59 protein-coding genes, 1 tRNA gene and 1 pseudogene (1 of these 61 running past the window's edge) are annotated in these 57671 nt (G+C 49.3%); 16 read left to right on the forward strand and 45 right to left on the reverse strand.

Annotation, left to right across the window (positions count from 1 at the left end):
• Positions 1-86: 86 nt before the first annotated feature.
• From ACG0Z5_RS10485 to ACG0Z5_RS10540, 12 genes are all read right to left on the reverse strand, one after another.
• Positions 87-278 (reverse strand): hypothetical protein, encoded by a 192-nt coding sequence (locus ACG0Z5_RS10485; RefSeq protein ID WP_394447102.1) that lies wholly within the window; start codon positions 276-278, stop codon positions 87-89.
• 50 nt (positions 279-328) lie between these two features.
• A complete protein-coding gene (locus tag ACG0Z5_RS10490) occupies positions 329-3595 on the reverse strand; it encodes an ImcF-related family protein (protein ID WP_394447104.1) in 3267 nt (1088 codons plus the stop codon).
• Positions 3588-4784: a hypothetical protein gene (locus ACG0Z5_RS10495; protein WP_394447105.1), complete on the reverse strand. Its 1197-nt coding sequence runs from the start codon at positions 4782-4784 to the stop codon at positions 3588-3590. Before ACG0Z5_RS10495 ends, ACG0Z5_RS10490 begins: the two co-directional genes overlap by 8 nt.
• 6 nt (positions 4785-4790) lie before the next feature.
• The gene (locus tag ACG0Z5_RS10500; RefSeq protein WP_394447107.1) at positions 4791-5057 is read right to left on the reverse strand and encodes a PAAR domain-containing protein; all 267 of its coding nucleotides are present in this window, start codon (positions 5055-5057) and stop codon (positions 4791-4793) included.
• Positions 5058-5103: 46 nt separating this feature from the next.
• Positions 5104-6180, reverse strand: coding sequence for a radical SAM protein (locus ACG0Z5_RS10505; RefSeq protein ID WP_394447109.1), 1077 nt, complete (start codon positions 6178-6180; stop codon positions 5104-5106).
• Positions 6180-7007 carry a TIGR04222 domain-containing membrane protein gene (locus ACG0Z5_RS10510; protein ID WP_394447111.1) on the reverse strand — a complete coding sequence of 276 codons (828 nt, stop codon included), beginning with the start codon at positions 7005-7007 and terminating at the stop codon, positions 6180-6182. Before ACG0Z5_RS10510 ends, ACG0Z5_RS10505 begins: the two co-directional genes overlap by 1 nt.
• 254 nt (positions 7008-7261) lie before the next feature.
• The gene (locus tag ACG0Z5_RS10515; protein ID WP_394447113.1) at positions 7262-8320 is read right to left on the reverse strand and encodes a putative type VI secretion system effector; all 1059 of its coding nucleotides are present in this window, start codon (positions 8318-8320) and stop codon (positions 7262-7264) included.
• Between the two features lie 15 nt (positions 8321-8335).
• Positions 8336-11110: a T6SS effector BTH_I2691 family protein gene (locus ACG0Z5_RS10520; RefSeq protein ID WP_394447115.1), complete on the reverse strand. Its 2775-nt coding sequence runs from the start codon at positions 11108-11110 to the stop codon at positions 8336-8338.
• Complete coding sequence (locus ACG0Z5_RS10525) at positions 11107-12105, reverse strand: DUF4123 domain-containing protein (RefSeq protein WP_394447117.1); 999 nt, start codon at positions 12103-12105, stop codon at positions 11107-11109. The genes ACG0Z5_RS10520 and ACG0Z5_RS10525 overlap by 4 nt, the downstream gene beginning before the upstream one ends.
• 11 nt (positions 12106-12116) lie before the next feature.
• The gene (locus tag ACG0Z5_RS10530; RefSeq protein ID WP_394447119.1) at positions 12117-14498 is read right to left on the reverse strand and encodes a type VI secretion system Vgr family protein; all 2382 of its coding nucleotides are present in this window, start codon (positions 14496-14498) and stop codon (positions 12117-12119) included.
• Between the two features lie 142 nt (positions 14499-14640).
• Positions 14641-15312, reverse strand: a complete 672-nt coding sequence (locus ACG0Z5_RS10535) for a DotU family type IV/VI secretion system protein (RefSeq protein ID WP_394447121.1) — start codon at positions 15310-15312, stop codon at positions 14641-14643.
• A 243-nt stretch (positions 15313-15555) separates the two neighbouring features.
• Positions 15556-16227 (reverse strand): DUF2913 family protein, encoded by a 672-nt coding sequence (locus tag ACG0Z5_RS10540; RefSeq protein WP_394447123.1) that lies wholly within the window; start codon positions 16225-16227, stop codon positions 15556-15558.
• 273 nt (positions 16228-16500) lie between these two features.
• On the opposite strand from ACG0Z5_RS10540, the gene ACG0Z5_RS10545 reads away from it, so the two are divergent.
• Positions 16501-16908 carry a helix-turn-helix domain-containing protein gene (locus tag ACG0Z5_RS10545; RefSeq protein ID WP_394447125.1) on the forward strand — a complete coding sequence of 136 codons (408 nt, stop codon included), beginning with the start codon at positions 16501-16503 and terminating at the stop codon, positions 16906-16908.
• 890 nt (positions 16909-17798) lie between these two features.
• On the opposite strand, the gene ACG0Z5_RS10550 is transcribed toward ACG0Z5_RS10545, so the two are convergent.
• The 3 genes from ACG0Z5_RS10550 to ACG0Z5_RS10560 all read right to left on the reverse strand — a co-directional run bounded on the left by ACG0Z5_RS10550 (position 17799) and on the right by ACG0Z5_RS10560 (position 21298).
• The gene (locus ACG0Z5_RS10550) at positions 17799-19649 is read right to left on the reverse strand and encodes a DUF3987 domain-containing protein (protein ID WP_394447127.1); all 1851 of its coding nucleotides are present in this window, start codon (positions 19647-19649) and stop codon (positions 17799-17801) included.
• A 526-nt stretch (positions 19650-20175) separates the two neighbouring features.
• Positions 20176-20319, reverse strand: coding sequence for a hypothetical protein (locus ACG0Z5_RS10555; protein WP_394447129.1), 144 nt, complete (start codon positions 20317-20319; stop codon positions 20176-20178).
• A gap of 310 nt (positions 20320-20629) precedes the next feature.
• Positions 20630-21298 carry an inovirus Gp2 family protein gene (locus ACG0Z5_RS10560; RefSeq protein WP_394447131.1) on the reverse strand — a complete coding sequence of 223 codons (669 nt, stop codon included), beginning with the start codon at positions 21296-21298 and terminating at the stop codon, positions 20630-20632.
• A 495-nt stretch (positions 21299-21793) separates the two neighbouring features.
• Between ACG0Z5_RS10560 and ACG0Z5_RS10565 the strand changes: the two genes are divergently transcribed.
• From ACG0Z5_RS10565 to ACG0Z5_RS10630, 14 genes and pseudogenes are all read left to right on the forward strand, one after another.
• On the forward strand, positions 21794-22027 hold the full coding sequence (locus ACG0Z5_RS10565; protein ID WP_394447133.1) for a DUF905 domain-containing protein: 234 nt from the start codon (positions 21794-21796) through the stop codon (positions 22025-22027).
• A gap of 97 nt (positions 22028-22124) precedes the next feature.
• Entirely contained in the window at positions 22125-22946 is an 822-nt protein-coding gene (locus tag ACG0Z5_RS10570; protein ID WP_394447135.1) for a DUF932 domain-containing protein, read from the forward strand.
• A gap of 285 nt (positions 22947-23231) precedes the next feature.
• Entirely contained in the window at positions 23232-23798 is a 567-nt protein-coding gene (locus ACG0Z5_RS10575; RefSeq protein WP_394447137.1) for a DUF4234 domain-containing protein, read from the forward strand.
• Between the two features lie 57 nt (positions 23799-23855).
• Entirely contained in the window at positions 23856-24281 is a 426-nt protein-coding gene (locus ACG0Z5_RS10580; protein WP_394447139.1) for a hypothetical protein, read from the forward strand.
• A 121-nt stretch (positions 24282-24402) separates the two neighbouring features.
• Positions 24403-24873 (forward strand): antirestriction protein, encoded by a 471-nt coding sequence (locus tag ACG0Z5_RS10585; RefSeq protein WP_394447141.1) that lies wholly within the window; start codon positions 24403-24405, stop codon positions 24871-24873.
• A 13-nt stretch (positions 24874-24886) separates the two neighbouring features.
• Positions 24887-25414, forward strand: a complete 528-nt coding sequence (radC, locus tag ACG0Z5_RS10590) for a RadC family protein (RefSeq protein ID WP_394447143.1) — start codon at positions 24887-24889, stop codon at positions 25412-25414.
• A 13-nt stretch (positions 25415-25427) separates the two neighbouring features.
• The gene (locus tag ACG0Z5_RS10595; protein ID WP_394447145.1) at positions 25428-25649 is read left to right on the forward strand and encodes a DUF987 domain-containing protein; all 222 of its coding nucleotides are present in this window, start codon (positions 25428-25430) and stop codon (positions 25647-25649) included.
• 31 nt (positions 25650-25680) lie between these two features.
• Complete coding sequence (locus ACG0Z5_RS10600; RefSeq protein ID WP_394447147.1) at positions 25681-26034, forward strand: type IV toxin-antitoxin system YeeU family antitoxin; 354 nt, start codon at positions 25681-25683, stop codon at positions 26032-26034.
• Between the two features lie 41 nt (positions 26035-26075).
• Entirely contained in the window at positions 26076-26456 is a 381-nt protein-coding gene (locus ACG0Z5_RS10605; protein WP_394447149.1) for a TA system toxin CbtA family protein, read from the forward strand.
• Positions 26457-26469: 13 nt separating this feature from the next.
• Positions 26470-26961, forward strand: coding sequence for a DUF5983 family protein (locus tag ACG0Z5_RS10610; RefSeq protein WP_394447151.1), 492 nt, complete (start codon positions 26470-26472; stop codon positions 26959-26961).
• Positions 26962-27143: 182 nt separating this feature from the next.
• Positions 27144-27995 (forward strand): DUF4942 domain-containing protein, encoded by an 852-nt coding sequence (locus ACG0Z5_RS10615; protein WP_394447153.1) that lies wholly within the window; start codon positions 27144-27146, stop codon positions 27993-27995.
• 157 nt (positions 27996-28152) lie between these two features.
• A complete protein-coding gene (locus tag ACG0Z5_RS10620; protein WP_367964309.1) occupies positions 28153-29031 on the forward strand; it encodes a restriction endonuclease in 879 nt (292 codons plus the stop codon).
• 40 nt (positions 29032-29071) lie between these two features.
• Positions 29072-29170: pseudogene (locus ACG0Z5_RS10625) on the forward strand (IS5/IS1182 family transposase); the annotation flags it as partial.
• Positions 29171-29471: 301 nt separating this feature from the next.
• On the forward strand, positions 29472-30131 hold the full coding sequence (locus ACG0Z5_RS10630; RefSeq protein ID WP_394447343.1) for a DUF2971 domain-containing protein: 660 nt from the start codon (positions 29472-29474) through the stop codon (positions 30129-30131).
• A gap of 384 nt (positions 30132-30515) precedes the next feature.
• Here ACG0Z5_RS10630 and ACG0Z5_RS10635 read toward each other — a convergent pair whose 3' ends face one another.
• Positions 30516-31688 (reverse strand): DUF3800 domain-containing protein, encoded by a 1173-nt coding sequence (locus ACG0Z5_RS10635; RefSeq protein ID WP_394447156.1) that lies wholly within the window; start codon positions 31686-31688, stop codon positions 30516-30518.
• 337 nt (positions 31689-32025) lie between these two features.
• Between ACG0Z5_RS10635 and ACG0Z5_RS10640 the strand changes: the two genes are divergently transcribed.
• Positions 32026-32478 (forward strand): acyltransferase, encoded by a 453-nt coding sequence (locus ACG0Z5_RS10640; protein ID WP_394447158.1) that lies wholly within the window; start codon positions 32026-32028, stop codon positions 32476-32478.
• Positions 32479-33048: 570 nt separating this feature from the next.
• Here ACG0Z5_RS10640 and ACG0Z5_RS10645 read toward each other — a convergent pair.
• The 29 genes from ACG0Z5_RS10645 to ACG0Z5_RS10785 all read right to left on the reverse strand — a co-directional run.
• Positions 33049-33438 carry a S24 family peptidase gene (locus tag ACG0Z5_RS10645; RefSeq protein WP_394447160.1) on the reverse strand — a complete coding sequence of 130 codons (390 nt, stop codon included), beginning with the start codon at positions 33436-33438 and terminating at the stop codon, positions 33049-33051.
• A 267-nt stretch (positions 33439-33705) separates the two neighbouring features.
• Complete coding sequence (locus tag ACG0Z5_RS10650; RefSeq protein WP_394447162.1) at positions 33706-34734, reverse strand: acyltransferase family protein; 1029 nt, start codon at positions 34732-34734, stop codon at positions 33706-33708.
• A gap of 118 nt (positions 34735-34852) precedes the next feature.
• Positions 34853-36760: a sialate O-acetylesterase gene (locus ACG0Z5_RS10655; RefSeq protein ID WP_394447164.1), complete on the reverse strand. Its 1908-nt coding sequence runs from the start codon at positions 36758-36760 to the stop codon at positions 34853-34855.
• A 56-nt stretch (positions 36761-36816) separates the two neighbouring features.
• The gene (locus ACG0Z5_RS10660; protein WP_394447166.1) at positions 36817-39309 is read right to left on the reverse strand and encodes a host specificity factor TipJ family phage tail protein; all 2493 of its coding nucleotides are present in this window, start codon (positions 39307-39309) and stop codon (positions 36817-36819) included.
• Positions 39221-39688, reverse strand: a complete 468-nt coding sequence (locus tag ACG0Z5_RS10665) for an NlpC/P60 family protein (protein ID WP_394447168.1) — start codon at positions 39686-39688, stop codon at positions 39221-39223. Before ACG0Z5_RS10665 ends, ACG0Z5_RS10660 begins: the two co-directional genes overlap by 89 nt.
• A complete protein-coding gene (locus tag ACG0Z5_RS10670; RefSeq protein ID WP_394447170.1) occupies positions 39681-40151 on the reverse strand; it encodes a hypothetical protein in 471 nt (156 codons plus the stop codon). Before ACG0Z5_RS10670 ends, ACG0Z5_RS10665 begins: the two co-directional genes overlap by 8 nt.
• Positions 40151-40648, reverse strand: coding sequence for a hypothetical protein (locus ACG0Z5_RS10675; RefSeq protein ID WP_394447172.1), 498 nt, complete (start codon positions 40646-40648; stop codon positions 40151-40153). The genes ACG0Z5_RS10670 and ACG0Z5_RS10675 overlap by 1 nt, the downstream gene beginning before the upstream one ends.
• A 2-nt stretch (positions 40649-40650) precedes the next feature.
• Positions 40651-44103: a tape measure protein gene (locus ACG0Z5_RS10680; protein ID WP_394447174.1), complete on the reverse strand. Its 3453-nt coding sequence runs from the start codon at positions 44101-44103 to the stop codon at positions 40651-40653.
• A gap of 37 nt (positions 44104-44140) precedes the next feature.
• Positions 44141-44824 (reverse strand): DUF6246 family protein, encoded by a 684-nt coding sequence (locus ACG0Z5_RS10685; protein ID WP_394447176.1) that lies wholly within the window; start codon positions 44822-44824, stop codon positions 44141-44143.
• A 57-nt stretch (positions 44825-44881) separates the two neighbouring features.
• Entirely contained in the window at positions 44882-45643 is a 762-nt protein-coding gene (locus ACG0Z5_RS10690; RefSeq protein ID WP_394447178.1) for an immunoglobulin domain-containing protein, read from the reverse strand.
• A gap of 72 nt (positions 45644-45715) precedes the next feature.
• Positions 45716-46099, reverse strand: coding sequence for a hypothetical protein (locus ACG0Z5_RS10695; protein WP_394447180.1), 384 nt, complete (start codon positions 46097-46099; stop codon positions 45716-45718).
• On the reverse strand, positions 46096-46464 hold the full coding sequence (locus ACG0Z5_RS10700) for an HK97 gp10 family phage protein (protein ID WP_394447182.1): 369 nt from the start codon (positions 46462-46464) through the stop codon (positions 46096-46098). The genes ACG0Z5_RS10695 and ACG0Z5_RS10700 overlap by 4 nt, the downstream gene beginning before the upstream one ends.
• 2 nt (positions 46465-46466) lie before the next feature.
• Positions 46467-46817: a hypothetical protein gene (locus ACG0Z5_RS10705; RefSeq protein ID WP_394447184.1), complete on the reverse strand. Its 351-nt coding sequence runs from the start codon at positions 46815-46817 to the stop codon at positions 46467-46469.
• Positions 46814-47152 carry a hypothetical protein gene (locus ACG0Z5_RS10710; RefSeq protein ID WP_394447186.1) on the reverse strand — a complete coding sequence of 113 codons (339 nt, stop codon included), beginning with the start codon at positions 47150-47152 and terminating at the stop codon, positions 46814-46816. The genes ACG0Z5_RS10705 and ACG0Z5_RS10710 overlap by 4 nt, the downstream gene beginning before the upstream one ends.
• Complete coding sequence (locus tag ACG0Z5_RS10715; protein WP_394447188.1) at positions 47149-47319, reverse strand: hypothetical protein; 171 nt, start codon at positions 47317-47319, stop codon at positions 47149-47151. The genes ACG0Z5_RS10710 and ACG0Z5_RS10715 overlap by 4 nt, the downstream gene beginning before the upstream one ends.
• A 2-nt stretch (positions 47320-47321) precedes the next feature.
• The gene (locus tag ACG0Z5_RS10720; RefSeq protein ID WP_394447190.1) at positions 47322-47717 is read right to left on the reverse strand and encodes a hypothetical protein; all 396 of its coding nucleotides are present in this window, start codon (positions 47715-47717) and stop codon (positions 47322-47324) included.
• 61 nt (positions 47718-47778) lie between these two features.
• Positions 47779-48072 carry a hypothetical protein gene (locus tag ACG0Z5_RS10725; RefSeq protein WP_394447192.1) on the reverse strand — a complete coding sequence of 98 codons (294 nt, stop codon included), beginning with the start codon at positions 48070-48072 and terminating at the stop codon, positions 47779-47781.
• Between the two features lie 9 nt (positions 48073-48081).
• Positions 48082-49158 (reverse strand): major capsid protein, encoded by a 1077-nt coding sequence (locus ACG0Z5_RS10730; RefSeq protein WP_394447194.1) that lies wholly within the window; start codon positions 49156-49158, stop codon positions 48082-48084.
• 15 nt (positions 49159-49173) lie between these two features.
• Positions 49174-49623 (reverse strand): hypothetical protein, encoded by a 450-nt coding sequence (locus ACG0Z5_RS10735; protein WP_394447196.1) that lies wholly within the window; start codon positions 49621-49623, stop codon positions 49174-49176.
• Positions 49623-50897 (reverse strand): hypothetical protein, encoded by a 1275-nt coding sequence (locus ACG0Z5_RS10740; protein ID WP_394447198.1) that lies wholly within the window; start codon positions 50895-50897, stop codon positions 49623-49625. The genes ACG0Z5_RS10735 and ACG0Z5_RS10740 overlap by 1 nt, the downstream gene beginning before the upstream one ends.
• 11 nt (positions 50898-50908) lie before the next feature.
• Complete coding sequence (locus ACG0Z5_RS10745) at positions 50909-51859, reverse strand: phage minor head protein (RefSeq protein ID WP_394447200.1); 951 nt, start codon at positions 51857-51859, stop codon at positions 50909-50911.
• Complete coding sequence (locus ACG0Z5_RS10750) at positions 51849-53150, reverse strand: DUF1073 domain-containing protein (protein WP_394447202.1); 1302 nt, start codon at positions 53148-53150, stop codon at positions 51849-51851. Before ACG0Z5_RS10750 ends, ACG0Z5_RS10745 begins: the two co-directional genes overlap by 11 nt.
• 62 nt (positions 53151-53212) lie before the next feature.
• Positions 53213-53340: transfer RNA gene (locus ACG0Z5_RS10755), tRNA-OTHER, on the reverse strand.
• 8 nt (positions 53341-53348) lie between these two features.
• Entirely contained in the window at positions 53349-54833 is a 1485-nt protein-coding gene (locus ACG0Z5_RS10760) for a DNA-packaging protein (RefSeq protein WP_394447204.1), read from the reverse strand.
• Entirely contained in the window at positions 54820-55299 is a 480-nt protein-coding gene (locus ACG0Z5_RS10765; RefSeq protein WP_394447207.1) for a DUF2280 domain-containing protein, read from the reverse strand. The genes ACG0Z5_RS10760 and ACG0Z5_RS10765 overlap by 14 nt, the downstream gene beginning before the upstream one ends.
• A gap of 31 nt (positions 55300-55330) precedes the next feature.
• Complete coding sequence (locus ACG0Z5_RS10770) at positions 55331-55969, reverse strand: putative metallopeptidase (RefSeq protein ID WP_394447209.1); 639 nt, start codon at positions 55967-55969, stop codon at positions 55331-55333.
• Between the two features lie 198 nt (positions 55970-56167).
• A complete protein-coding gene (locus tag ACG0Z5_RS10775; RefSeq protein ID WP_394447211.1) occupies positions 56168-56353 on the reverse strand; it encodes a hypothetical protein in 186 nt (61 codons plus the stop codon).
• A gap of 261 nt (positions 56354-56614) precedes the next feature.
• Positions 56615-57511, reverse strand: coding sequence for a hypothetical protein (locus tag ACG0Z5_RS10780; protein WP_394447213.1), 897 nt, complete (start codon positions 57509-57511; stop codon positions 56615-56617).
• A 71-nt stretch (positions 57512-57582) separates the two neighbouring features.
• Positions 57583-57671 carry the end of a Rha family transcriptional regulator gene (locus ACG0Z5_RS10785; RefSeq protein WP_394447215.1) on the reverse strand. It continues 439 nt past the right edge of the window, so the window shows 89 of its 528 coding nt (coding positions 440-528); the start codon falls outside the window, past its right edge; the stop codon is at positions 57583-57585.

Here is a 57671-nt window from a genome sequence, read left to right on the forward strand (position 1 = left end):
TCTGTTACGTCCGGTCATAATGTCACCTGTTTTTTCTGTGAGGTGATGATATCACCTCTATTCAGGTGGCCAAATTCAGTGTGCCACTACAATGTAAGGTCTGCCTGCAATTCACCTATCTTTTTGAATACATCGTTTCGCTTTTCATCGTTCACAGAAGAGAACTGGCGATCCTGGGCATATTTCCATCGGGTATATATAAATACCGCTATCCCTGAAAATAGTGTCACCACCCCGCCTGCAACACCCAGCCATTGAGAGACTTCAGCTATCGTCATACAAACCTCTTTTAACATCACGTCTATTGATCTGACGAAGGTATTATTGCTTATTCAACAAACACCTGCTGCGGTAACCTGAACCCTTTAAGCGCCAGTAATGCCAGCGGCCCGTTACCGGATTCGGTACGCATCATGTAGTTAAGGCTGTAGCCATCTTTCGTTTTCCAGCTGACCCGCCAGGTGCTGTTATCCACGGCAGTCACTCGCGCCCTGTCCAGCAGACGAATCAGTCCCCAGCTGCCCGGATAGTCGGCATAGATGCGTTCCCCGGTTGAGGTGGTGGTCCATGTGAGTGTCGTGCGCGGCTTCCACTGGCTGTCCGGCCAGGAGAAGTTCTGCCACTGCTCCTGCTGGTTGTGGTAATCGAGTGTCTGCTGGTCGAGTAACAGAGTGGTCTGCATCACATCGCGGCCTGGTTTGCCCATCAGTACAAAGTGGATACTGGCATCGCCACCGGTAAAGGCCACATCCGCCAGCGCACTTAACTGGTTCAGGGCGGTGAGAAACGCCGGGTTAAAATGCAGCCCCTGTGCGGCAATCGCGTCAGGCACCCAGGTCCGCCCCTGCTTGCGCAGTACGCCGTTGAGGTTCTCTTTTACAAACTGTGTGATACGCCCGGTATCGCTGCGCAGGTACTGTGACAGCAACGGTAATGAGGCATCGCTCTGCTTATTCGGAGAGAACGGCCAGCGGTCGTTAAAGTCATGCGCCCAGTCTCCGACAATGGTCTGCTGCCACTGGCTGTTGATGCTGGACGCGGTGGGCGAGAGCACCTGCTGCCACGCCTGTACCATTGGCTGCACGAAGAGGGCCTGCCCAAAGCCGCTCCATTCCTGACCGAGGCTGGCGGCCACCAGGCTGCCGTAATCGCGGGTGTCGGTGATATCCACCGATTTGCCCCGGAACACGGTTTCGGCGAGTGCCTGCATCATTGCCTGCGGGTCTGCGGCCCCGGTAACCTGCTGGAGTTTGAGACGCACGCGGGTCACGCGGGTGAGAAAGGTCTGCAGACTGAGGCTGTTGTTACTGTCGCCCTTGTTGTTTATCAGGTTCAGCACCGGGACAAAGGTGTCATCCATCGGGCCGTGCGGACCGCTGTTCTGGTCAATAGCCTTCTGCGGGTCACTGTTCAGCAGGTTTCTGGCGGATTTGACCAGCGAGTCGCTCAGGGCTTCCTGCTGTTGCCCGGTACGCCCCTGAATGTTCAGGGTGTTCATCAGCGCCACCAGCGGGGACTGGCGTACATCGGCCAGCAGGGTCAGTTGGTCAATTGCATCCGAGAGCGTGGCGGCTCTCTGCCAGCGCAGACTGTTGAGGAAATCCAGCCACGCCCCGGCGTAGTCATTGAAGTAACGCTGGGTCAGATGTGCCTGCAGGGTCTGCGGGGAATAATCCTGGCTGACCGGGTGTTTGCTGTCGCTCAGTACCCAGTCAATCTCTTCGCGACGCTGGTTTGCCACTTTCTCAATGGCGGGTTTCACCGCTTCCTGCCACGCCTGACGGGTGAACATCCCCGGCACAACTTCACTGGTGGTGAATAACCGGGACGCATCGGTATCACGGGTCATGTCGGTCAGGCTAAGGTCCGCGTAGTTGTGGGCAACCTGCGCCAGCACCTTCTGGTACAGGGCCGCTTCGCCATTACGCATGCCAATGGTACGCAGCAGTGCGGTGCGGCTGGCGGAGACCAGCGCCATATCCGGTTTCAGCGCCCACTGTGGATGGTCCGGCATGTGCTGTGCCAGGAAGGTAAGCTGTCTGCTGCCTTCAAACTGCCACAGACCGGGGCTTATCCCTTCGTGACGCGACCAGATACTGAGGATGGTTTTCGAAAAGAAGTCTGCTTCCATTTTCTGTGGACGGGTCAGCATCAGATACGCTTTGAGCCAGTTATAAGCGTCCTTACTTCTGGCACTGCGCTGCGGGTCATTCACCGGCAGGCTGTTCCAGTCGCTCAGTGCCTGCGCGAGCCGTTTCGCCGCCCCGTCACGCAGCGACGGCAGCGCGATACGGGCATAGGCAGGCCACAGTAGATTAAGCTGGGCATCATTCTGGCTGAGCCCCATCCGGCTGTACCACGGCACGCCGTGCTGCTGGCGGTAATCCAGCTGGTCGATTTTTTGCTGCAGCTGGCTCACGGCCATCATCCGTTTATCACCGGCAAGCTTCGGATTATCGGCGGCATGAACAAGCTGTTCTGACTCACTGATAGCCCGATGGTTTACGTATGTCGAGAGCAGCAGACCGCCACAGGCCACCAGCAGTAGCGCCACGACCAGACGGTAAAGCAGCCGCTCCGGACTGAAACCGGCACGGGCAATGTGTAATGAAGGTAAGTCATCAAGCAGGGTCTGCCAGCTGTTATCCGGCAGCCAGCGCTGTGCATCCGCCTCTTTCGCCACAACCGGTGGGGAAAACATCACCCCACGCAGCGGGACGGCATACGGCCCGGTGAGCAGCGGCAGGCTCAGGCGGTGGAAATGAGCCGCCGCCCCCTCGCGCAGCTGCGCGGCAAGCTGGAGCAGAAAGGCGAAACGGGAGTCTGTCACCCCTTGCTGAATCCCCGGAGTCATCAGACGGGCAGGCAGGTCCATGAGTGAGGCCACCAGTTCTTCCGGCGTACTGTGTGCCGGTAGCAAAGTCCCCACAGGCTGGGTGACACGCCCGTCCTGGGCCCAGGCATAGCGCTGCACTTCCCACAGGTACAGTGGCACTTGCCAGCCCAGTTTTTTGTAGCGTTCCGTTAGCTGACGGGCAATAGTGTCGGTCTGCATCGCCTGGCGCAGGCCTGCATCATAAGCCAGCACAATGGCACTGACCGCACGGCGTTTAAGCTTGCGTAGTGCCGTCAGACGCGCACTTTCTGCGCCAGAGGTGAGATTACCACCCCAGACCGCCACCACGCCGTTGGCTTCCAGCCATTCACTGTCCGGCAAACCGGGAATGACTTCCTGTGCCACGCGATGATGTCCGGTAACCACCACAAAGCGTACTTTGCGTTTCCATCCCCTTCCGTAATGGTGTTTCAGGTAATTGCGGATATCCTGAATAAAGGCAGGCTCGCTTTCATTCAGCCTGTTCTTTCTGACGTTATTTTCGGTCGTATCAGGCGTCACCGGCTCTCTTTGTCGGTATATCCGGACAGCCGCCATCAGACCGGTAATTACAGCTGTGATCACCAACCAGTACAGGAATTGCTGCTGGGTCGTCAGATGCCAGCGGGAGCCTGCCCACCACAGTATCAGTGCCGCCAGCGCACTGAGCAGCAGGATAACAAGGGTAAAACCGGAAATACGGCGAAAACTGCTAATCATTCACAATCGCTCCTGCACTGACGCTGGCTAAAATCCATGTAGGTAAAGAGGGGCCGGTTGCATCTGAGGATAAAAGGGCACACTGTACGCCGCCGCTGTGCTCAGCCATCGCCATCATTAAAGTGACAGCAAACCAGTCAGCACAGGGCCCGCTCTGTCCCAGCCAGTGTGGTAGCCAGTACTGACCGGGCATGGATGGGGGAAGCACTGCAGAGGGCGTATCAACGGCATCACTTTCAGCATCAGGAACTTTTTCCAGCCGCTGACTGTGAGCGATTACTAGTGAGTCGGCCTGCGCCTTGCTTGCCCGATCTGTCCAGAATCCGGCCATCTGTGTTGTCAGGGGCTGATAATGCAGAAACTGCGAAAAACCAGACGTTTCATCACCCTGCTCCAGAGCATCTGGCCGATGCAATGAACAACGCACAGGGAGGCCGTGCTGCTCCACCTGTGGTGCCAGCAACCAGGCCACCACACCTTCGGTATATTCCCCCACGCCTGTCCAGTGCTTCACGATAACCAGCCGTGCCCGATCGGTAGCGGGCTCTTCCAGCCAGTGTCCCAGCGTCACCGCATAGGCTGAAACACCCGTCGCAGGTGCAATCAGTCGGTTGACGGGTAATCCGGCCTGTTGCCAGCAGGCGACAAACTGTCGCCACTGCGTATGATCCGCGCCTTCCGGCAAACAGACTTCCAGGGCCAACTGGCGAATGACACTCTGTAACTCCGGCAGCAACGCCATAATGATCTCTTCCATCAGCCAGCTGTCGCCAGGATAGTGGGGCAACATCAGCGGGATATCAGAACTTACAGCTTCGTTTTCACTCCCGGTAGTCAACACACCGGTGGGAAACAATGAATACCAGGCCACAACCGGAACGGACTGTTGCGCCCAGCGCTGCCATTGATATTCCTGAAGACGGTTGTACTCCATCAGCCCCTGAGCATGTTCACCGTCCACTCCGGAACGAAACAGCATCCAGCCTCCCAGCAGAGCAAACAGCCCAATGCAGCCCGTTACGCTGACCAGAGTCCACAGTAACACCCGGCTGTCATGCAGCAAGAACCAGAGCGCGGCTCCAGCCAGCACCAGCAAAAAACAGCATAATGAGAGCCCCCGCCACCACAGCGACCAGCGCGGTGGTGGCGGAGAGCTAACCGGAAAGGATTGAGGAATATCCCATGACATTGGCAACTACCCCAGTATGGATTCAGTGGTACTGGCGATCACCCGACAGCCGCAGGCACAGAGCGCATTATCGAAAGCCAGCTCAATCTTCTCTGAGGTAAACCCAGGCTCTCCCCCCACGATCCGGTTAATACCGTGGCCTTCCAGGGGGCAACTGACAATATCGTTAAGCCGCGCAGCTACTACACCGTTAATTTTTACGGTTGATGTGGCTGAAATAACAGAGCCACCGCTGGTGAGTTTATCGCCGAGAAGAATATTGGCTTTTGGCATATCTATTCCCTTTTAATATGGAGGGTGTAATGTTATAACGAATTAATTAACTATCTGACATAGCTTCATGGCATCCTGGATCTGCTCCGAAAGGATCTCCACTCGTTGCAAAAGACAAACATCGGAGCCCCCCCTTACAGCCATTCATAAACGCGCATTTCCGGCATGCTTGTGGGGCGATGAAATCACGTAACTCATTAAGGAAAGGCGACTGTTGGTAAATTTTCATCAATGGCAGTGTATGTAAATTCCCAACACTTATTGGTAATCGACGGCAAGGATATACCGTACCGTCAGGCATTACAGTGAGGAAACTGTCACCAGCATGACAATGATAAGGTGTTTCACCACTCGCTTTAAATTGTAGCGCCCGGAGCATGGCAACTTCTGTATCCTGATGGTTGCACAACTTATGCATTATTCTTTTTATTATCGTTTTTTTTGACAATTTTATTTTCGTTAACAACATATTTTCAAAAAACTGCTGCGTCTGTTCTTTATTCAATACATCAGGCATGGCATCACGGGACGGGATCATTCTGTCTGCCCATATACGACTCACATTATGTTTTTTAGCCAGAGTGGCTACAACCTCAAACTGTGAAGCATTTTTTTGATGTGCGGTGAAAGACCATAATACCCTGATATTCTCTTTACGTAATACCTGGGTAGCCTTGATTACTTTTTTTAGATTATCACGCCCTCTAATTACATTGTGAGTTTTCTCCGCCCCCTCAACACTCATCTGAATAAATGAAATATTCAACTGGGCCAATTTTTTTGCTTTTTCGGCTGTAATCAAACTACCATTTGTCAGAATGGCAATAGAAGGACGAATTGGATGCCTGTCAAGATACTGAAGTAATTCAAGAAAATTCGGTTGGGTAAACGGTTCTCCGCCAGTTATTGTCAGCAGAAAGGGAAGATGCCTGTCTCGTGACAACTGCTGGTAAAATCCCAGAAGCTTATCTGCTGTGTGAATTAATGACTTGAGTGGAACATTTCCACCTCGCCATGATGTCTGATAGCAATGCTGGCAGTGTAAATTACATTTATCCGTAATATGCCACTGAATAGCTAACCGGGAGGGTTGATGAAAACTCTCCATCGTGAAGGACATCATTAATCTCCTCCGCATCCACCACAACCACTCCCCCCACAAGAACTTCCCCCTCCGACATCACTGCTACTATTTATATAGCTATCGGAAGCAGAACTTACAGTTGAGGAAATTATTGATTGCCCTACCAAAATACAAACCAGCATCTTTATTTCTGGTTTTACCTCTTCACTTAACGGAAGAATAAGTCGGTCTATGTAATCCTTGCCATATCTGGAGTTAACCATCCCTCTGGATGAAGATATAAATACAAAATAATAGATAACGCAGGAAAATATCATGCACAGGACTAAATAAACGACATTGTGGTGACCAGTAGATAATGCAACATACAGTTTTGCTGCGCCTAACAAAAGCATGAATGTAACACCACATGCAGCAATTCTTCTGCGCGAAGACAGTTGCTTTTCAGTCAGGATCATATGTTTGCGCACTGCCAATTCATAATAACCTTTCGTCAGTGGTGTAATTAAATTCGTTGATGATAACAGTGAGTTGGATGTGGAATAATGCATCAAAATTTTCTCTTCATATTCTGAAAATCCATCATCTGCAGACTTAACTTTGTCGGTTCTGATTAACTGTCCATCTCCCGTATCCTCCAGAAAACCGCGCTCAATCAATAGACCGGCGATCAACTCCAATACCCCCTTATCCCTGGATTTAAGCCAGGAAATAAATAAAACATCCAGATCGCCGTTTAACTGAAGTGGTGGAGATGATTGATTCTCTCGTTTACGGAACAACTTACCGGTCATAAAAAAAGCACATATAACGACACAGATATAAAAAAACAAAAAACCAGGCCCAGACCAATATAGGACGTTCATATATAACTAATACTCTTTGGGATGATGCTACAAATAATTTACAATGACTACATTAGTGATAAAGTCGTTGACATTTATCTGCAGAGAACATATTGATGCTAAAAAATCCGTAAGTCATATAAAAACAATACCGTTAACTCGATAAAAAAACAGGCTTTGGCACTGCTCCATATAGTAAAAGTATTTCGGCTTTTAGCTGGTTAAGCTTTTCATTTTCTTCTTGCCGCTTAACACGCCACTGTTAGTGGCAAGCCTTAGTAGTAGAAGAAATATTCGTAGACATAATTCACATTCTGATTTGGCATGATGACGTTTTCGCTTCGGGGTGTTCCATTTGCCAGTTTGACTTCTTTTGCTTTCTTTTTGGAGTAACCTCTGAATCCCGTTTTTTTGTATTCAGGAATCATAAAAACATCGCAAGTCTCATCGTAGAGTCGCATGATGTATCTGTTTTCCTTACGTAAGCGCCACATGATGAAATGTGACATCAGAAAACTCATCGCAATGTAGAGGACCGTGGTTATTATCCAATTTGAGGGTGCAGCAGCAAGGCCGATTGCATAAAACACTGCCCCAAACGAAAGCCAAATGACCATTCCTTGCTTTAAACTGATTGTGTTGTAACCCATGTCACATTTAGGCGTGAGTGATATAGTTCTCAGCTCGGGATTAGCAACGGCATATGTTAAATAACCGTCACCAGATGGCACAACGGCCATTTCTGCAAAATCCCCAGATCGGATATTCGTCATCCCAAGCCACCCTGAGAATAATTTCCCGTTGACCTTCCCTTTAATGTAGAGACATTTCAGCTTGTTCGCTTTGCCATCATTAATCAGCGCATGTGGCGCAGTGCCAGACAACGTTTGTGCAGCCATGGCAATCGCAGCACCTGCGTTATCCCGATTGCGTTTACGCTCCAGTTCATCTTTCATGGTGCTATACGCTTCAGCGTCAAAGCAGGCCATCGCTTTAGTCAATGTCACTTCTTCAACCACTCCCGATATCTTTTCAAGTGGTCCTGGTGGAGGGAGTACTGGTAATGGAGGGAAATCAGCGATTTCTTTTTCGATGAGCGTTTTTAATTCAAGCGCCCATTCAATCCTATCCTCATTACGCTGAATATCTTCTCTGTTATACATTCCCGCAAATTCGGGTGATGTATATTTCTGTATATTCAGTCTGGCCGCTTCTATTTTTGCATGACTGGAAAGTAAACAGGACTGTAGCTCATCAAGATCTTTGTAACCGTTAAAGTCTCTTAACTGCCAATCCAGCCATTCTTGTGGAGACATTTTCGTATTAGCATTCATTGTTAATAACCGACCCTAGTTATGTACATGCTGAAAAACACGGTTTTCGGCTTTTAGCTGGTTAAGCTTTTCTGTTTCTTCTTGCTGCTTAACGCGCTCTGTTAGTGGCAGACCTAACGTCTCATGCAGCGCTTTCACCAGCTGGTCTTCTTGCTCCAGGGTTAGGTCTAGTCGTTTACTTGCTGGTATTGTCTCTGTATTGCCGATGCTGGGATTTGTACCGAATACACATTTCTCGCACCAGTTCTGCAACTCATCGTCAGAAAACACGGCAATAGCTACCTGAGTGAGAATTATCAACGTCATGACCTGCCAACTGGCAAAAAAACTGATGCCTCTGAGAATTGGGCCTGATGAAGTTCCCGCGATATCTACGATAAGTTGTTGTATTGTCTTCTTGCCCAGTAACTTCAATAGTTCTTCGCTGCTCTGAATGGTGTATGCACCGTCAGACACTATCTTAACAGCAGAAAGCCCTACCCCTGTCCAGTGGACAGAACCGTCCTTCGTAAAGCTCTCTCCTAATGCTCCAAAATCACTGATCACCATCAAACCAGCAGCAATACTGCCGTAGGCGTTTGCCCGTATAGCCCACGCCGTAAGTTTTTTTCCAACCCGATCACGCACCAGTGGGTTAACTTCTTCTGATGCTTTCTCTATGATTTTTAAAGCAGGTATAGCCGTTTGTATCCCAAAACTGGCCGCAAATAGCCCAACGGACATGATGTCACTGGCCGAGCCTTCACCTTCTTTGATGATTTCTTTGGACTGGCTATACAGCTCCCAGACACTGAGAATGGTTCCCAGCAGTTTAATGCGCGGAGCCAGGATCGGTTTTGTCCTTTCTGCCAGCTGTTTCGTACTGAGTTCAGTCTGGTATTTTGTTATTGTTTCATCACGAATTTTTATTCGTTTATCCCACATTGCCCGACGGCGGGCCCATGCACCATTCGGCCCCGTCGCCATTTGCCGCTCGATATCTTCTTCAATGTCATACATTGCGATCCCGGCATCGCGGGCAAACAGGGTTTTGTAGATAAGGTTGCTGAATGAGTCCAGACGATTTCCCAGCAGACTTTTGTTGAAGACCTCGGTGGTGAACGTAGTCAGTCCGGTATCCATTTTCGCCATCAGTTTACGGGTGCCGGATACGACGGCTTTTTTCTCATCTCTTTCCAGTGCTTCCAGGGCGCGATCACAGGCATCGTTGTATTTACCCAGATAGCCAACAAAGCTTTTAAACGCCACCAGGATCGCCGGTTTTTCAACATCAGTGGCCGGACGATCTTCGGTGTTGGCGTCCTGGCTTAGCTGAGTCAGAACAGGCGTCGTCTCGCTTATCACATCAGGGTTGTTGAAAAACTGCCTGCGCCAGAACAGGTTACTGTTGTTTGTCGCGCTGTATTCCTTCACCCACGCCTGAATTTTCTGCCGCCCTGCTGGCACGACGTTAATGGCGGAGATGGCATAGCCCACTATCTCCCGGTAGTTCAGGTTATCTTCCGGAACGTTCGTGTAGTGATCGTCCAGGCACTGAAGAAAATGCTTATCCTGCAGCCATGCCAGACGCAATTCCACCAGCTGAGTCAACTGCGTATCGAGCGCCAGGCATAGCTTCTCATAGGTACGGGTAAACTGATCCAGCTTCGCGTGGTTCAGCTTTTTGTCATACTTATGCCACTCATAAGCTACCCCCTGCTGATTGGCCCACAGGGTCCCCTCTTCATGAAACTGACTGATTTGCTCACGTGAATATCCGGCACTGCCCATGCTCCGGTACAGTAACTGCAGATCCTGCTCATCATGAGCACTGGCATGTTGGGCCTGTTGTGCTGACAGTGCCTGCTGCACCTGGTTTCTGATCCCGTTGATGTTGCGCCAGGTCGCAAATTCCACCGTCAGTTCATCCAGATAGCACTGGTGCGCCAGCGCAAGGCCATCGCTCCAGCTGGTCAGTTCGTGGGTTATCCCCACCGGATCTTTCAGTGCCATTATCAGCGGGTAAACCGGTTTACCTCCCGGTCCCAGGCTCCGGCTCTGCATCGCCTTCACGGAACGTGATGCAGCCCCTTCCAGCCTTCGGCTTCTGACCCAGGGATGAAAGGTGGTATGTGGCCGGATGCTTTCGTCAAAGAAGTGATACCCGTCATCTTCGATATAACTCACCTGGTAGAAGGGATTATCACTGTCACGCAGTGGATACGTCGGGCTGCCGGTCAGGTTGGGGCGGTAATCCAGCACGCTGTTCAGCACCTCTTCGCTGACCCTGTTCAGCCCGTTGTCAAAGGTTCCCCCCGACACATTCCATTCCGGAGGCTGAATATTCTGCATTCGCTGTGAACGGGCTGCCGTATCACGGGTGTAAAGTTCGAGGGTTTGCTTTGTCCACGGCGCATGGGAGAACGCCACCCAGGTTTCATACTTCAGCGCATTCTCGCTGAGCGCCATATGCTCAAGATTGGTTGCCTGATGAACGGGACGGCCACAGGGGAGCGGATTAAACACCGGCTTAGCGCCGAGGACTGCGGGTTTCTTGTACAGGTCACCGTTTTCATCAACGCACCAGACTTCCCAGTCCAGCAAATCTTTTGCGCCGGTGTCGTAATAGACATAGATAAACCCCTGGCGCATGCTGCGCAGGGCATAGTGGTAACCACTTAACGCGGGGAATGGCGTGGCGGGTGCTGCCCAGCCAGGAAGCGTCTGGCTGATTCGGTCCGGGACGATGGCGTAGCGCACCGGCATCAGTACCGGGCCGGTATTGAGGCATACAGAGCATTCAGCGGTCATGTGTCATTCTCCATCGTCTGTGAGGCTGTCAGTTCCGTGGCGTAACGTCGCCAGGTTTCAGGCGAAATATTCAGGGTGCGCGCAGTCCAGGGTACGTCATCGCTGAATGTGTGGTTATCAAGCAGATCAACAACAGAAGGATGCTGGTCAATCTGTGGGTGCCACTGGAGTAACAGGAATGCAAAACGTTCCCTGTCTGCGGTGTGCTGTAATGCAAGGTGGCCTGCCAGACGGGCCAGCCCATGCAGAATATGTGATGCAGCCGCCTGCTCTGTATACCGGGCTTCACCTGAGTTTGCCTGACGATAACGACGCAGTGCGAGATTGGTAATACCACAGGTGTTGAGGATAAAATCACACTGCTCCGTATCCAGTCCCAGCGAATGTGTGGAATACAGCATGGGGGCGGGCTGAAAGCGTCGTACCACGGCCTGACCGTCACCATCCGGAAACAGCCAGCCGGAGAGTAATCCCCCCATCCGGCGTTGCTGAAGTTCACTCAGCAACGGCCACAGCAGGTTATGCACTGCCGGATCGTAATAGCGCATCAGGATATGCTGATTGATACCTGTCCGCTGAATGGCGGTATGACCGAGTTGTTTTATCAGGTCTCCACGCTCTGCCGGGCTGGTGAGCCAGCCGCAGATTGACCGTCCCAGGTTTTGTTCAATATTGTCCGGGGGCAGCTCTTCCAGTGCGGTTACTGTGGTCTGGCGAAGCAACGTCCGGTCGTCTTCCTGGCTGATATCGAGCGCCACCAGCCAGGGGGAGTCCGGCTCGCTCAGACTGTGGTGCGGCAGCGGCACAGGCGCGGGCTGACGACTGACCAGCGTCTGGATAAGCGGGCTGTTGATATCATCCAGACGCAGCACCGGATCGAACAATAAATAGAGAGGGTGTCCGGTGTCCTTCTGTAGCTGTATCACGGCGTTATACAGCGCGTCAGCCTGGCGTTCAGCAGCCTGCGAACTGTAGTCATATTGAATGTTATTCATGCTGATGCTCCTTACAGCACACCGCCGCCGCCCTGGCGGGTGGCCGCGTCAACCATTGAGGGACAGTGTTTCGGCAGTGTAATTGCCCCCTGCACGGAGGCCGGGCCGAGTTTTTCCAGAGTGCCGCATTTGATGGTGACGTTGCCGGAGCCGCCCTCAATGATATTGCCGTCCTTGAGTTGTATCCACGCCCCGCCACATTCCAGCAGCAGTTCGGTTTTGGCTGAAATCTTCACTTTGCCGTCCTGGCTGGTTATCTGCAGGTCTTTTTGTGCGAGTAAATCCAGCGCATCGCTTTGTGCCTGAATATCCACTTTTCCGGCGGCGGCATAGAGTTTGATGCCTGCCATTTTGGCAAACAGGCTCAGCGTACTGCCTACCGCCACACGGAAGGCTTTGGCGATACTGAAATCCGCATCCTGTCCGGTGGTGGCTATCAGGTTCTGACCGGCGGCAAGCTGAAGACTGGCCGGTGTGACCTGGGCGATGCCGGAAGGGGCGGAGAGTAAGAGAGCCTGCTGCTGCAGGTCTTTCAGGGTGTCATTCAGCAGGCTGGTTTGTTTCTGCACATCGGCGAGTTCCGCTTTCGCCTGCTCGGCAGCGGTGCGCAGACTGGCCGCTTCCTGACGGGCCGCTTCCAGTTCACGGATGGCAGGCTCCATCTCCAGCAGTTTGCCCTGCGCCTGTGGCTGGGCATCAGCCGTGATGAACACCCCTTTCGCCGCTCGTAATACGCCGTGGCCGTCGGTGCGCAGTTCGGCCCCTTCACCACGCAGCTCTTTCGGGTTGTCATCCAGCACGTTGTAGCCAAGGTTCAGCTCACTTTTCACATGCGGCGTGGAGAGGTGGATATGCTCTTTCTGCCGTTCATCCTGCAGACGCAGTTCGTTCTCAGCCGGGGTGCGCAGGATGTTACGTTTGTAGTTCTCTGCGGTAACCGGGTCAGCGTGTTGTGAATCATGCAAGGAGAAGGCAATAAACGGTTTGTCCGGGTGTCCGCCGTCGAACATCACCGACACTTCGGTTCCGGCCAGCAGCGGCAGGTGAAGACCGTAATCATCCCCGGCATAGGCACGGGCCAGACGCAGCCACGGGCTCTCGTAACCGGCCTTCCAGTCGGCCTGGTCGAAGTCAAACTGAACCCGGTAGCGGCCCGTTTTGTCGATATGGCTGTAGGTATCGCTGGCGGTCAGACTGGTGATGCGGGCCGGTAACGGCACGGTAATACGCGGACGGGCTTTCAGCGCCGGTCGCCAGTTCAGCTGGTCACGCCAGGCCATGCCCTCAGCATGGAGCTGGTAATGCGAACCGCGGGAGGCACCGCTGGTGATGGAGGTAATCAGCATCCCGTCAGCAAACGCCGACGGCACATGGCTTCCCTGGGGCTCCAGTACCTGGCCGGGGGCAATGATGGTGGCATTACTGTCGAGACTCAGCAGATGCTGGTTATTCAGCGCCCGCTCATGACGCAGGCGGGAGTAAAACTCTCCCGTTTCCGCTGTCGTTTTTTGTCCCTGATATCTCTCACCCGATGCCAGATACCCTTCCGCGTACTGATGGTCATCGCCGTAGGTGGTTTTATCGTCGTCGTGGGTGATATCTGCCTGAGTGGTCAGCGGCTCTCCGGCACTGCGGTAGTTATAGTCCTTGTGCGAGGCGGAGCGTTCCACCACCCGGTGATACGCCTTCAGGTGCCAGACCGACTCTTTACGGCTGTCATTTGTGCCTGACGGATTGACCGCCGGGATTTTCACCCCGTGCTGCCAGTCACGTCCGCTATCGGTGAAGGTCACCACCTCATGCTTTATCTCCGGGTCCATCGCAAAGCGATAACCAATCCCCACTTCCGAGAGCAGGCATTCAATGAACTCCAGGTCCGTCTGCATAAACTGGGTAATCAGTTCGCGCTTCGGATAGCTGCCGCTCAGACGAAACTCAAACAGCCAGCCCGGCCAGTTGTGGTTGTTACGAAGTATTTGCTCCACCACATCCGGCACCGACTGGTTCTGGTAGATAGCGGTACGGCGTGCGTTGCCCAGCAGCGTCAGTCGCGGACGGAAGGTCAGGGAATAGGTGGCTTCATCGCGGGAAGACGAGAGGCGGGAGAAATGGGTGATAACACCGTGTACCGAACGCTGCACCTCCGGCTGCGTGCTGATGCGAAGGCTGGTTTCCGGCAGGGTCTGCATGATAAAGGTGACATCCTTCATCAGCATCAGCGCAGGGTCGATATCCTGGTTAGTACTGGTGAGCACAATATCGTAGCGGTAGCACTCGCTCAGCGCTTCACGGGCGCTGAAGGATTCCACATCCAGCGGGATATTACCGCCCTTCACCTGCAGGTGATAACGGTTCAGGGTGACAGTATTCAGTACGGGCGGCAGTGAGGTCATGGCAGAAAGTCCCTGTGTTCAGCAAAGACCTGAGTCAGCGGCACGCTACCGCCCCTCGCCGTAAACCGGGGCGCATCAGGTCATGTTCTGTAACCCGGTACGCCACACCATCAGCCTGCCGGGCATTGTGTGAAAACGTGGCTCAGCCAGAAAGAGAGGCCAGCAGAAAATGATGCAGGGAATAACTGAGGCCACAGTACAGCCCCGCCACCATCACGCCCAGCAGTGCCACATGAAACAGACGGGAGCGCAGCAGCCCCCGGCGCACACCGGGCCGGTGTTCGACAATGACGGGGGAAGATGGCGGTAATTCCGGGGCAGGTACCAGAGCGTCGAGCGACTCAACGGCCTGGCGGCGTTCATCGGCGTAGCCGGGGAGATTGTGACCATAGCCCAGCGCATAAATACGCTGATACAGCACAAGCAGCCGCATATCCGGGGCAGGCTCGCGCAGTAACCTGCGCAGATTGTCCGGAATAACTTCCCCGGCGCGAAGGGTGCCAAGATATGCGCCTTCGAGTGGAGCCCGCCACCACACAGCATTTTCATTGTCTGTTGCCGAGTCAAAGACGGTGTAATCTATCACCCCACACTGAGCATACTGCACGTGGCTAATCAGGTCGTCTGGTGCCTTCATTGCTGTCAGGCGTGCTTTCAGCTCCTCCACCAGTACACAGCCACGGCGGTAAAAAGCCTCATCGCGCACCAGCTGCTTGTCGTGACGAACCGCCATAACAAATAAAAAGGTGTCCTGAAACAGGGCATCAATAAAGTGGGCCGGATCTGTCGTCGTGATTTTGCTGGAAGAAAGCAATGAACAATGTCCCTGTTCTGGTTAAGGTTTATTCAGTAACGGGTGAAAAATAGATCAGCCAAAAACAGGAGTAATCCGAATAATTGATACAAAATGTTAATGGCGCGGAGTGAGTAGTCAGAGAGTACTGATATCAGGGACGGGAGAATGTGTTGTTTAATATTAGATAAAGTGATTTCAAATAAATTGCATTCGACAGGGCATACATATTCATTTGCGCAGTGAATGCTTTACCGAGATATATCAGTTTCGTTTCTGCTTTATCTGGTCAGAATGCAGCGTTAGCAGATGCCAGTCCGGATGATGCTGTCGAACGGATACATCCAGCCCGTATTCGCTGAAAACACCAGTCACGTTGTCAGCGTCGCCAACGGCCATCATATCGACAGTGGACGTTAATCTCCCTTTCTCCGAAAAGTGATGCTGGAGATCTGTCTGCTTCACCAGTAGCGCCGGTATGTTTTTGTATTCAACTACCAGAGCATCACTACACCATTCCTCATCCCCCACCACTGCATTGATCCACCCCATCGTTTTAAGTTTTTCAATGGCATATGTCAGGCGATGCAAAGCCGACTGTTGAGCCGTAAGTTGAGAACAGGTGTCAAACAAATCACCAAACCGCACATGAAGGCATGCTCCGGGGCCTTTCTTACGACCTAAGGCCAGCAACGTGTCGATATCCCCGGCAACCGATTTAGGGAACCGGCGTTGCTTTTGTGCAGCAGCTAACCAGCGCAACAAAAAGGTATGTGTGCTCAGTGGGGATAATGCCTGCCCATCCTGCCATGCAAGATGAAGCGCCATCAGCGCACACCAGGACAGATGAGCGAGATCGGTAACGGTTTGTTCTGCCGATTGTTGTTGTGTCGTCGATTTCATAGGAACAAAAGTATAACCGAAGGAACCGGGCATCAGAACCTGTTAGTCCCTATCAAGCGTAATATCCATCGACTTTGGTGGTGAAGGAAGACACTCATGGCACTCGCTCACAGAACACCAAAAGGTCAATTACAATCACCGCATTAACATTAAAGCATCAAATAATGATTAAATAAAAATATTTATGACCAATTCATCCGTAAATCATCCTAAAAACCGTTACTTTAAGATTTACTTTAATCACTGAGTGAATACCATAGGGTTTTCACTGTGTTAATTTAAATACTATAATTTCAGGGGCATTCAATGGCTACGAATTTTGGCAGCAGCAAAGAACCGCTCATCGGCATCGAGAATTTTGGTAACCGTTTAAGGCATCTCATCGGTAACGACTCTGTCAGCTCGTTCGCCAAGTCATGTGGTATCAGCACATCCACTATCAATAAGTATATAAAGCCATCGAAGGACATGGAGAAACCAACCTATCCGGGGATCGACAAAGTTTTGAAGATCTCCGCATACACTGGCTGCTCGCTCGCTTGGTTGATTACTGGTGAAGAAGAAAAGCAGGTATCGGATGAAGAGCAGCAGGGAAGGTGGATGGCAGTATTTAAAGATATGTCTTTCAACCAAAAATCAGTCGCCCTTGATTCATTCAAGCAAAATGGAATATTGGGTACACTGAACAAAGATATCTTTAGCAAACCAAGGTAGAGAAGCTATTGATACATGGCAGTCCTTTTATCCATGATTTGTATGTTGATAACAGAACGGACATGGCTTTTCGCCGCAATATCGTCGCCGACACTGGTCACATATCCAGCGGTAACGATTGGCTGTAAAACGAACTCTTCTGATGATTTTCTTCAATGCAAACTCCTGACCCGGACAACAGACAGCAGTAATCCTGCCTTTTGACAGGCATCGCGTTGTTGCTTCTGGGTTATGTTAAGAGAAAAACTGGTTTTGGAAGGGCGGAAGAGTTTACATAGGCATTTGATTAAAAAGACCAAAACTTAACTTTCTACTTCCGTACATATAATCGTTTCTGCAGTAGAATAAATATTTAAAACAATTCTCATTATCAGTTGCATTAAGCGATAACTATTCGTCGATTTTGTATAGCGATTACATGGACTAAGTTCCTCCCTAAACGATGGTTTTAATAAATACATTGTGCTAACCAGTGCTAATTAGCACTGGTTAGCACTAGCATTGAAAGAGACAAATTGTTTTAGCTCAAGAGGCTGGCTGCTCGCCGAAGAGCTTTGCTGGATAATGAGGTGCTTCAGGTGGCTCTGAGTCGAAGGTTCTGACGACAGACCAGAGGTAGGAAGCTATGGTATTGGTGTGATGTAATCGGTCTTCCGCAACATCGTGCCTGCATTCCTATCGACCTGTCGCTATGAAGCACAGCGTCGATTACTGATGCGTATCTGTCCAGATGCATCACTGAGCAGACACTGTGAGTGCAGGCTGTTTCGGTTATCGCCACATATGTCATAGCTGTATCGTGAAAGAGTGCATGTTAGCCACGACGAGCGCGTGTGCCGGTCCCATCATCTCAGCTGTCAATGCCAGTTGAGTTACCATGCTGGACGCTGTTACATTGAACTCCTACCATGAAGTATTATCTCGCGGCATTTATTTATTACACATGGAATATGTCCACCACAGAACTGCCAGATAGCGTATACAGAGTCGGTAAGATAGTAATAGTGACCTTTTCTATTATTCGAAGGGTGTGGGATAATTTTTTCTTCAATGAGTCTTTTTGCTTTAAGAATATCTAATGCAGTGTCTAGTGTGGCTGCATTTCGTAATCGCTGATTCGCACCATTTTGCAGAAGGTATTTTCTAGGGAAAAAGTTGTTAAATATTTGATATTTTTCCAACATGGTTTCAAGTGTTCTCAATGCATCATCTTCAGGGGTTGGTTTAGATTTTTGATTTTTACGTAATAATCTTGCAGCTTCATCTAAATACCACTCAATAATTTTAGACACTGACTCGATACTACTGATATCTATTGAAGATTTTGTGTTCGCAATCTCATTTTTCGATGCGAGAAATAAGCAGTGTAAAATCCCGCTGAGACGGATTATTTGTTCCCTTGCCTTTAACACTGATGAATGTATATGCTCCCATTCACCACCAGGTCTTGTTTTTTGATTAAATTCATTGATTTTTTTACGTAAAAAATCATTGCCAGTTTGATTAGGAGGGAATAATATTAATTCTCGTTTTAAATTCATATTTGAATCGTTATCATCAACAGAGTTATTCTCATAAAGATCATTGTATTTTTCATTCTGTCGATTTACTAATAAAGATAAAGCTTCAAGCAAAGAAGCCATGCTACCATCATCTGCAACGTCACTGTTTTCGGATATCCCTTCATCATTCCGTTCATTGTATACGAATAAAAAGCGAGGTAAATAACCGCTTCCAGTAGCCTTGCGTTTGTTTTTTTCAAGGTAATCTTCAAATATTGGGTTTTGAACTGATATACTGATAGTTAGAGGCGCTGTAATAGCAATGTGTTTGCTATTACTTCGTTTATGAGGTAGCTCTGCACCATCCCAGAGAAGGTTATATATACCAACACTATTTTTTGCATACCCATCTAAAAACACATCACCTTCATCAGTTAAAATTGCAGCGTGAACTGACACTGAAAGACCATCTTTCAAACCTGCTGGAGTGATATCAGCATATACGTTAAACAGATGCTTCGGCGGCAAAGGCTCTTCTTTTTGATGTTGTATACGCTCATCTTCAAGCTCTTTCCTCTTAGGATCGCTTCGTTTTAGCTTTCGATATTCTTTATTTATTTCTTTTGTAGTCTCTGACCATAAATCTTTTCTTGCAGTATATTTTTCGACCTCTTCGTTATATATTGCATTAGATGTGGAATACTTATCCAAAAAAGGTTTCATTATTTTTTCAAACGCAAGACTTTTCCCGCCGCCACTACGAACAATGGTCATGAGATAAAGAGAACATGTCTCCGGATTATCATCTGCATTTACTGCCACCTCAAATAATGGTTGACATGCAATGGATGCAGCACTGAGAATCATATTGCCAGAAATCTCAGGAGGAAGATTGTATTTTTTATGTAAGAATAGGATCGCGTCTTCAACTACAGGTGGAAATAATTTGTAAGGGTAATCATTTCCCCTACTAAATTCTGTTGCTAAAGACTCATTTTGTATATTTTGAATACCGCCAATAACTTGATTGTTATGCACGGAAATTAGTTGCGGTGTGCTCCAATTGTGATTAACTGGAAATTGAGGTGATATAACTAACTTTTGTTGCCGTGCTGCTTCATTCTTTTTATGTTGTTCAAGATCTGCATCATAAAGTTGAGCAGATAATTCTTTAGTACCTTTGCCACCTTCCTCTATGCATTTCATTATTTCTTCACGGCTATAATAGTCGTCACACATAACCACCACCTTTTACATTCAAAGGTGGTATAATACATTACCATAATGCCATTAATCAATCACAGAATTGATGGGTTTTATATATCGTCAAGCAGGCTCAGAAAATATTACTTTAGATTATAGCGTCATAACAACTAATATCCGATAGTTGAAAACTGATGGGATCCGTATCCACATAATTAATGACGCAAATCTAAATCTGAGTTATGTCAAATGGATAGATAAACAATTTATACGTTACGATTATTTATCGCACGCGCCAAAATATATTTAAGGCATTCAGGCCAAAGTAATTAAAAACAAGTCAACGAAAAAAAATAAATATTTCCCTCACTACATTAACTTGAGTAATGGCATCTTCACTTTCTTGGTCTTCAGACTTATCTAAATGGTTAACACTCTTTATCCTATTGTTCATCTCACCTCCTCTAATTGGTATTAAAATAAAAATTACCAATTCTGTCTACTGATAAAACTATGCCTCTGGTAATCCCATGAGTTATTATTTTTTAACTTTAACAAAAATTTATTTAAGCCAAGCCGACGTCACTGTGTTATTTTCTGTTAAAACCACTTCAGTCACTTCAGTCACTTCAGTCACTTCTTTGATTCTGTTCTGTCGGTATTCATCACCTTCACCGAATGCAGTCATCACAGAATAAGTTGTCATAATAAACTCTCCATCAAATATTCATATGGTACTTTCAACATTCAATTGCTTATTTAAGAAAGTTACGTCATCTACATAATATACTTTCTAACTTGCCAATTATGGTTAAACGTTGAAAATAAACTATTAACCACTGAATCATCATTCCATATACCCTCTAAAACGTCCTGTAACGCTTTCTAAGCCATTTAAACAATAAAGGTGATGGCATTTATCCAATAGAATTTAAATGCCTCTCCTGCGCTTTATATTGAGATATTCAAATACAGATTTATACCTCACTAGCAAACAGCGGTATCCGCAAATAATTCTAACCCTGACTACAACCAAAACTACGCCTGTTATTATGAAAGTCTTTGCTCTTGAATTTAATGAAATAGTCCAGTCTGTCCTTCAAGGGGTCATAAATACCATCTATACCTTTTTCCTCAAGATCCTTCCTGGTAAAGCTATAAACAGGATTCTCTGGAACATGAACAAGCTTTCTGTACTTTTCATTAAACACCTCTGTAGCTTTCAACCAACAGTCAGAAATCACGGTATACAACGAATCAACTTCACCTTTGGTAAACTTAATGGAATTAAAGGCACTGTAGTTAAGCAATAATACAATATGGTAATGTACCTTCTGTCCAATGTAATATGTCTCTTTACCGTATTCCCTTACCCAGAAGTAGCTCACTTTAGTATCATGTACCCGTACAGCCTTATCCGGTTTATTTAATTCCATCTGTTTAAGTTTCTTTCTTAGGTATGCAGGTATTTGTTCTTTTACGTCTTTAAAGAAACGAGATATTACTTCATAATCCATCAGGAAGTGAATGTCATCATCAGGGAAATGGAGATCCAGTCTTATCAGGCTAATCCTTGAGTGATTACCAAGTGCTTTCAGTATTGTTTGTTTGATTCTGTTCTGCTGGTGAAGACTACCTTCTCCATAACGTGTGTTGATGATATTCTTAGGATCTTTAATTTTCATATAGATATCTCTCTGATTATTAAAAAGTCAATTTGATAGTTAGGATTACATAATATATATATTAAGAATTAATTTAATCATAAGTAGAGGTGCTTTCTATATATTCTACGTGATTATCGTTTGTGTATAACCAGATTAATGGTTATTACAGAAAATCAATTGTTATGTAGTTCATGGATTATGGTTTTATATGAAATAAATAGCTCATGCATGATATATTTCCAGTATGATCATTTTGATCAACTTATAAATAACAGCTTCTTAATAAGAATGGTTGCACTATAATAATACTATAACCGACAATGTACCTGGTCGTATTAAACATTAAAAACCTTATGACAGTTAGGTTGATTGAATATCACCATAGAATAAAGACACTGAAAGTTAGGTTTATCAATGAAGCCTGAAAACTGATATTTTTAATATACATTTATCTTCACATCTACATAACCATGATGAATAAGAAATCATTATTTTGTTATGGGATATTAGTTTATGAATAAACCACCAAACATTTTATTGCCGCCAGGTCCTTTTACCCGAAAACAGGCCGAAGCTGTCGCAGCTGCTTATCACAATGTCGCCATTGAAGACGATCAGGGGACACATTTTCGTCTTGTGGTTCGTCGGGATGGCTTGATGGTCTGGCGAGCGTGGAACTTCGAATCCGATGCGGGTTTGTGGCTGAATAAATTTATCGAAAGTGACGGTATCCCCAAAGTAACGTAAACACCAGCAGTTAACCCCATTCATTAATAACAGACAGGCTGTGCTCCTTCGGGAGCGCGGCCTGTTTTGCTTTATAACCAACGATTAAGGAACTCCCATGCGATTAGCTTCCCGTTTTGGTTCAGCGAATATTGTTCGCCGTGATCGTCCATTAACCCGTGAAGAGCTGGCCCATTATGTGCCCAGCGTTTTCAGCGAAGATAAACATGAATCTCGTTCAGACCGCTACACCTGCATCCCGACTATTACCCTGCTCGATAATCTTCAGCGCGAAGGGTTCCAGCCTTTCTTCGCCTGTCAGACCCGTGTACGTGACCAGAGCAAGCGCGAACACACAAAGCATATGCTGCGTCTTCGTCGCGCCGGGCAAATCACCGGTAAACAGGTGCCGGAAATCATTCTGCTCAACAGCCATGACGGCTCCAGCTCGTATCAGATGTTGCCAGGGCTCTTTAGATCGGTTTGCCAGAATGGTTTGATTTGCGGTCAGTCGTTTGGCGAAGTGAAAGTGCCACACCGGGGGAATGTGGTGGAAAACGTTATTGAAGGTGCTTATGAGGTGTTGGGGATTTTTGACCGTGTGGAAGAAAAGCGGGATGCGATGGAGTCCCTGGCGCTTCCCGTTCCAGCCCGTCAGGCAATCGCGAATGCTGCGCTTCGTTATCGCTTTGGCGAAGAACATCAACCAGTCTCGGTATCGCAGCTGCTGACCCCACGCCGCTATGAGGACTACAGCGATGATTTATGGACGGTTTATCAGCGTATTCAGGAGAATTTAATCAAAGGAGGGCTTGCTGGCAGGAATGCGAAAGGCAGGCGAAGCCATACCCGCGCCGTAAAAGGGATTGACGGAGATGTGAAACTTAACCGCGCGTTGTGGGTGATGGCAGAGAATATGCTCGAATTTTTCGGCAAATAACACCGACGATAAAACAACTACGGCATGTAAATCCGTTCATATCGATAAGATTTTTTGCATCAACATGATCGATTTAATCGATCGACCAGATCGAATTTCTTCATTATCCCTTCACTGGCTGTGGTTATAAACTCCACAGGGCTGTTATAAGCATCTGATTTATTCATTCAAAATCAACACGATGGTCACGTGGATTCCGTCACGCCTGTGGATTGTCATCACTGAATGCGGTCCCACGGGGCTCACACCTACCATCCGCAAACGTCATCATTAAGGAAAATACACATGAACGATATTTCTGCACTCAGCAAAAAGCTCAACACCTCCACGCTGCACTTTGCTCTGCTCAGTCTGGTGACTGGCGGAGTCTGGCCGCTGATGTGGCTGTATAAAAAGCAGGACATTATCAGCGAGACCACGGGTTATCCGTTCAGTAGCAAGACCTTCATTATTGCCCTGGCCGTCTGCTTCGGGCTCAGCCACCAGATATCGTCCGTGGTATCACCTGATGTCTATGACGATGCCGCATTCAGCAATGTATTACTGATGCTTGGTGGTCTGCTGTCAGTGGCCTCCGGGGTAATGATGATTGTCTGGTCCTTCCGGGCCCGTACCGCGCTACGCCATTACGCGCTGAACACCTTCCAGTTTGACCTGAAAATGAACGCCTTCTACACCGTGCTGTTCAACGTCTTTTACATCACCTACTGCATCAATGACATGCAGCAGGCACAGGCGAAACACCAGATTATCCACAGCGCACGTGCTGCTGCACCATCAGCGCCGTTACAGGCTGCGCCGCCAGTGTCTTCGCAGGAACAGCCAGCCCAGGACTCCACCAGTAACACCTGATACCACACACCCACATTATTCCCCCCTTCAGTCAGTCGCTGATGGAGGGATCTGTTCATGAAGGAAATCAAAATGACCCCGAACACCGCTTTGCGTCGCAGCCTTGCTTCATCTGCCCGCTGTCTGTTTCACGCCTTGCTTAGCGCGGCCTTGTTGACCGCCAGCGTCAGTGCTTTTGCCGGTAATGACGATGATGTCGTGCAGGTAGATTCGCAGCCTGCTTATCTGATGAATAATCCCGATATGCCCGTCTGGCAGCTGACTATTACCAGCCTTGATAATGATATCGTTATTCAGTCCTTCACCCTGAACCGGGGTAACTGCCTGATTTCTTATCCGGGGCGGGGACAAAACGTCAATAAACGCCTGGGGTACAGCCAGACGCTGACGTTTACGACCCCCAGCAATGACGGATTCACGAAGTGCAAACCGCTTGAGTTTACCGTACAGACCAGTAAGGGCGAGTTCACCTACAACTGGTAATACGTCATCACCGGCTCATTCTCGTCCGGTGATTCACGTTCAGCACCTCACCACTGAACAGGCCATGTTTCCTACGGGAAGCGTGGCCTTTTTTATATCTGTAATCAAAAGGATAATGACCATGACCGACAACCTGATACCACTGTTCACTCCTGCTGAAACCGCTCCGGTTGCAGAGCCAAACCGTATTACCGCAACGTCCATAGCCGATGAACAGCGTGTGGGTTTCTGGCCTCAGTACTTTGGCAGTATCCCACAGTGGATAACCCTTGAACCCCGGATCTTTGCCTGGATGGACCGCCTGTGTGCCGATTATATCGGCGGTATCTGGAACTTTTACTCGCTCAACAATGGTGGTGCCTTTATGGCTCCGGAAATCGACGGCGAGGAGAAATGGACACTGTTTAACAGCATGAACGGTAATGGTACTGAACTCAGTAGTGTAGCTGCCGGTATTGCGGTTTGTTTGCTGGTCTACAGCCACCACGCCTGCCGTACTGAGTCTGACGCGATGACTGAGCATTATTATCGCTTGCGGGACTATGCGCTCAGCCATGCTGAATGCCGCGCCATTATGCACATTATTGATTAAAAGAGATCCAGCCATGCATGCCAAATTATCACCAGCAACTGTGCAGCCTGATTTATTTCCCCACCATGAAGCCGTATCTCAGCATCCAGCAATATTGCCACCCTGTGCGCAACGTACTATTCGCAGGGCCATAAATATTCTGGAGCAACAATTGCGCGAACCCGGAGCATCCTTTACGTCCACCAGCACTGTGCGTGACTGGCTGCGTCTGCAGATGACGTTACTTGAACGTGAAGAGTTTACAGTGCTCTGGATGGACAACCAGAACCGCCTGGTTGCTCACGAAACACTGTTTAAAGGCACCATCAACAGTACCCAGGTACATCCCCGTGAAGTGGTGAAATCCGGTCTCAGACACAACGCCGCTGCCGCCATACTGGCGCACAATCATCCCTCCGGCTATGCCGAACCCAGCGATATCGACCGCCGTATCACACAGCGACTGAAAGAGGCACTGACGCTCGTTGATATCCGTCTGCTGGATCATCTGATCGTTGGTGGGATGGAGGTAGTGTCCTTCGCTGAACGTGGCTGGTTATAAGGAAACCTTTTCCATGAAAATCATAAGTAAACGGCAGGCGATGGCAATTTACCGACAGCATCCTGGTTCCCGGTTGTTTCGCTACTGTCGCGGAAAATATCAATGGAGCGGCAGCATCTGCCATTACGCCGGTCGGGAGGTTCAGGATATCGGCGGTGTACTGGCCGTCTTTGCAGAACGCCGACAGGACCGCAACGGCCCGTATGTCGTATTACGTAGCGTCACACTCAATTAATTTCACATCGTAACTTTTAAGGATTGATTAAATGTCAGCCCCCAAAATCACGACCGATATGCCCGTCCCCGAATGGGGGCTAAAGCGCAATGTCACTCCACAGTTTGGTGCACGCCTGGTGCAGGAAGGCAACAGGTTGCACTACCTGGCCGACCGCGCAGATATTGCCGGTCAGTTCAGTGACGCTGAAGCCCGTCAGCTTGACCAGGCGTTTCCACTGATACTCAAACAACTTGAGCTGATGCTGGCTTCCGGCGAACTCAACCCACGGCATCAACACTGCGTTACGCTGAACCACAATGGCCTGACCTGCGAGGCCGACACGCTGGGCTCCTGCGGCTATGTCTATGTCGCCATTTACCCTGAGCAATCTGCGTCACTGTAAACCTCCGTTTATACCCCGCCACACATCACAGAGAACACATTATGCAAACCTCAATATCACACCCGATTAGGGCGAATAAATCCAGTCCGTCACCCGTTGAAATCTGGCAACTACTGCTGGCCCATCTGCTGGAGCAGCACTATGGCCTGACACTTAACGATACGCCCCTGAGCGATGAGAGCGTGATCCTAGACCATATCGAAGCCGGTATTACCCTGTGTGATGCCGTCAATTTCCTGGTTGAAGAATATGAACTGATACGCACTGACCGCAGTGGATTCACTGTCATGGAGCAGTCGCCGTTTATCAGCAGTATCGACATTCTTCGCGCCCGTAAGGCTACAGGACTATTGACGCGCCACAGTTACAAAACGGTCACCACCGTTACCACCGGCAAATGCCGTCAGGGAGAGAAGCACTAATGGAGTTACACCAATGAAAATATCGATGAATGTTGAAGCCGACAGCATCAGCGTGCTGGCGCTGAATATGGGAAAAATTGCTGTTGAAGTTGATGGTATTGAGCTGGCTGAGCTGCTCAATATCATCAATGACAACGGCTATACGCTGACTGTCGCCGATGAACCTGGTGAGATTATCGTTAACGATCCTCTGCCTGCCGTTACACGATTTAACGGTATTCAGTGCAGCACGGCGCATATCACAGAGGAAGATAACTCACTATTACACGCACTCTCTCAGCAGTATCAGGATTACGGTGATGCTGAGTGGGTCCATTACACCGGCTCTGGTTATCTGATCCGTCTGGATGCATGGACATTTCCGGTATTGCGACTTAAGCGGGAGGGGCTGTCCCGAGCCTGTCGGCGGCTCATTGTCACACTGACGCGTCGCTATGGTATCACCACTGTCCACTTTGATGCTTTTGGCGAACTGCTTCCCGGCGTTGAAACTTTCGACTGGTAATCCCTTCTGTCTGAATCAACCACCCAGCATTGAGCAAGCACTAAGCAATGTCCGCAATATACGACATCAGTAGTGGCTGCAAGCTCCGCGATACTCGCCTCAATTTATCTCAACCTCGCAACTCCTGCATAAGCGCCATCCGGTGAAGGATGGCGCTTTGCTTTATATAAAGGACATACCCAATGATGGAATTACAAACCAGCCAAAATCCTGAAGTTCTTACAGACCATACTGAGCTGATTAGCTCAACCAATATTGAACGCGTTGTCACCGGACGTAACGTCGCGCTGGAGCGAATCAGGGCGATGATTCACCAGCTTGCCGAGATTTCTGCACTCACCAGCAGCATCGGAGGTAAAACAGCTCTGGACTGGGCCATGAAGCAGGATTTCCGCTGCGGTTGCTGGCTGATGGAAAAAGAAGAAATCGCCATGAAGGTCATTACCTGCAATCTAGACCGCAGTATCTGGCGTGATCTGATGAAGAAATCCGGAATGCTGAGCCTGATGGATGCTCAGGCGCGTGACCAGTGGAACAACAGCCTGGAAAACGATGATATTCCTGCAATCAGTGAAGAAAACATTATCACTACCTTTAAACAACTACACAGTAACAAGGCCGACGTATTTGAACGAGGCGTCATTAATGTTTTCAAAGGGTTGTCATGGGACTATAAAACAAATTCTCCTTGCAAATTCGGCAAGAAGATCATCATTAACAGTCTGGTGAGTCACAACCGCTGGGGGTATAGCCTTACCTGGGGTTATCGACGGGATCAGCTTGCTGACCTGGAGCGGATGCTTCATCTACTCGACAGCAAACCCATTCCCGATAATCGTAACGATATCACCATACGGCTGATGGATCACATCAACCAGCAACGTGAGTCACAGCTCTACGAGGATGATTACTTTGCGATACGATACTTTCAGAAAGGCACGGCTCATCTTACGTTTAAACGGCCAGAGCTGACTGACAGGATGAATGAAATCGTGGCGAAACACTATCCGGGTATGTTGCCTGAAGTTTATTAGGCGCTACTTGATCTGACACTGTTATGGCACAGGGCTGAAATTAATCTGACAGGCAGTTCTGTGCCAAAAGCAGAACACACTAATGCGGGTGTACAGGTGCTGACCCATTTCCTCCTCCACTTTCATCCCGTTATACTGTGAAAAAAAGGAGGTAGGCGTGAAACTGAAAATGCAAGATTTGAGGCTGTTTAATCTCGTGTTTGAGAGCGATCCTGGCTGGATACTGGATTTCTCTAACCGCACCTTGTCTGCTTTTTTTGATGAAGAACTGAACATTGATATTGATGATGAACGTTATCAGGAAGAGGGGACGTCAAAAGCCAAACGAGTTAGATGCTTGCTGAAACAGGCTGATCGTGAGACCGCTCTGCGGGTTCTTGGCGCTCTCTGGCAGTATAAAACGGAATCCATGCCTGAACAGGCTGAACAAAGCCGTAATGACTATCTTGCACTTATTTCCCGCTTAGAAAACGCTGACACCGATGAAGCCAAAGGCGTAAAGCCTGTCCAGGCATGGCATGGTGTTGACTGGCCTTTACTTATCGCTGAAATGAACGAGATGAAATCTCTGCCGCCACATCCACGTGGTTTTCGGTTTGAAGCTTGGCTTGCTGAACTGTTCAGTATCTTTAAGCTTGCTCCCCGTTCGTCTTTCCGAAATACAGGCGAACAGATTGACGGAAGTTTCCGACTGAATGATGAGTTTTACCTGATGGAGGCAAAGTGGCATCAGAAAAGAACGTCGGCTGCCGATCTCCATGTATTTGAAGGAAAGCTCACTACCAAGGCAACCTGGACACGCGGCGTTTTTATCAGTTGGATGGGGTTTACGCCTGAAGGTCTGACGGCTTTTGGTAAAGGGAAGCGGGTTATCTGTGTCAGTGGTTATGATCTTTACCACTCACTGAGTCATGGGATCCCTTTGCCCGACCTTCTGGACGCTAAAACCCGGCACGCCGCTGAAACGGGAGAGCCCTATGCTGAGTTCGACCGACTATATGCACTCAAGAACAAACAGTTCGGCACGCTGAAATAACGGGTTGGGAAGCTGTGACCTGCTCCCCGTTGTTTCACACAGAATGCTGACACGCTGGGAAAAGAAGGTAGAAAATGATGAAACGATGCTGTATTTTTCCTGCGGTGTCATTGTCTGGAATAAAATCCTATTGGGATAGGGTCTTAAATAAGATAGGTTTCATTATGAAAGCTCTTTATAAATACATGCCGTTCAGGGCATCATTTTTTGATGATCCTTTACTAAGGCTCACTCCTCCATCAGCTCTAAACGATCCGTTTGACTCTAAGCCTACTCAATTAGCAATAAATAAAAAATCTGACTTCTTTTTCAATGCGAGCAGAGAGGATGATGACGAACCTGATGATGATAAATTACGTTATTTTTATGAAAATGACATCCGTTATGGTCTTGAAAGATTTGGGATAATATCTCTAACAGAAAACCATAAAAATTTACTGATGTGGTCTCATTATGCAAAAGACCACTCAGGTGTAGTCATCGAAGTTTCCAACGAACATCCAATATTTAACTATCACCATTTAACTCATCGGCAATGTGGTGTATCGAAGCAACACCCAATAAAGGTTGAATACACTAATGTTAGGCCTGGGCAGGACATTCCAGATACAGCGATTTATGAATATTTTGAAGATAATTTTTACACGCATTTTGCCACGGTAAAAGGAATTCCTTGGGAGTATGAGCAAGAATATAGGTATCTGCTTACCCTCGATGAAGCTGATGTTGGACTGGTGAGGCTGCTAAAAAAAACAGAAGATATTCAGGAGACTAGATTGTCTGTTAGGCACGTTCATGAGGACTTATACAAAGTTGAATACACATCCCCTGAGGATAGGGATCTTTTAAAGTGGTATCTGGCCATCCATCAAGGTCGTGGAAATATATGTGATGTCATTCTTTTTAAAAGGCTGAGCAGAGATGCTATCAAAGCCATTTATTTTGGGTGTCGCGTTAGTGATGAGAGTATAAAAGAAGCAAGAAGTAGAATGGTAAAAAGTGGTTTTTATAGTAAAGAAATCACCTTTTATAAAGGGAAAGAAAGTGATGACTTATTTGAAATAAATTTTGAAGAGGTCAATTTTCACGAAGAATACTAAGGGTCTATTTCAATAGTTGATAAGATCGGGGCTTAAAACAGTAAGTTTTAATGCTCCGATCCATGTAATCCGGTTGAGCTGCTCGCAGCCAGAACACCAATTGGAACCAGCATCTATTACCTAACGGAATAGGCTCAAAGTCCGGCAACAGCTATTAATGTAGCATTTACTCTAATAGAAAAAAATAACATCCAGAGCTAATGTTGAACTAATAAATGAAGAATTGGGATTTGAATCCCTCCCTATCGAGACCTCTGGAATGTAGTCCGCTCCGTGCCAGAAGCGGATGTTGGTCCATTGTGATACAGTTAATCACTGTACTAGGTAATAAAAATGCGGTCAGAAAAAGACCGCTAATGCGGCCCATATTACGCAGAAAGTCAGTTATTGATATTGAGAAAGATATTCTGCAACTCCATCCGCTGGATTGAGTCCGCCTGTATAAACTGTTCCTAGTTCTTGAGGCGTAACATAGGTTGTAGGCCATATAACCATATTTTTAAAATAGTTATCTATTTTAATTCTTTGAAGCTCATTAAAGAGGTAATCTTCTAATTCATTTCGTTTTAAACAATTAACATAATAAGCTGCTGCACTAGCTACTATATCTACAATTTGTAATTGAGGGTACTCTTGAGATGAATGGAATGTTAAAGTGCGAGCTTTAATTGGCAACTCAAAGGTCCTTCTGTCATAACCATACACCTCCGTAATTTTTGACATGTCCATAAATTTATTAAAAATATCTTGTTTCTCTGTAATCGCTTTGGAATCGTCATGCTTGATATGAAAACCGTTGGGGTATAATTTACCCCACTCTACACAATGTTTGAAGAGACTGGGAATGGAAGGGTCTAATGAGCTTTTTTCAATACCTTCTAATATGTCATCAATTTCGTTCTTTGTAATGCTAATTCTATTTATTGTATCTATAAATTCTCTGTCACTTGAGCATGCTTTTAGTTCATCAACTGATGCGTAAAACTCATTGATAGATTCAGGGGTTTGACTTCTAATCATATTCATAAATCTCTGATACATTAGATCTGTTTTTTCCTCTCCACAGAAAGCTGGGAGGCAGAAATAGTAAACATTAGACAGAGCAAGGTTCTGTCCATTTTTATAAAGATCCAACCCCCTATTGAAGCACCATGTTTCGACTAAAATATCAACAATCTTTGTTATTAACATATATTTTTTATCAATCAAAAAGATTTTAACATTTTCTTCATTGACGTATTTACTTTCAAGAAGCCTAATGATTCCATCCTGACCTGATTTTCTACGCCTAAGAGTTTTAAAATGAGCCTCCGTTGGAGACTTGCTTCCGGTAAGTTCTAATGCTTTGAGCGCATCTTGTTTATTAATACTACTTGAACTTAAGGTGAAAAAAGGTTGCGTTAAATCAAGTAAATTTCCGCCAGTATTCCCTGATTCATCAAAAAATATATCAGGCTTTCCATACATCATTTTATTTCTCTTTGCAGTCAGCTCTCTTTTTTTATCGTTCTTCTGCTTTATCTTGTTCACGCGTCTGTGTTGGCTGTTCTTACCCATAAATACCTCTTGAATGATCTGAGTTGAATATTTTATTCAAAGCATTAATAATGTAAGGGTATACAGTATCACTTAATATAAATGAGATTCTATATTTAATGTCAAATTTGACACACTATTTGTTGATAAGGAAATAAAAGTAAGGATGTCTTCTCTTCGCTCGCAGCGGACTTCATAATCGTGCTGTCAACCAACTTCGTGCCAGGAGCGGACATGATAATCATCACAGCGAACAATTCGATGGGGATAAGTTACTTTACCCACTTTGTAAAGCCAAAACTACTCAAGCTTTTTAGGCTATTCTGATCCGTATTATCTTGTTAAGGGTAGAGCTGATATGAAGGTATTTGAAAGTGGTATTCGTGATGTAGAACAAGGTAAAAATGTTAAAATAGTTATGCCTGTGAATCTTTATGAATGCTGGCTAGGTAATGATGTTTTTGTCGGACCATTTGTTGAGATACAGAAGGGATGTGTCATAGGCGACAGAACTAAAGTGCAATCCCATACTTTTATCTGTGAGAACGTTACTTTAGGCGAGGACTGCTTTATTGGTCACGGAGTAACCTTTGCTAACGATCTTTTCAAAAGCGGAAAACCAGATGCCTCTGCAGAAAACTGGATAACTATTGTATTAGCTAACGCTGTATCGGTGGGCAGTGGAGCAACAATTTTAACAACCGAAATATGCAGTGGTTCTGTGATTGGTGCAGGCAGCGTGGTTACAAAGCCTGTGCTGATAAAAGGAGTGTATGCTGGCAACCCAGCCAAACTTTTGAGAAAACTTTAATCATTACCTTTTTCAAATTCGTGACCTAAATTAGGGTTCCCTCAGGCCATTCACGTCCGTTCCTTGCTCAGAGCTGACTGTCTGGTTTTATTGTGTACAGCACCAGAAACCTGTCAAGTCTGAGCTAATACACTGAAAGCAGTAAATAAACATCCGCTCACTCATCTAATTTGACTGAGCTCGGCTCACTCTGGTGGTTTGAGCCAGCGCGACTCTTGCTATCGATAAATGAAATGGAGTGTTGATGAGCGTTGATGTAAATCACTTACATCAGCCGTTACATGGGAAAAATTATTGGTGTAAGCAAATGAGGTGTTTTGTGTAACTGACTGATTTAAATGGTACGCCCTACAGGATTCGAACCTGTGACCTACGGCTTAGAAGAAAGTAGACCACCATTTAACACACTGTAATAACATAGGTTTTTCCGCGCTCGCGCCGGGTTTGTGTCATTGCGTGTCGCTACATGCTTTCTCTATTCGTTATGCTGCATCCATGCATGACACATATGTGACACAGAGAATGCACAGCCATGTCGTAAGGCATAGCTATGCAATTTCCCCAAAACCATCACATCACCGGGCAGTCATCAAACTCACCCGTCCTCGCATCGTTCAGAACATGCGTCACCACGCCACGAATGCAAATCTCCAGCCCGGTATCATCTGGTCCGGGAAGCTGCACCTTCCGTTCCGGCTTGTCGAGGTCTTCAAGATGCGACCGTGGGTAAGTGCGGAACCGCTTCGTGCGGAATTCACTTTCAATCACGCAAACGACGATTGACCCGTCAACCGGTTTAAGCGAGAAGTCGACGACTATTAGCGCTTCTTTCTTGATACCTTCTCGCCATGACGTGAAGTCTGCCCGGAACAGGTATGTAGACGCTTTGTGCGTGCAGCACACCTCGTCAAGTGATATCCGCGGCTCGATGTAGTCTGTGGCTGGCGATGGAAACCCCACGATGCACCTCACAAATTAACTGTATGTACATACAGTATTATCATTTTTCAGAGTCGATCAAGTGGTAGCAGAAAGAAATCCGTCCCAAGATGGCTATGTAGTTGTGCGTGGGGTTAATTTAGTTTCTTGTCATCGAACCTGATGTCGATCAATATGGGTAGTGGTCGGATGGGTGGTGGGTAAGCATGAGAGCGTCAGCCCAAAGAAAGCGCCCACCTGAGTGGGCTTTTATTATCTACGCAGGACAAATTGCTTAGAATTCGATGCTTATCTAAAGCATGCATTTACGTACTTCAATGGTTTAGATATAAAGTAAGACAACGCAAAAACCGTTAATAGCACAGAGCACATGTATAAATAAACAGCGACGTGGTTTTTATAGTCCACATGCACGTGCAATGAATATATTCCAATTATTTTATGATGTATCAAAAATGCAATGAATGATGATGTTGAGAAGAATGCAATGACATCGTAGATAGAATCACGGACTTTGAGTTTAGAGTAAAGAAAAGCAATAATTGTAAACATGGCACATAATGAAGGTACGCTATAAAAACCTTTATCCAGATTGTCAAATGTAGTCACAGAGATTATTAGATATATTAATGATACAGCCACCATGTAAATCATCCATCTTGACCTATTTATCATCATATCTGCTATGATAGCGCCATAAATAAACTCTGGCAGCCGTACTAACGGATTCCAGACAGCATTCGCATTAAATATAGGCGAAAACCCAGACAACTCCTTGTTATATGTGAATGCTGCGATGGCAACTGCGATTGATGCTATAAATGTCGCTGCCTTGTTCGCATTCAATGACATTCTGATTATAGGGAATACCAAGTATATTAAAAGTATAAAGCCGATGAACCACTCTCCGACAACATAATACGTAGGAATATACCAAGACAAGTACCCATCAAATCCTGTTATTGTTATCGCCCACCTGTAAACATCAGAGCCTATATATACTCTTCCTGCACAAATAAACAATATGCATGACATTATGAAGTAAACGAACCAGAAAGTAGGGAAGATCGCCTTGAATCTTTTCGCATAGAAATTCGATAGACCCTTCCAGTTTTGTGAACTAATGTACAGCCCTGCACCAGAAATAATGATGAAAAAAGATACTCCAATGGAACCCATTGGCGATATTAACTTATATTCACTCCAACTTCCCCCGCCATTCCTTACGATCATGGATATGAAATGAAACATTATAATCATTAATACTGAAATAGCTCTGATGAAATCGAAAGCTTTTATCTTTTCTTGTTTTGACATACATCATGCTCATCTAAGGTTACCAATGAGCATGATGTTATCAATTCTGTTCGGCAATAACCAGTGAATCAACATTCAGCGTTACATTGATTCAAGATTTATTTGTTACCTTACGGAATTAAAGTCCTGTTTTCTTTGCTCCAATTACAGTAAAGAACACTTCTATGCCATTTGGTAATGCCCTTGGTGGAACTACCATCCCTTTCATGTCCATCATGAAGTAAATATTTTTTGGTGCAGAACTTGCATCTACACAATCGACAATTGTTCCTGTCTGATTTGAAGATTGTCGCACCGAGAGAAAACTTGGACCAGTTGTCATTGACTGACAAACCGGTATCGTTGAGCAGGAAGGGTGGGTCAACGTAAACACACCAGTTCCAAAAACACCGGTCATCACACCGGATAGATCAAGATTAGTTCGTCCGGTAGTATTGAATGATTTGCTGGCCAGGTTTACTTGCACCTGGACATCGGCAATGAAATACATTTTCGCCAGTGTATATCCACCCTCATCGCGATCCATATACATGGATTTATCAAAACGAACACGCAAGTCTGGGTATCCAGAGGCATAAAAATTAGTCCCTTCAGCAGAAAGAAGATAACTCAGGTCGGTAGGTATTTTTACCAGCAAATAGTCTGTAGCATTATCTTGAATAGCAGATATCAGAGAAACAGCCCTTGATTGATCTGCTCTAAAATTCCACGAGCCATTAGCCTTTGTTATCCACGCTCCATGAAGCATCCAGTCCTGTTGGTATGGCATGCTTAGCGAACCTTGACGATCTATAAGTGGCAAACCGTCATTCGCTTTGTTTCCATTAATAATGTCATCAACTGTACGCGCTCCATCCTCGCCCAGGATATTATATCCTCTCTGATTAAGGTGAACCGTATCAACTCCCATGCCTTGAGTCTTCAGTCTCGGAAGCAATTCCGATGCAGTATAAACATCATTGTTTTCAGCGCTAAACTCTCTCTGAGCATCCTGAATTGCCCAACTATTAATCTGCATTGTTGAATCGTTATAAGTACCTACAGTGAAATTAAACAGCCGCGTGGCACCCGTATCAGTCTTCAGATCTGACCACAACTGAGTTAGTGCAGCTTTGTATGCTGCTTTTGTTGTCGCCAGAGCTTCATCTCGCTCACCCTGAATAAACAGAACTGATATTTCAGAGATGGTCTTCCCTTCCGCTAGTACCCTTTGTTTTGCTGCATTCACGAAAGTAAGCATATTTGCATAGTTATTGCTAGCATCGCCTTTTTGTAACTGAGCAATTGACTGGCTGTCCTTTCCGCTATTTGTGAATACACACTCTTTGCCGCTCAGACCAATGTACTTGTTTGCAAAAGCAGGCCAGGCACAGCCGGTGCTTGCGCTATCATTTGACGTAATCATATACGGCGTCATGGGTGCCAGTACTGATCCGTTGTAATACCGGCTTAGGGGGGATGTAAAACTCGGAGCTCCTGCGGAGTTTGCCGCTTGCCCCTTAGCATTGGACTGGCCATAAACAATAAACAGGTGAATACCAGCAGAGACTGGTCGTTGTCTACTTACATAGCTATCCTGGATAGTCCCACCATATTGACTGGATACCAGCTTATCTCCACCTGAAGGGTCCGTTAACTCCCCACGTAATGTGGCATCATTGCCAACTCCAATCCATTTACCTGAACCAATTCCGCCAGCACTTTCAGGGGTAGAGCCAGCGGGTACTACTTTGGGGAATGGGCCATCCCATCTGTAGTACCAGCCATTGCTTTGCCAGCGAAGAGCTTCGTTAGCAGTATTGAGGGTATTGCCCAACTCAAAAGAGTCCTTCGTGATGTAGCCATAATTCAGAATTGCCTGATTTGCATCGTGATCAATGCCAGCAATTGTACGATGCGCTACACCTTTCCTGTCAATGTATTGATGCCCTGGAGATGTTACGAACTCATCAATTTTTCCAGCGTTAAATTTCAGATCCTGCGGGAGCTCTGAAGGAACAGCTATTTGCGATGGTGTAGTAGTCATGTTTTGTCCATAAAAAAAGCCAGCACGATGGCTGGCTTGTGGTTGGAGTTGGTTTGTCATGAGTAAATAAGGTCGCTGTATTCTTCCAGCGTTAGCGCTGTGGTTCCGTCACCATTCGGTTGCTTAGCGGTGATAGTCCACTGCGTTGCATCCAGTTCCGTAGATGTTGCGATGACATAGCGTGACGGGGACTGCACGTCGAATCCGTCATAAATGTTCAGATTGATGTTGGGAATGGCAGCAATGAACCCGAACGCGGTGTCGCTGCGCTGGGTCGCCGGATAGCGTGCTGTTGGATTCCCGAGTGAGTCAGTCACGACCACAAACATGCTGCCGGAGAAATTAATCCGCTCACTGGTATCGAAGTTATTGCCGTTGCGAGCGGTGATGTATCCGGCCTGCTGGTTCGTGTCGTATGTGTCCGGCACCTGCACCATTTGTCCAACGTTCACCCATTCCCCGTCTGCCAACGCCGTAATGGACATTGTCATTCGTGAATAGATGAGCCGCTTGCATTCCCTGAGCGCCCTTTCATCCGCCTGGAATGTATCGCGGATGTACATCATCTCGAACTTCTTCGCCTTCGTCGGAGCGCCAGAAACAATGGCCCCGTTGGTGATGCGATAACGAATGAAGTCCTGCTTGTTCGTGGTCGGATTCCGGTACTGCAGTTCGACCCCGTCAAAGCCGCCCGGCAGCGTCATGTCATAGCTGATAGAGTAACCGGTATCGACAGTATTGCTTCGGTTGAAGACGGTAACTGGTGCGGACTGCTTCTTGTCACGGGCGAACGACAACACTCCAGCATCCCAGAAGATGCTCACGCTGGCCGCATCACAAATCATCTGCATGCGCGCGCCTAACGCCACATCCTCATCATCGAAGGTGTAATCAAAGTTGCCCAGCCGCGGGTCTATAGCATCGATTTCAGCCTGGACCTGATACAGGCCGTAAATGTCGATGGTATCTTCTGGCTGCTTGCCACGAATAAGCCAGTTAAACAGGGCAATATCAGCGAACTTTCGTGAATATCGCAGTGAATAGTCGACCGTTTGCGTGGCAATGTTGTAGCTGATTACATGCCGCCCCAACAGCGCGTTATATTTTCGCTCCCTGCCGCTCGTAGCCTCCTTTGTCGACCTGACCGTAACCTCTACGATAGTGTCATCCGGGTATGTGACATTAGTGCGCTTATTCACGGCATGGATGGCTTCGACCTTCAGACGGCTCACATCAGAGCTATTATCGGTGCGCTGGAATGAGATGGAATAACGACCATATCCGGCGGTCGGCGTAACCTTGTCCGTGCGGTAAAATGTCTCGCTGGTATGGTCGTGAGGCGTAGTCTGTTTGTATGCGAATTCCTGCTGGGTCCCCGGTATCATGTCGTTGTCTATGTCGACTTTCCACAGCACAACTTTCCAGTTTGTCTGCTTATCTCCACCCAGGGCTGACTGCGTATGGATCCACAACTCAGTCGACTCAACTGGTGAAAATACAGGCCCAACAATCAGCGCACCATTGTCGTTCAGAATGAATTTTGTGGTGTTTATCGTCGCAGTAGACACATCGACGTCGTCAGGTCCGATCAACCCGCTGAAGGTGAAGTTGTAATAAATTACGGGATTAATTACTGCACCGTCGTTGGTAACTGACACAGCGATAAGGTCTGCAGATACCTCAATGTCCTCGGTTATCGTGCTCCCCGGAACGGGATAGGTAACGTTAATTGTGAACGTGACCGGGTGCGGAAGTGACAGATCCATGAAATAATCGAAATCGTCTTGCTTGACGATCTTCATTGCAATCTGACCGCCTGCATACTGCCCACTGATAACGGTATTTGCAGTTGCCGTTTCGATCGGGAAATCGTCCGACTCGTTGCGGCCGGGAATCTCCTGCCCGTCAACATCATCGAACTGATATCCCTCAGTAATGAGCGGGATAACCTGTCCGGGCTGGTAAATTGTGTATGAAGAGCCCGCCATGGCCCCGAGATTGGACTCTGAGTAACGGATCGATGATACGTCGTATTTCCCGAGGCCAAAGTCCATCAACTCTGTGACGTATTTCAAATTGTCGGTGTACTGGAAAAGCGACTCCTGAATCAGGTCCGGAAATGCGCGAACAAGCCCAAAGTTATCCGGCCTGGCCTCCCCGTTCCGGGCAATGTTGGTCTGCCCTTTGAGGCTGTTATTCGGGGACGTTTTCGAGTTTCCGGCGCCAGAAGCATTCGGCTGAGCCACAAGTTTCGACATAATTTTGCCGATAAACTTGATGTCCTGCTTGTAGGTAAACATGCCAAGAATGATGGCGCTGCCCTTCATGAACCCGCCACCTTTTGGCTGATCGAAGATGACAATCCGGTCTGATTCGTTCAGTACAAACCCGACATCGTCGTTATCGGTTAGCTCACGGCCATTGAGGTTAATGCGCACATCTGCGTGCAGGTTTTGGGTATCAAGCCACTCGCAGAACACCGCCCCGGCCGGTGCTGCCATCCTCTCCTTCGGTAGCCCTGGTACTCGCTGAATTTCGATTATCGGCATAGGAATAAAACTCAACCTTTGTGTAAAGTCTTTGAATGGTCCTGACAGGATCCGATCTAACGTGACCGCCTTCACAGCGACTGTGGAACGCCATGCCGTTGACTATCAGGCCAACGTGTACCGGCTGGGCGCCATACCATGCGACAAATATTCCATCATCTACAAAGATGCTCTCCGGCTGCCAGTAAATAACCTCACCGGCGAAACAGGTGTGAAATTCACTGCCGGCTTCGTAGTCCGGTGACTGGTGCAGTTCGATGCCGAGTACATTCCGGTAGTACAGGACTACCAGCCCCCAACAGTCCAGCGCATCAAACGTGCAGGCGCGGTTAGCCCACGGCAGGCCAGTAACCCTGTCGATGAATTCCTGTTTATGCATTTTTGAGGCCCGGGAATAGCTCAGGTGTGTAGAGGGGGCTGACGTTGTTGTTGAGCGGATTTTTTAGCGTAAGCTCACAGGTGACGTCGTTCTGATCCATCGAGGTATCATTGACGTACAGCGTCCACGGTTTAAGCGGCGTGTTCATGTCAGCGGAATCGAATCGCTGATAAGTCACCGCAATCGGCGTAATTCGCGAGAATGCCTTCCATGGCTTGAGCGCCTGTTTGAAGTCCATCGCCAGGCGCCCGAACTTAACCGAAGCGCCGATCACTGGCGTGTTACTTTGCTGGCTTTCGACCACTTCCATCCGGCATGGCTGGTATTCTTTCCCTGCAAATGTCTTCGGAAATATCTGGTTAGCTACCTGCCTGATTTCTCCGAATACATCGTTGTGAAAAGTGATTGTTTCGTAAAGCACCCTGTTCGGGCGCTGACTTTTGTACTCGCGGAAGCTCGGCATTACGGCACCCTCGGTAGCGACTCCGGATCCCGATTATCAGGATACCCGGTCACGATAATGTCGAGCCAGCTGGCCCATGGCGCCGGCAGCTCGATAACAATGTCGTCGTAGTCATCATCAGAGTTCAGTAACTTCCTGGTGACGACATCACCGGTCCAGGTGAACACGCCTCCAGACTGTGACCATGTAGGCCGCGCCGTAAAATGCAGTTCCTGCATCTCTGGCTCACCGTATGCACCCGATCCAGTTCCAACAGGCATCGAGAACCACTGATTGCTGTTATCGAGATAGTTAGGACTGCGCTCCCACTGCATGAAAGCCCGGTGTTCTGCCAGAGTGAAGATCCACGTCAGAGAGAATCCGGTCTTCAGGTCGTCGGTGAGTTTCTGGAAAATCGGCGCGCCAACCTGCGGCTGATCGGTCCTGAACCCGGTATCGGGCTTGGGTGTTTTTGACTTCTGAGCCAGCGGGAGCCAGTCAGGGTAAGGGATTGGCATAATTACTCCGTTGCTCTTGGCGTGGCGTTGGTATTGCGGGTGATCGACTGACGCATCGGCCCGCCCTGGTCCATATCCTGAATGAAGGCCTGAACCGTCAGCGTGTTACCGTCCTGAGACGCCTGAGCGTCAAAGCTGTGCTGATTGGATGAGTAGTCGTTGAAAACGATATTCACCGCCATCTGGCCGCTGGCGCTTTGCATATCCTTATTGCTGATGACCTTGCCGTTGTCGCCTGGGATCATGTACTGCTTGCCGCTGCTGGCCTGGTAAATTTCAGGCATACCGCCCTCGCCTACCTGGTACATTGATCCAGCGCTAACCGGGCCGCCGTTTTTACGCTTACCAGCTAACCCATTGGCCAGCGCCATACCAGCCACCAGAGCGCCAATACCGATGACCGCAGCACCACCGAACGAACCGATGGATGCGGCGGCGGCGGCTGGAAGCCAGGATGCTGTAGTCGTTGCGGCAGAAGCAGTGCTGGCCGCAGTGGTGGTTGCGATGCCCGCCACCGACGCAGATGTCGTGGCTGCGGTCGCACTGATTTGCGCGGCGCTGCCGGTGATGGCTGATTTTACCCACTCAACACCCATCTGGACGAAGCCGTTGATCAGGCTGTTGAGCGCGTTGCTGGCGAGCGACTGCATGGCCTCCTGTGCCGACATGCTGCCGGTGATAATGCCGGTGAAGGCGTTAGAGGCATTACCCGCTAATGATTCAAACCCAGCCGCCAGAATTTGGTTGCCGTCACTCTGGTTTTTGAACAGTTCCCACATCGCGTTGGCGCGCGCTTGCTCGTACTCCATGTTGGCAGCATTACGCAAAGCCAGACCCTGCTGCTCAGTGATAGTCTTGTTAGCCTCGAACTGCTGGATGAGCGCCAGCTTCTGCGCGTTCTCGTTGGCAAGTTGCTGAACAGGATCAACTGTTCCGGCTGCTGCCTGTTGTGGCGTTACAGTCAGGTCAGCACGGATTTTAGCGAGAGAGGCCTGGTGTGTTTGTTCAAGGCGTTCAGATGTGGAGTTATATTGCTCCTGGCTGATTTTCTTGGCATCCAGCGCAGTGTTTAAATCGTCGACATCCTTCTTATAACTGGCGTTCTCGCTGGCTTCAGGGATAAGCTTCTGTGCTGCCGCCTCCGCTTTGATGGCATTCGCAGTGTCCCACTTGGCAGCGGCATACTGGCCAGCCTGGGCGATTTGCTGTTGCGTAGCCCCCTTACCTAGCGACTGCTGAGCGGTGAGTATCGACTGCTCTCGGCTTAATTCCTTCGTTGATTCAGCGCTCAACTCAGATTGCTGACGAAGCTTCTCAAGCTTCTGCGATACTGACTCAGCGGCGGTGGCTGATTTTTTTGCCTGACTCTCGCCTTCTTTTTGTTCCTTTCTATTTGCCTTCTGTGCCGCGAGCGCATCATATTCCGCACCTGCCCGCTCGCGCGCCATACGCACATCGGCATCATTTCCTCCAATGGCACGTATTTCCTGTTCGGCTTTTAATTGCTCACGTTTGCGATCATTCAGCTCACTCTGCAGTTCGATTTGCTGCGATTGCTTATCGAGATAGTCCTGAACCTTAGCTGGTCGCTCCACCTCAAGTGACTGAGAGTTAAAGCGCTCTTTAGCAGCAGCGGCCAAATTCAATGATTTACCAAGTTGATTCATCATCCCAGCCACAACGCCTGTTTCTTTACCACTGCGCTGAAGGAGATCAATACCCTGCTTCAACTGTCCGTTTAATTCGGCCTGAGCTATACCAACTGTACTATTAACCCTGGAAAGCCTGTTTTGGGCAGATTGCAGGTTATCAGCTGCAATAGCCTGACTGTCCAGTGCCGCCCCCATCGCCTCCTGAGCTTGTCGCCCGCGCCTGGTTGACTCACCCCAATTATCAATTTCCTTTTGGTAATCTTTAACTTTGTTCGTTGCCTTGTCATAAGCCTGCTGTGCTTCATTTACGGCGTCGGTAAGTTCTGGAATGGTATCCCTTAGTTTTGCAATCTCGGCAGTAAGCTGCACTTGTGACATGTCTTTCATCTTGTTTGTCAGACTATCTACACTGTCGGCAAGTTTTTCCGCCTCATCTCTAGCCTCTTTAGCTTTCTGCCAAAAATAGAATATTGCCGCTCCGGCAAGCATTGCTGCTCCCGCTGGACCACCAATCAAGCCAAGAGCGCCTCGCAATAAACCACCCGCAACAGATGCCCGGGATGCTGCTGCTGTTGCTGCATCCTGAGCTGTTTTATTTGCCGCGAGCGCTGCGTTATACGTTCCGGTAGCCGTGGCAGCGGAAACTCTGGCTGCTGAAAGCGTTTCTTCCGCTGCCGCGGCAGCAGTTGCACTTACCGCCGTGAGCTTCATCATTTGTGCAAGCCGGACTTCTTCCAGCGATCTGATTTTTGCTGCTTCGGCGCTTCTCAACTCTGCTGCGGCAACCAGCGCAGCGGATTGTGCTGCCTGATTGTCAGCGATAGCCATGGCTCTTGAGGCAACCGCAGATCTGACCTTTTCTGCCGTTGCCATTGCCAGCGCACCAACAAAGCGGCTACCCAGAACCGCGGCGGCAATCGTAATCACACCTGAAAGGGCATCCAGATTTTCGCTAAGAGTGACGATTGAATTGCTGGCACCGGCATACACTGATTTAATAGTCGATGATTCACCAACGAATTTCGTGACATTATTTGTGGCCACAGCAAACGCCTGGCCCATCGTCATAGCCGTATTGGAAAACTCTTTCGCTATCTGATCACCCTGAGACAGCAGCCCTTTAACAACAACATCAGTGGTTAGTTTTCCCTGTGCTGCCATAGCGCGAAGCTGACCAACGGTAACGCCCAGGGAGTCACTGAGCGCTACAGCAAGGCGGCTACCGTTCTCAGATATGGAGTTGAACTCTTCACCGCGCAGCACGCCGGAGGCAAGAGCCTGTGACAGCTGAACCATCGTAGAGCTTGCTTCTTCTGCAGTAGCGCCAGACACCGCAAGGCCTTTGTTAATTGTTTCTGTGAGGCGGGTCAGATCTTCCGTGCTGGTTCCTGCGCTGCGGGTCGCTCGTTCAAGGCGGGCATACAGCGTGGCTGTTGCCTCAAGGCTACTTCTGGTTTTCTGAGAGATATCAAAAACACGCTCAGTAACATCAGCAAGCTCTTCACTTGGTCGAATTGCGTTAGCCAGCTTGTTGTTTACCGTTACCCACGCCTCCGCGTATTGCGCAACCTGCCGAACGGAAAGAGCAGCAGTTAACGCTACAGCCACTTTTGTCAGTGATGAGAAAGATCGTTCGGCATTGTTAACGCTTCGCTCCGTGCTGTTAATACTGCGCGTAGAAGCATCAAAGCCGCGATTCATACCACTCAGACTATCGGATACCTGGCGCTGTCCACGCAGGAATCCCGCTAAGTCCATGTCTACGTCATAAACGATACTGCCAGCGCTCTGTGTGCCTGCCATTTAATTCTCCGGGCGTAAAAAAACCAGCCGGAGCTGGTTAGCGTTGTTTTGATTTGGCTCTTCGCGCCGCCTGCCGAGCCAGGTGAGCCTCGGCAACAGCGTCATACTCATCCTTCGTCAGCCCTTTTTGCTCGGGGTATTTTGCGGAAAGTAGTAGCGTGAACTCGGTCATTGTCAGGCTGGCAGCATCATCACGGCTCATGCCAAAGTGATTTCGTGCAGCAATGATGTAATCACTAACCTCGAAGGCCTGCGAATAAGAGTTTGATTCGTTGCGCTGCAGTCGACGCACTTTTGCTTTGCCGATAACGCCGTGTTGCATGAGCGTCTGGGCTACGGCAATTATGAAGCCCCTTGATAACTCGCCGGGGCGATACACAACACAGTGTTTCCATCCCTTCCACTCGCCAATTAATGGCGTCAGGTCATAGTCGCCTGTGTAGCAGCACTGCATGATATGCATCGCAGCAGCAAGGATTTCATCACTCAGGCGCTGGAATATTGCATTAATCATGTGAGGCGGGAGCGAAACTTTAACCAGGACAATTCTGTTCAGTGCTTCCTGTACATTTGCCCCATGGATAAGCGAAAAAATGCTGACAATTTCAGCTGGCGTTCCGATCGCGTTCATTGCGGCAAAAGACGGCTTGAAGAAATAGTCTCTACCGCCTTCATGAGCCTCTGAAAAACTCATTTCGCCAATGCTGGTTAGTGGTGACATGTCTTTTCTCATTAGCGGTCATTATCAAGGGCAGCAGGCTACCCTTTGTAATAATCGTTAGCTGACTGTAACGGTGCAGGATGTAGAGGTGATCGTGACCGGCACATCATCCGAATCGGTTACTTCGCATGTGTACGCGCCAGCATCACCAGCAACCGCGCTGGCCTTGTTGAATGTGGCGGTAGTCTGCCCGCTGACCACGCTGCCGGCTTTCTTCCACACGTAGGTGTATGGTTCGACACCGCCATTAACGGCTACAGTCATGCTTAACGCCGAGCCGGTAGCTACCGTTTTGGTTGCTGGAAGATCGGTGCTAAACGTGAGTGCCGGCGCATCCAGATTAGTCAGACGAACGGTGGTGCCATCAGACACTTTGAACTCAACAGAGAAGGTGATGATGTCGTTACTACCGCCATCTGCCGGGGTGGCATTGGTGATCACCATGTAGCCGGAAAACTCCAGCGGCCCAATGCTGATTCGCGCCCACAGGTTCGGCTGGCGCTTGGCATTGAGTTCATCGACGAAGTACGTGAACAGGTTTGCGTAGCCGAACTGGTCGAGCTTGTCGTGCTTGCGCACTTCACCATCAAAGCTGATCGTCGCATCGGCGTTGGTGATGATGTTCTCAACCCAGCCGCCAGTGTCATCAGCGTCAGAGCTAACGGAGTTTGGAGCGAAGTCCAGACCCTTGCTTGTGCCAGCACCAAGCGCCAGCCATTCTTCTTCAGCCGGTCGTGTGTCAGCACACCCCATGGCAAGCTCAAGCACTGTAGCCGAGCCGAAGACGCGTTCATTCGAAGTTGGGCAATTTGCAGCCATCGTTGACCTCTTTTAGGCATAAAAAAAGGCCGCCGAATGGCGACCTCGTTATTGATATGGATTTAGTTACGGTTATTCACCGTAAATGCATGCGAACTGGAGCCGGTAAATTAGCCGCCCCTCTTCGCTTAATACAGGTGCCGGCTTGCCACCAACGTTTTCAATCTTCCCTACGCACTCATCAGCAACAGGGTTAGCCTGGACATAATCGAGAATTGCCTGAGCTGCCGTGTCGGCTACTGCGTTCTTGCCCTTCGCCCCGATCACATCAACGAGCACATAGTTTTCATTGCCGAGGTCATAACGGATGGGTGTGCCACCGTTTGGCCTGAACACCATGAAGGATGTCGCCAGATTAGCGGTATCCGTCCAGAGAAGTGTTTGTACGGTGAAGCCCGCTGTCAGCCCGGCATCGACAAACATGTTCTTCACACGGTCGTGCATTGATGGCGTCACAGGCTCATCTCCTTGCGTATTGCGGCGTCAATATCAGAGCGGGAGTCTGCAAAGCCTTTGGTGAGGAACTCTTTCTGAGCAGTTGAGCGCCGGAAGGTCTGAGGGACGTTAGGATCATGCACATACACAGCGTAATTAGCTGTGTAACCGACCCTGCCGGTTATCATCGTGCCGTTTACTGATAACTCTCTGAACTGGCTATTCAGAAGTGTTGAGGTGTCTATGGGCGTATACAGTGCAGCCTGAGTCGAGCCAATCATAATCGCCGACTGAATCGCCCTGGCGGCCTTCTTACCCTGCACCGTACTGATGAACTTTTCGAGGTTGGATTTGGCCTGCGATATACCGCGAACTTTTGCGCCCATGGCTACGCTCCTGTGATTATTGCCCAGTCATCAGCCAGCCTGTCGAACGTGTCGCCCCAGCGCGTAACGTGGGCAACCTCATCAGCCCCTGCAATAAGCGGGTCGGGATCGGTAGATGCACCAATCAGCACATAGTCGCCCTCTTTAGCCAAAGCGAACTCAGTAAAGAAGGTGTTTTTAACCACCACCTCTTTGCCAATCGAGCCAATCTTCTCGCTAAGGCCGCCGATGTAGTCGCACATGATTTCCAGAGGTGGGTCATATCCAAGCGGGTCGCCCGCTTCCGTGTAGCCGTCAAGGCGCCGCCAGATTGTGCATGGCGCCGTGTTTGCCCACGCAGCCGTGCTGCTCATAGGGTAAAGGTCTCCACTTTCGCAATGATTGAATCATCTAATCTGACCAGCCCGCGCAAGTATCCAGAATGCCGCTCCAGCAGTTCAGCATTAGCTCTGCTCAAAAACATATCCTTGCAAATACTGTATGACTCACCAGCAAAGGAATAAAACTTCACGCCAGTAGAATTGACCCACACAAATAAGTGAACAGCGCCATCACATTTAAATGCGTGTATCTCATGTTGGACTGTGCCAGCATGCCCCTTACTGTGGGGTGTGATTGTTGTGGTTGGGTGCTCGCCCATGACGTAGGACAGCTTTGACTCAAGGGCTCCGCCTGTTTTCCTGCTCATTCCCGCCACCTCTCGACTTTCGCACCGCTATCACGAATGCGCTTGCAGTTAATAACCCACTCGCCGTCAGATTTGACGTAGCCGGTAGTCTCCCGACCGGTATCCGTTTTCACCCAGACGCGGGAGAATGGTTTGGGTAGGCTTTCAATAATAAGTTTCCAGGTCATAGTTACTTTCCACACATGCATCCACCCTTGCCAATCCAGATACCGGCGAAGGCCTGCTGTGTTGGGTCTGGTGGGATAAGTGCCGTTGCGCATCCGTATGTATCCAGCCCTCTTAGAAGACTCACAGAGCCTTTCCAGCGGTCACTGAATGATTGGTAGCGGAATGATCGCGACGCACCTGAAGGAGCCGACTGTGAGCTAATGTATTTGTCACCCTGAGCCAGCCCCATCAGACCTAACAGGTAACACTGAATAAGCAATGCTGTTGACGCCGGATAATGAGCATCAAGACATTCCTGAATGCTGTTCACCTGGTCAACGAGAGCCTGCAAGATGAAATCAGGAAGCGTGATACCGACCGACGCCAGATATTCCTTAGCCTGTTCTGTGGTAATCATGCGAGCCTCAGATTAAAGCCCTCAAAAGAGGGCATTAAAAAAGCCGCTCATTTCTGGCGGCTTATTCTTCCGGGAAGAGCTTTTCAAGCTCACCATCTGGTAACAGTTCGGATAGCTTCTCGATACCGATATTACCCTTGTGCTCAATACCCAACTCATCAAGGCGAGCAATGATCGCCTCTTTGCGGGATTTGGCATCGCTGCCAGCGTTCGGAGTTGCCGGGGTTAACGTACCGGCTGCCTCACCTTTAATCAGGCGCAGGTTTGATTTCAGCGCCGGGTGAAGCTCTTCCATCTCCACCACGCCACCAATTTTAACGCCGTGCCATGGTCGAACTACTTCATACTTAGCCATGCTTCCCCCTTACGCCAGATTCGCGCCATAGACAACGCCGGACAGGCCCTGCTCGTCTGCAGTGATTTGCAAACCTTCAGCAGACATGATCTGGAAGTTGTAGTTTACGTTAGGTAGTGGTCGTGGCAGAGGAACGACACCCTGAGCCATGCCAACCAGTGGAGAGATAACGTCACGACGGCGCTGATAAGCGATGAATTCGTTACCAGACAGCGCGAAGGTTGGTCGCACTTCTTTCACTGGCGCAAACGGCAGGATGGCTTGCAATACGGTGCCTGTAATGACGCCATTTACAACATATGGTTGAGCGTAGTTGGCCCAGATTTCAGGGCTCACCCACTGGATATCATACTGAGCTACTTTGTTATTGCGAGCCGTGGTGCCGAATGCGCCTTTGCCGTAGAACTCAATCAACTGACTCTGGGTCGCGGTGGTCAGGTCGATATTGACGCCGCCCGCACCGGATCCGAGGTTGATTTTCTGAGTGTGCCGGTGGTTCTTCATGCCCTGAGCTGGATAGCCCTGAACCTGAATATTTGCATCACCTGAAAGGTAGTAGGCAACGCGTTTTTTGTTAACTTTGATCAGCTTGGCCCGCTGTGAGTCAAGCACCAGGTCAATGCCAACTGAGCTCATACCAGCCGCATGACGCCAGTTAACACCATAGCCAGCCGTGAATACTGGGATCGGGTCGCCGTCGCTGTTGTAGTCGGTGTGGTCGAAGGAGAACGGAGCTTGACCATCGATGCTCACGGAAACATCATCAGCGATATCGCCAACCATGTTATATAGCTTCGCTGTTTTGCCAACTGGTAGGATAGTCTGGACACCAATCAGGTCATTGACGATTTCCATGCCATCTTCCTGGTCGCGCATTTGCAGAATCTGGTTATCAATCTCTGCCCAAAACTCACGTGCAAACCCACCAACTGCATTACATGCCAGCATTTCTGGCGTCATAACTGAACGATTGGCTGCAATCATGCCTGCTTGTTGTTGGTTCCAGATGTTGCGGTTAGCCCACAATTCATTCCAGTGACCACCCAGGCGGCTATTTGCTGCCAGCGTATTTTTATCGAAATACATATTCTTTTATCCTTATTAAGGTGCGGGCGCGGCTGCAACGGTGCCGACACGCATGCGCACACGAATGTGCTCTGGCGTACTTGCAATGGTGTGATCATCCTGGCTGTATCCGATAACTGAATCAGTGTCATCAGTTGCCAGCATGAAGCCGCCGTTGATTGCGAGCTTGATTGGGCTGTCTTTTTTGTAGGTTCCCACACCACAGAGAAGTGCAAACTCACGTCCTTCTTCTACGTAGTTGCCCACGCCAGAGTCACCAACAGGCACCTTGTCATTGACGGTCAGCCCCTGATGATATGCGCAGTCCAGAATATATAGGCGCCCGGTAGCCTCGGTAGCAGCAGTGAACTGGTTGTTCCCATCGATAACCACACCAACGCCGGGGGCCAGCTCTTGAGCCATGATTCGGGTTTCAGTCTTGTAGAGAGACTTCCCGTCAATATTAATGCGACGATAACGTGCCATTACGCAGCACCTCCGAAGTAAGTTGCCGGATCTGGTGCACCGGTTTGGGTTTGAGTTTGGGCAGAATTGGCCCCGATAGGAGCAGGCTCACCCAGCCGCTTAAATGCATCGCCCAGCGCTTCGCCTGATAAGGCGTTAGCAATGATGTCACCATGCACGGCAGCAACGGCTACGCGTTTGTTAGCCTCTTCAGCGCGGGAGTTGGCGGTGAGTGTTTCAGAAAGCTTGTCGTGATTAGCCTGTAAGGCATCAACCTTGTCAGAGAGCGGCTTAATTGCCTTCTCGGTATTGGTCGCCACAGCCTCACTAACCATGCTGCCGATTTGTTCCAGTTCTTCTTTGGTTAAAGGCATGTCGCCCTCCGTTTGGTGGTTTTCTGCAGGTGGTTCCTGCGTGGTGAAAAGTGATTTAACTTTGTTGGCGACGATAGATACCCATGACTCCTGTCGTGTGACTGGAGAGCCTTTGTCGTCGAATGTGACCTTCCCGCCGTCAGCGGTGTATCCGTAGACCTGAGCCTCTCCACCATTGGTGATGATCACGGCTTGCGAGTCGGTGAAGTCAGCAACCCAGGCATAATCGTTATCGCCGGGAGCGAATCTTTCTCTGGCGGCCTTCTCAAGTCGGCGTTCGCGCTCACGGTAGGATTCACCAATCAGCGCACCGGCATTAACTTTCATCGGTGTAGCCAGGTCGGCGTTAACCATCAGGCCAACGCCTTGTTCAGGGGTTGCGGCCCCGACCTCATGAAGCAGGATAGCGTCGTGATCCATGCCATGAATCTTGGCTACCCAATCAGCACCCATGGCTTTCTGTTCTTCATTGGCTTCCAGTTGGTCGAGATATACGGCCACGCTGGTATGAATAGGCGGCACATCTTCACCGCGCTCAATTGCAGCAACCCGCTCAAGCAGCTCTCGCCCGCCTTCTGATTCCTGCGCTCGGTTGGTATCAACCCATTTTTCGAGGTAGACGCGGTTACCGGACTTCTTAACATTGCGGTTCCATGCACCAACAAATCCCACGCAAAGCCCCTCGGGGGAGAATGCCGATACGAATTGCCCGTTTACCTGAGGATGGCCGAGTGGGGCAAGAGTTCCTTCAAGTCCGGTGTAATGAGCGTTGATTTCTGTATCGGTATAGAGGCCGCCGTTCATCACAACGTTAGCCGGTAGCGTGTAGCTCGGCAGAACGAGATGCTCTCGTCCGTTATGCATTTCTCGACGAATTGATTTACTGTTCACCTTCGTGGTGATGTTCACATGCATTGACATGGCTTACCTCATCAAGCTGCATGTTTGCAGCAATGACAGACTGAGTGATTGACCTTCATCTTTTTCCACTGGCTGTTGAATTCCTTCTTAGCCATTTCGATGACGTTTGGATAAAGCGGATTACCAGCCTCATCAACCAACACCTCAACCTGGCTGCACTTGCAATTAATTGCATTGGCACCTGTCGCGTACCACTCACGCACCTCTTCAACGGTGTAAAGATGTGCATGTCGCAGCGCGTGTGCCTGGCGTGTCGTAGGGCTTAGTGCGGAGATGTGCATGAGCTTGATGTTCAGGCCAAGCAGCGTCGTCGCTTCATCTGCTTCATCCCATCGAGCACGGCGTAAGGCAGTGGTGATTTCGGTTCGGGCAATGCGGTTGGCGCGACCTTTCTCGAACCCCGCCTGAGCCGTCAGGTTACGCGACACTTCGCGAGGGTTAAGCCCGCGCCCTATTCCATCCGTCAGTACCCTGGCCATATCTGCTTTAATCTGCACCGCCAGCCCTTTCATTTCCTCAAACTCACGCGCGTTAACCAGCGCCATACGGCGTTGATAGGGTTCGCTGATGAGGATTGCGGCTAATGACTCGCGTTCAGCCGCATAGGCTGCTGATTGCTGGCTAAGATTTGCGAATGACTGACCTGTCCCACGCTTTGATGCCTGGTCAACATAGCCATAGAACCAAAGGTCATACTCGCCCCCTTCAAGCAATATCTGGTCTACCAGGTAGCTGGCATCGGTAAGTATTTGCGAGAGGATGGTTAGGTTAAGTTCAAACTCGTAGCGGGCATTGACTGCGGGTGATGCTGGTATTCTATTTAATGCGTTCTGATAGACCTTTTTGACCTGATTGATGCGCCGGGAGAAGTCTTTCATCGCCTTTCGCTCTATGGCGTCGGCTCCGGTTGGGTCTGCGTTGTTACTGGGTAGTATCGGTGACTTCGGCTTCTTAGTCGTCATCCTCATCCTCCCCGAGCGGTTCTTCGCCATCAGGCTCGTAACCAGCTGCTACCCGTATTTCCTCAACCGTAAAGACTTGCCCACCAGATGCCAGCGATGTCTGATTAATCTCGCTCATCTTCGCGGCGTTATCGAGTTTCTCGCCTCCTGTTGCCTCTGTCAGGTCATCCCAGACAACCGCTTTCTCGGCCACAGGAGTGACGATTCGCAAGACGATAAGCTTATCGACCAAATCCTCAATATCGAATGACAGGTCTTGGCGTCGTGACTGACAGCGAGCATTCATATACTTCTGGTCTTCCGAGCTAGCCCGCTCACCTGTTTGCATACCGACGATAATCTTTACCGGCTCGTCTACGGAGGCAGCAAAGGTTTGCAGGTTCACGTCATACGTTGGGCCCGGATCGGCGACTGCAGTTACCAGCGGTGTAACAGATGCCCCTTGCGTGGTCAGTAATACGTCATTGCCACGGTTAACCTCTACAGCGGCCTCATTGAACTTGTCTTGCAGGTCACTGACGCTCACACCATAAAGAGAGGCCAGATTGTTGAAGTCGATTTCCTTCTCAAAATTAACGTTAAGCTGTCGCGCTGCGTTCTTGAGGAATGACTCACCGGATCCGCCTTCGACTTTCTCAAGGCTCACACAGGCGTTATATCCGGGCTCAAGGAAGCCGATAGCATCGTCTGACATGTCGCCGATGGTGAATACGCGGTCTGGGTGGATATCGCGTTGCACAGGATTGCCGTCAGCCTGTGTTTCGGTGTACTGCCACATCGTGATGTTGCCGTTATTGTCTCGGCTTTTTACTTTCAGCGCGCTGGCCCATACAGGGGAGATCTTAGCCAAGCCCCGGCCTCGGGTAACCGGTTCGTTCGGCTTCTTGCCATCGCGAACATGGAGCAGCAACGCGGCCCAACGACCAACAAGGCGACGTTTATCAGCCTCAGCAAACGAGCGCCAGAATCGGTGAGTGAATACGCGCTTATTACTACGTTCCCACGCTGCTTCGTCTTTCGTGTCGTCGTCAGCGTCACCCTCGATTACTTCTGGGTTGGTTTTCCAGCACAGGCCGACAAGCTTATTCACCGCGCCGTAAGCAATGCCCCCTCGACGATAGAGTTTGTACAAGTCATCAAAGGTTAACTCTTCTTTGAAGCCGTACTCACACCATGCAGTGCTTCGCTTGGCATCCAGCCCCATGCCAGGGTTGAATGCCATTGCTCGCGCACGGGCCATGCGCGCATCGTTCAACGCATGGTTGACGGCAAGTTGTAATTTGTCAGTCATGGATTGTCCGTTTGGTGAATTTCAGGCATTAAAAAAGGACGCCGAAGCGACCTAAGTAATTGGTGAGGCGGCAGGACTCGAACCTGCACTCGGGATTGGCAATAGCATCATGCCTGACCCGCTGGTTTGAACCAGTTAATGCATTACTCTACCCATCTAACCAGCTAGGCTGGAATTGAGTTACGCCTCATTTTCAGTTTACCGCCCTTGCAGGCGTTTGGGGATCATCATGCCCATCGGTTGCGCACCACCTAATTCAGTTAGCGCATACACCATGGCATCAAGGCGGTCAGGTGATTTCTTGGCGGTAGCCGGGACGTATTCCATTAGCTGGTTTTCCAGTACATACAGATTTCCGTGGTTGGCTACTCTGCCTTGCTCATATAGCGCAGATATTGGTTCGGCGCGGGCATACTTACCCTTGCTGGCATGGACGCGAATAATGCGGCCTTTAAAACCGGCATTACGCAGCGTTTCCTCGGCCATGTCGCCACCTTGGTTCGTCTCGATGACAATCGCATCAGCGCCGTGTTCTTCATATGCCCACATGGCCTTTTTGGCCCAACCAGCAGGGGAATATTTACCGCTGTAATCGGCATCGACTGAGAACTGTTTCTTGTCACCTGCACCGTAAGCACTGGCAACAGCAATGCCTGTCTCGTCGCTCTCGTCACTGTTAGTTGCCTGCGGGTCTATCGCTACTACCGTCCTTACTTTGTCGAAGCGGATCTGTAGCTCGCGGGCAGCGTTAATCATCTGCTCATTCCACAGCGCACCCTCAGCGTTGAAGCGACGAGGCTTCTGCATGTACTGCGCTTCGGCAGTGCGCCGATGCGAGAATAGAGCTACACGATGCGTTTCGTTATGCTTGAAAGGCCACAACCAGCCCTCTGGCAAGCCGTGGTCAATCGGTATGGCGTGAGTGTTTTCTGGATACTTCGCAGAATAAGCCTGGCTGTTGTCGATAATCACCGGAAGATTCAGGTGATGCCACTCTTCGCCGCTACCACCTCGCAACAGGTATCCACTCAGGTCGTGATAGTGGATGCGCTGCATAATCACGATCATCGGCGTTGTTTCGACGGCTAATCGTGATTTGATTGTTTCGTTAAATCGGCTATTAACCCCGTCTCGCACTGTTTCGCTGTATGCATCATCAGGCTTAACCGGGTCATCAATAATCAATGCGCCCTGCCAGCCGGGCTCCATGTGCCCGGCGCGAAAGCCAGTAACCTGCCCAGCTGCTGACGACGCGTATACCCCGCCGCCGTGTTCGTTCCACCACATAGCCTTGCTGTCAGCGTCGTCGCGCAGTTCCATGGGCCACATAGCCTGATAGGCCTTTGACTTAACCATGCCGCGAGTGGTGGAAGAGTTGAGTAGTGCAAGGTTATGCGAATAGGACAGGTGCATAAATCTGGCGCGGTTATTCAGCGCCAGACCACGGCCCATCATGTTGATGGTTGCCAGTTCGGTTTTGGTATAACCAGGTGGAACGTTGATGATGAGTCGCTTAATCTCTCCGTCTATCACCCGATCCAGTGTTTGCTGAATGACCCGGTGATGCGGCGCTACAATCATCTTGCCGCCAGTACGCTGCTTGAAGAAGTAGCGGGAGAAGTACAACCCCTCTTCTTCACATTCTATCTTGCGGGCATAGTTCCGCTGCTCAACAGTCGTCATCCTCCAGCATCTCCCGTCGAGCTTTCTTGTATTCGTCCTTCGTTAGCGTTGCTGACTCGATTGGGCCGCCGTCTTTACCAGTATGTTCAACCTTTTGCCGGTTTGTGTAGGCATCACCCATTTCTTTGGCGGCCTGCTCAATAAGCTGCGAGGTCATGCCGAAGTTCTTCATCTTTTCAGCATTGGTCGCCATTCGGTCGAGAACTCGCAACCGGTACGCTTTATTTGCGATCGGGATATCGGAAATTTCAGTCTGAAAGCGGGTGCGCGTGGCATTGAACAGGTCAACCCACTTCTGGCTAAGCTTCTCAGCCATCGCGTTACCGGGGCTGTATTGGGACACCTGCTGGCGTGATACCACCACGTCGAATTCAGCCTTTACCTGCTCAATGACTTTCGTGGGCGGCTCGAAGCAGGCCAGAGACTGAACGATGAAGGCTTTGACCTCTGTCGATAATGCTGCCATTGGTTACCTCCATGACAATCTGAATAAAGCGTCAGGCCAGTTTCATCAGGCAGGTCCCGCATGCCCTGGCAATGTTTAGATGAGCAATCTCTGCTGGCTTGTTCGCAGCATCGACCATCTCTTGCACTTCTTTGCTGGCACCGTATCGACGCACGACACCAGTGAACTCTTCGACGTCGTGGCCGCGCAGTGTTAGCACTGGTTGCCCGGTCTCTTTATTGAACTTAGGCGCGCCGAAATCATCAGTAGCCTGGGCGATGTGGTAAAGCTCATGCTCTACCAGTGCGCAGAACTCGAGGTCACTGCATTGTGAGCAGAAATCGGCTGCCAGTGTGATGATGAACTTCGGGATGCGTCCGAACCATTCATACATCTGCTGCTCCATTCTTGCCTTCTGCCATCCACCGGCGCGGAGCATTACCTGTTCGGCTTGGCCGAGAACGTAGCGCCCTTTCTTCGCGAATGAATCTGATGCCCACATGAAGCAGAGATCGGCCTCAAGCAGGTGTTCGTGGTCAGGGTTATGAATGCTTCCGGTATCGCTCAGGATTTGTCGGCTTATCCACTCATGCACTTCATTGGCGGGGATCAGTTTGGTGTATGGCTGCCAGTTGTCGGAGTCGATGAAGTTAACTGGCGGATATGGCCTGCGCTCGTCATCGTTCGCCATGGTTTACTCCGTTATCTCTTTACCGGTTCTGACTTCAGCCTCTGGCCGATGCCGCGCTTCACGATGAAAGCGCTAACCTTCTCGTAATCTGGCTCGCACCGCATCATCACGCAGAACAGTGTCAGCATCCTGAGGTAGACGGGAAGCCACCACCTGCTTTTGATTTCAAGTGACAGTCTGCACGTCGCCATTAGTTTCTTACTCGACAGGTACTGGCGTGAATTGCACGCGCTTCACATCGGCCGGAGCGAAGTAAAGCCACTGTCCCGCCTCCGTCGCCAGCGGCACAAAGCCGTTAACCAGCTCAGGCTGACGTCGTGACATCTTGCCCGTGAAGGTTTCGCCTGTTTGGGTGGTTAGCGTGATCTGGTAGATGTCGGACATGTAATCCCCTCTCCTGCTCCAAAAACCGCCGTTATCACTCTTGTGCGTATTTCGTCACAACGACAGCGCCAGATGTGCCAGATGATATTTTCATCCAGAGAGCTACGGGTGGAGATACGTTAATCACCCGGTCAGCCCGATGCCACGCTGTGCTGTCTGCGCTGTCGGCATACAGAACAAATCCGTCAGTAACTGTGATGTGAGCCCCCTCACTGCCGCTGGTGATTTGTACCGGCTCTGGGGTAATGGCTATTCGCTCTGTCATGGTGTCATCTCAATTTCAGTTATGTAGCGCTCTGACCAGTTACGTCTCGCTGTGGGTAGCGTGAACGAGTCGCCAGGCGTGCTGTATGTGTCTGATTCGCCATTGCTGTAGCGCACCGTGATTGTTGATGCAGAACCTGTGTTGATAGTGACGCTGGACGTTGGGCGCGTTGATACAGCATCACCAGTAATGATTGGTGACGTTGCCAGCGTGCCGGTCTCTACCTGCACCAGTCCGGTGAGTAATTCAGTGTTCTCGCGACGATAGAGCGATACAACGCAATCGCCTGCCGGGATCGGCTCGCACAGCCCATACAGATATTTTGTTGCGCTTTCCCTTGCTGAGTACGTCCTTATCTGCGACTCCACGTCAACGCTGAACGGAACAACTATCCGGGACCACTCATCAAGCGCCGGGGGCTTTGTTTGCGGGACAATAAACGCGCCAGCGGTCGCATCGTATATCGCGTACAGGTCGCAGTCAGTTGTTGTGCTGCCAATATCGCCACCGTCCGGCCCCACGCCCGCCGAGAGTGTCAGGCCCAGGCTGATCCACGGCCCGACATCCGGCGCCGACACCGCGACGTCGCCGCGCGACATTGGCTGGTAATTTGTTGTCTGCGGCTCTGGTTCGTGGCGGCCAACTGCAGTGCCGTTTCTGTATTCCAGAGGCCAAATGTTTGCTGCGCTTTCCAGCATCACACCAGTTTCCGACCAGTAGAAATGCGCTGGCCCGGAAAATGTTACGCGGGGATCGAGCGTGGGTGCCGTCAGATCGATGGGGCCGGTGATCGGCGGTGATGATGTTCCGCCACCGACCAGAACCGCGCCAGGCACCCAAATACCAGTATTGCCTGTTGGACCAACCGCCTGCCCGTCGGGGATTGTTATCATTTACGCCTCACCTCGTCGCGTGAAATGTCATTATCGAAGCCCCCCCTCAGTGAAGAGCCTCTGCAATGGGTTCAGGATGGGTTACTGATTAAGCCGGGGATCGTGATTTGTGACTGCTGCTCTAAGCGCTCAATTCTGGCAACCAGTTGCGGTTTCTTCA

This window comes from Scandinavium sp. M-37 (assembly GCF_043558715.1).
In the GTDB taxonomy this organism is placed as follows: Bacteria; Pseudomonadota; Gammaproteobacteria; order Enterobacterales; family Enterobacteriaceae; genus Scandinavium; species Scandinavium vulneris_A.

Bases quoted from the DNA above. Each gene is read 5' to 3' on its own strand.
- ACG0Z5_RS10485 (WP_394447102.1), bottom strand. From the start codon at position 278: ATGACGATAGCTGAAGTCTCTCAATGGCTGGGTGTTGCAGGCGGGGTG.
- ACG0Z5_RS10490 (WP_394447104.1), bottom strand. From the start codon at position 3,595: ATGATTAGCAGTTTTCGCCGTATTTCCGGTTTTACCCTTGTTATCCTG.
- ACG0Z5_RS10495 (WP_394447105.1), bottom strand. From the start codon at position 4,784: ATGTCATGGGATATTCCTCAATCCTTTCCGGTTAGCTCTCCGCCACCA.
- ACG0Z5_RS10500 (WP_394447107.1), bottom strand. From the start codon at position 5,057: ATGCCAAAAGCCAATATTCTTCTCGGCGATAAACTCACCAGCGGTGGC.
- ACG0Z5_RS10505 (WP_394447109.1), bottom strand. From the start codon at position 6,180: ATGATGTCCTTCACGATGGAGAGTTTTCATCAACCCTCCCGGTTAGCT.
- ACG0Z5_RS10510 (WP_394447111.1), bottom strand. From the start codon at position 7,007: ATGAACGTCCTATATTGGTCTGGGCCTGGTTTTTTGTTTTTTTATATC.
- ACG0Z5_RS10515 (WP_394447113.1), bottom strand. From the start codon at position 8,320: ATGAATGCTAATACGAAAATGTCTCCACAAGAATGGCTGGATTGGCAG.
- ACG0Z5_RS10520 (WP_394447115.1), bottom strand. From the start codon at position 11,110: ATGACCGCTGAATGCTCTGTATGCCTCAATACCGGCCCGGTACTGATG.
- ACG0Z5_RS10525 (WP_394447117.1), bottom strand. From the start codon at position 12,105: ATGAATAACATTCAATATGACTACAGTTCGCAGGCTGCTGAACGCCAG.
- ACG0Z5_RS10530 (WP_394447119.1), bottom strand. From the start codon at position 14,498: ATGACCTCACTGCCGCCCGTACTGAATACTGTCACCCTGAACCGTTAT.
- ACG0Z5_RS10540 (WP_394447123.1), bottom strand. From the start codon at position 16,227: ATGCCCGGTTCCTTCGGTTATACTTTTGTTCCTATGAAATCGACGACA.
- ACG0Z5_RS10545 (WP_394447125.1), top strand. From the start codon at position 16,501: ATGGCTACGAATTTTGGCAGCAGCAAAGAACCGCTCATCGGCATCGAG.
- ACG0Z5_RS10550 (WP_394447127.1), bottom strand. From the start codon at position 19,649: ATGTGTGACGACTATTATAGCCGTGAAGAAATAATGAAATGCATAGAG.
- ACG0Z5_RS10555 (WP_394447129.1), bottom strand. From the start codon at position 20,319: ATGACAACTTATTCTGTGATGACTGCATTCGGTGAAGGTGATGAATAC.
- ACG0Z5_RS10560 (WP_394447131.1), bottom strand. From the start codon at position 21,298: ATGAAAATTAAAGATCCTAAGAATATCATCAACACACGTTATGGAGAA.
- ACG0Z5_RS10565 (WP_394447133.1), top strand. From the start codon at position 21,794: ATGAATAAACCACCAAACATTTTATTGCCGCCAGGTCCTTTTACCCGA.
- ACG0Z5_RS10570 (WP_394447135.1), top strand. From the start codon at position 22,125: ATGCGATTAGCTTCCCGTTTTGGTTCAGCGAATATTGTTCGCCGTGAT.
- ACG0Z5_RS10575 (WP_394447137.1), top strand. From the start codon at position 23,232: ATGAACGATATTTCTGCACTCAGCAAAAAGCTCAACACCTCCACGCTG.
- ACG0Z5_RS10580 (WP_394447139.1), top strand. From the start codon at position 23,856: ATGAAGGAAATCAAAATGACCCCGAACACCGCTTTGCGTCGCAGCCTT.
- ACG0Z5_RS10585 (WP_394447141.1), top strand. From the start codon at position 24,403: ATGACCGACAACCTGATACCACTGTTCACTCCTGCTGAAACCGCTCCG.
- radC (WP_394447143.1), top strand. From the start codon at position 24,887: ATGCATGCCAAATTATCACCAGCAACTGTGCAGCCTGATTTATTTCCC.
- ACG0Z5_RS10595 (WP_394447145.1), top strand. From the start codon at position 25,428: ATGAAAATCATAAGTAAACGGCAGGCGATGGCAATTTACCGACAGCAT.
- ACG0Z5_RS10600 (WP_394447147.1), top strand. From the start codon at position 25,681: ATGTCAGCCCCCAAAATCACGACCGATATGCCCGTCCCCGAATGGGGG.
- ACG0Z5_RS10605 (WP_394447149.1), top strand. From the start codon at position 26,076: ATGCAAACCTCAATATCACACCCGATTAGGGCGAATAAATCCAGTCCG.
- ACG0Z5_RS10610 (WP_394447151.1), top strand. From the start codon at position 26,470: ATGAAAATATCGATGAATGTTGAAGCCGACAGCATCAGCGTGCTGGCG.
- ACG0Z5_RS10615 (WP_394447153.1), top strand. From the start codon at position 27,144: ATGATGGAATTACAAACCAGCCAAAATCCTGAAGTTCTTACAGACCAT.
- ACG0Z5_RS10630 (WP_394447343.1), top strand. From the start codon at position 29,472: ATGTGGTCTCATTATGCAAAAGACCACTCAGGTGTAGTCATCGAAGTT.
- ACG0Z5_RS10635 (WP_394447156.1), bottom strand. From the start codon at position 31,688: ATGGGTAAGAACAGCCAACACAGACGCGTGAACAAGATAAAGCAGAAG.
- ACG0Z5_RS10640 (WP_394447158.1), top strand. From the start codon at position 32,026: ATGAAGGTATTTGAAAGTGGTATTCGTGATGTAGAACAAGGTAAAAAT.
- ACG0Z5_RS10650 (WP_394447162.1), bottom strand. From the start codon at position 34,734: ATGTCAAAACAAGAAAAGATAAAAGCTTTCGATTTCATCAGAGCTATT.
- ACG0Z5_RS10655 (WP_394447164.1), bottom strand. From the start codon at position 36,760: ATGACTACTACACCATCGCAAATAGCTGTTCCTTCAGAGCTCCCGCAG.
- ACG0Z5_RS10660 (WP_394447166.1), bottom strand. From the start codon at position 39,309: ATGCCGATAATCGAAATTCAGCGAGTACCAGGGCTACCGAAGGAGAGG.
- ACG0Z5_RS10665 (WP_394447168.1), bottom strand. From the start codon at position 39,688: ATGCATAAACAGGAATTCATCGACAGGGTTACTGGCCTGCCGTGGGCT.
- ACG0Z5_RS10670 (WP_394447170.1), bottom strand. From the start codon at position 40,151: ATGCCGAGCTTCCGCGAGTACAAAAGTCAGCGCCCGAACAGGGTGCTT.
- ACG0Z5_RS10675 (WP_394447172.1), bottom strand. From the start codon at position 40,648: ATGCCAATCCCTTACCCTGACTGGCTCCCGCTGGCTCAGAAGTCAAAA.
- ACG0Z5_RS10680 (WP_394447174.1), bottom strand. From the start codon at position 44,103: ATGGCAGGCACACAGAGCGCTGGCAGTATCGTTTATGACGTAGACATG.
- ACG0Z5_RS10685 (WP_394447176.1), bottom strand. From the start codon at position 44,824: ATGTCACCACTAACCAGCATTGGCGAAATGAGTTTTTCAGAGGCTCAT.
- ACG0Z5_RS10690 (WP_394447178.1), bottom strand. From the start codon at position 45,643: ATGGCTGCAAATTGCCCAACTTCGAATGAACGCGTCTTCGGCTCGGCT.
- ACG0Z5_RS10700 (WP_394447182.1), bottom strand. From the start codon at position 46,464: ATGGGCGCAAAAGTTCGCGGTATATCGCAGGCCAAATCCAACCTCGAA.
- ACG0Z5_RS10705 (WP_394447184.1), bottom strand. From the start codon at position 46,817: ATGAGCAGCACGGCTGCGTGGGCAAACACGGCGCCATGCACAATCTGG.
- ACG0Z5_RS10710 (WP_394447186.1), bottom strand. From the start codon at position 47,152: ATGAGCAGGAAAACAGGCGGAGCCCTTGAGTCAAAGCTGTCCTACGTC.
- ACG0Z5_RS10715 (WP_394447188.1), bottom strand. From the start codon at position 47,319: ATGACCTGGAAACTTATTATTGAAAGCCTACCCAAACCATTCTCCCGC.
- ACG0Z5_RS10720 (WP_394447190.1), bottom strand. From the start codon at position 47,717: ATGATTACCACAGAACAGGCTAAGGAATATCTGGCGTCGGTCGGTATC.
- ACG0Z5_RS10725 (WP_394447192.1), bottom strand. From the start codon at position 48,072: ATGGCTAAGTATGAAGTAGTTCGACCATGGCACGGCGTTAAAATTGGT.
- ACG0Z5_RS10730 (WP_394447194.1), bottom strand. From the start codon at position 49,158: ATGTATTTCGATAAAAATACGCTGGCAGCAAATAGCCGCCTGGGTGGT.
- ACG0Z5_RS10735 (WP_394447196.1), bottom strand. From the start codon at position 49,623: ATGGCACGTTATCGTCGCATTAATATTGACGGGAAGTCTCTCTACAAG.
- ACG0Z5_RS10740 (WP_394447198.1), bottom strand. From the start codon at position 50,897: ATGTCAATGCATGTGAACATCACCACGAAGGTGAACAGTAAATCAATT.
- ACG0Z5_RS10745 (WP_394447200.1), bottom strand. From the start codon at position 51,859: ATGACGACTAAGAAGCCGAAGTCACCGATACTACCCAGTAACAACGCA.
- ACG0Z5_RS10750 (WP_394447202.1), bottom strand. From the start codon at position 53,150: ATGACTGACAAATTACAACTTGCCGTCAACCATGCGTTGAACGATGCG.
- ACG0Z5_RS10760 (WP_394447204.1), bottom strand. From the start codon at position 54,833: ATGACGACTGTTGAGCAGCGGAACTATGCCCGCAAGATAGAATGTGAA.
- ACG0Z5_RS10765 (WP_394447207.1), bottom strand. From the start codon at position 55,299: ATGGCAGCATTATCGACAGAGGTCAAAGCCTTCATCGTTCAGTCTCTG.
- ACG0Z5_RS10770 (WP_394447209.1), bottom strand. From the start codon at position 55,969: ATGGCGAACGATGACGAGCGCAGGCCATATCCGCCAGTTAACTTCATC.
- ACG0Z5_RS10775 (WP_394447211.1), bottom strand. From the start codon at position 56,353: ATGTCCGACATCTACCAGATCACGCTAACCACCCAAACAGGCGAAACC.
- ACG0Z5_RS10780 (WP_394447213.1), bottom strand. From the start codon at position 57,511: ATGATAACAATCCCCGACGGGCAGGCGGTTGGTCCAACAGGCAATACT.